Source organism: Kitasatospora sp. NPDC004531, assembly GCF_053602195.1.
In genome coordinates, this window is record NZ_JBSGDD010000032.1 from 1 (window position 1) to 57300 (window position 57300).

Genomic DNA, 57300 nt, shown 5'->3' on the forward strand with positions numbered 1-57300 from the left:
CGCACCGCGCAGCGCACCGTTCGGCTCGCCGCCCGTTGCGCAGTGCGTTTCGCGGGTGGGTGCTCGGGTGGGTGGGTGGGCGCTGCCAACAGCAAGCCCCCACGAAGCGCCGCGCACCGCTCCGCTCGCCGTCGCGCCGTAGCGCTTGTGGGTGGGAGCGGGGGAGCTTAAGTGGCGTTTATGTGAAGGGAATTGTGAGATGAGGCTCATCGTCCGCCTATAGGACGTTCGGGAGGTGACGCATACCTTGGGGTGAGTTGTCCGAAAGGCTCCCGGCATGCGCAGCTCTCGCTCCATCGCAGTGGCAGAGGTCCAGGTTTCCCAGGTTCGTGGTCGGTTGGCCGCGCTTGGGCGAGTGTGTTTTCGGCATCGGCGGTGGGTGCTGGGGGCGTGGGCCGCGGTGCTCGTCGTGGGGGTGCTGATCGGCGGGCGGGTGTTCGAGGGGTCGGTGGCGGGGACCGGCGGGGGCGGGTCGGAGTCGGCTCGGGGTGCGGCGGTCGTGCAGGCCGCGGATCCGGTGCAGGGCACGGTGACGGCGGTGGTGGACGGGCCGCCGGTGGCGAGTGAGGGCGTCAAGGCGGCCGTGCGGCAGGCGAGTTCGGAGGTCGCGAAGCTGCCGGGCGTGGTCTCGGTGGCGGACACCTACTCGACGGGCGGGCAGCTGACCGCCGACGACGGCCGGGCGTCGCTGGTGAACGTGCGGATCGCGGACGGGGCGTCGGCGAAGCAGCTGAAGGCCGTCACGGACCGCCTGGAGCAGATCACGGCGGACGGCGCGCACACGCTCGTCGGCGGTGACCTGGTGCTGCAGCAGGAGGTCAAGGACCAGACCGCGCGGGACACCCGTTTCGGGGAGATCGTGACGCTGCCGTTGACGCTGATCGTGATGGTGCTGGTGTTCGGCGGGCTGGCCGCGGCGGGCCTGCCGGGGATCGGCGCGGTGGCGTCGGTGGGCGGCGCGCTGCTGGCGATGTTCGGGTTCAGCCGGATCATGGACATCGACACCAGCGTGCTGCCGATCGCGACGGTGCTGGGCCTGGGCCTGTCGATCGACTACGCGCTGCTGATGGTGAACCGGTTCCGCGAGGAGCGCGGCCACGGCGCGACGATCGCGCAGGCGGTGGAGCGGATGTCGGCGACGGCCGGCCGGACGGTGGGCTTCTCGGGCCTGACGGTGGCGGTGGCGCTGAGCGGCCTGTTCGTGTTCACCAGCCCGGTGTTCCGGGCGGTCGCGGCGGCGGGCGTGAGCGTGGTGGTGATCGCGGTGGCGGCGGCGTTGACGCTGGTGCCGGCGCTGCTGGGCTTCATGGGCCGGCGGATCAAGGCGCCGAGCGCGCCCGTCCCGGACGAGGGGTTCTTCTCGCGGACGGTGCGCCGGGTGCAGCGGCGGGCAGTGCCGGTGATGCTGGCGTGCGTGGCGCTGCTGCTGGCGGCGGGGGCGCCGTTCCTGGGGTCGCACTTCCGCAACTCGGGCGCCGACGTGCTGCCGAAGAGCTTCGCGTCCCGGCAGGTCGCCGAGGCCGTGCAGGAACGTTTCCCGGCGCACGCCCCGGCCCCTGTGCAGGTGGTCGTCGCGGGCACCCCGGAGCAGGCGCAGCGCTACGCGAACACGGTGGTCTCGCACCTGCGGGACGTGGCGGGGGCGCGGGCCGTCACCCCCGTCTCCGGCGGCGTGCAGAGCATCGACGTGCTGGTGAAGGGCGACCCGCAGGGCGCGGAGGCCAAGCGGGTGGTCGCGCAGCTGCGCGAGCACCGGGGCGGCCTGGAGACGTACGTGACGGGGGACGCCGCGTCGCTGGTGGACTTCCAGCACGAGATCGGCTCGCGCGGCCCGTGGGCGGTCGGGCTGGTCGCGGCGGGGACGCTGGTGCTGCTGTTCATGATGACCGGCTCGGTGGTGCTGCCGGTCAAGGCGCTGCTGATGAACGTGCTGTCGCTGGGCGCGTCGCTGGGCGCGCTGACGCTGGTGTTCCAGCACGGGTACTTCAGCGGGCTGCTCGGCTTCACCCCGACCGGGGGCCTGGAGACGGTGATCCCGGTGCTGGTGTTCGCCTTCGCGTTCGGGCTGTCGATGGACTACGAGGTGTTCCTGCTGTCGCGGATCAAGGAGCTGCACGACCAGGGCCACGGCTGTCTGCGGTCGGTCGAGCTCGGCCTGCAGCGCAGCGGTCGGATCATCACTTCGGCCGCGCTGCTGATGGTGATCGTCTTCGCGGGGTTCGCCGTCGGGCAGATGCTCATGGTCAAGCAGATGGGCATCGCGCTGGCCGTCGCCGTCGCCGTGGACGCCACCCTGGTGCGCACCCTGCTGGTGCCCGCCACCATGTCGCTGTTCGGCCGGCTCAACTGGTGGGCGCCCGCGCCGCTGCGCCGCCTGCACCGGATCATCGGCCTCAGCGAGCACGTCGAACTGCCGCCGCTGCATCCCCCGGTGCTGCCCTCGCCGCGGCTGCCGCAGCAGCCGGGCCTGGTGGGTGCGTCCTAGGCTGGGGGCATGCGACTGACGAAGTTCGGCCACGCCTGCGTCCGGATCGAGCACGCGGAAGGGGCGGTGCTGATCGATCCCGGCATGTTCACCGCCCCCGACGCGGTGCGCGACGTGAACGCCCTGCTGATCACCCACGAGCACGCCGACCACTTTACCGAGCCCCTGGTGCGGGCCGCCGTCGAGGCCAACCCCGGGCTGCGGGTCTTCACCAACCGCTCGGTGGCCCGGCAGCTGGAAGGCATCGGCGCGCGCGTGACGGTGGTCGGCGACGGCGACGCGTTCGAGCTGGACGGGCTGCCGGTGACGGTGCACGGCGAGTGGCACGCCGAGATCCACCCCGACATCGAGCGGATCCCGAACATCGGCTTCCTGCTCGGCGGCCGGGCCTTCCACCCCGGCGACGCGCTCACCGTCCCGCCGGACACCGTCGACACCCTGCTGCTCCCGCTCGGCGCCCCCTGGCTGCGGGCCGGCGAGCTGGTCGACTACCTGCGCGACACCCGCCCCCGGCAGGCGGTGGCGATCCACGACGAGACCCTCAGCGAGGCCGGCCGCGCCGTCCACGGCCGCCTGCTCGGCCCGCAGGGGCCCGGCACCGGCGGCGTGGAGTACCGGACGCTGGCCGTCGGCGAGGCGCTCGACCTGGTCTGACCTCCCCGAGTCGGCTGCCCGGCAAGCCAGTTGCGGACGGCCGCTGGCAGGCCGCCCCGGTGGCGGAGGTCAGCGGACCGCAGCGGCGGGCACCGTGGTGAACGGGCGGCCGTCGAGCGTCCAGTGCGGGTCGGGGACGATCTCCAGCGCCGCGTACACGTGCGCCGCCACGTCGGTGTGGTGCAGCGGGCCGGCCGGTGCGCCCGGGGTGATGCCGGGGCCGTACGCGGCGATCCACGCGGTGCGCTCCAGTGCGCTGCGGCCGCCGTGGCCGCCCGCGTCCACGTGGCCGTGGTCGGTGACCACGATCACCGTCCACTCCTCGGCGGCGTACGTGGGCCGCTCGCGCACGGCGGCCAGCAGGCGGCCGAGGCGGGCGTCGGCGGTCTCGATCGAGCGGCGGTAGTCGGCGCCGCAGCCCCGGAAGTGCGCCGTCTCGTCGACCGCGCCGAGGTAGACGAAGGACGCCTGCGGGTCGTCGTCGGAGCGGGCGAGCACGTACTCGGCCTCGGCGGTGACCCGCTCGTCGCAGACCTCCCAGGCCTCGGGGGTGTCCTCCAGCGGCGCGATGTACGACAGCCGGCCGGGCGCGTTGAACAGCGGGCCGCCGTCGCGGGCCAGGAACAGCGGCTCCCAGCCGCCGACGGCGAAGGTGCGGCGGCGGTGGACCTTGGCCAGCCGGGTGGTGAAGTCCGGGAAGACGTCGAGCCGGTGGCCGCCGAAGTGGTTGCCGAGCACGCCGTGCTTGGCAACGCCGACCCCGGTGGCGATGGTCGCCCAGCACGGGCCGGACATCGTCGGCGTGGCGTCGTCCACCTCGACGCGGCCGAGGAAGCCGGCGGCGGCGACGGCGTCCAGGTGCGGGGTGCGCAGTTCGTTCAGCAGGTCGAGGCGGACGCCGTCGATGCCGACGACCAGGACCCGGCGCGGGCCGGCGGGCCAGTTGCTGGACACGGATGGTGCTCCGATCGTTCGAGCGCGGTGCGGGTGGTTCGGGCAGCTGTTCGGCACCCTAGCGGCCGAATCGGGCCCGCAGAGCTGTACGGACAACTTTTCCGGACGCCCCTTGGGCGGACCTCCCCGGAATTCCCGCGGAGTTCGCCGTCCGGCCGCCGCGCGTTCGCTCCGGGCGGGCCCCTCCGGACGACCCGGTACGGACCGGTAACCTGGCGGCATGCTGAGGATCGGACTGACGGGCGGCATCGGCGCGGGCAAGAGCGAGGTCTCCCGCCAACTGGCCGCACTGGGCGCGGTGATCATCGACTCGGATGTGATCGCCCGCGAGGTGGTCGCCCCCGGGACGCCCGGACTGGCCGCCGTGGTCGAGGAGTTCGGGCCCGAGGTGCTGCTGCCCGACGGCACCCTCGACCGCCCCGCCCTCGGCCGCGTCGTGTTCGCCGACCCGGACCGGCTGGCCGCCCTGAACGCCATCGTCCACCCCCTGGTCCGGGCCCGCTCCGCCGAACTGGAGGCCGCCGCCGGCCCCGACGCGATCGTGGTCCACGACGTCCCCCTGCTCGCCGAGAACAACCTCGCCCCGCTCTACGACCTCGTCGTCGTCATCGACGTCCCCGACGCCGAACGCCTGCGCCGCCTCACCGCCCTGCGCGGCATGCCCGAGGCCGAGGCCCGCGCCCGGATGGCCGCCCAGGCCACCCGCGAGGCCCGCCTCGCCGTCGCCGACCTGATCCTCGACAACAGCGGCGACCTCGCTCAACTCACCACCCGCGTCCAGCAGTTGTGGCACGACCTGGAGCAGCGCCGGTCCTGACGCGCAGTCGCGCGACTCTGCCTGCCTCGGAGGCTCGCTGCGAGCGGACTCCGGGGCAGGTGCTTTTGGCGACAGGAAACCCTTACAGAACGCCACCAGGCGAATGCGTCGCGTGCCAGACTTCTTCTCCAGGGGCCGGACGATGAGCCCCCGCTTCCCCGCCCTTCTCATGTGCGGGACGATTCCGGAGGAGATAGTGGCATGTCCATGTCGTTTTCGTTCGGTGCCGAACTGCGGCGCCTGCGCGAGGAGCGGAGGCTGTCGCTCGACGGTCTGGCCAGACGGCTGAACTACAGCAAGGGGTACCTCAGCAAGGTCGAGCGCGGTGAGCGGGTGGCGTCGATCGACCTCGCTCGCCGGTGTGACGCGGCCCTTGGTGCCGAGGGGAGGTTGTCCGGACTGGTCGAGGACCACGCCGAGGCCGGCAAGCAGGGGGTCACCGGACGTCGCGAGCTGATGGCTGCGGGCGCGGCGTCCCTGCTGGCACTGTCCGCGCCCGGACGTACTGCAGGGGCCCGCCTTCCAGCGGCCGCCGAGTTCACGCCGACAGCGCTGCTGCGGGAGGAGTACGACCGGGCCAGGCGACTAGGACAGTGCGTCGACCCCGTCGTGCTGCTGCCCCTGCTGGTGGAACAGGGGCGTACCACCGCGCGCATCGCGGCATCCACCGCCGGACGGACCAGGTCCGAGTTGCTCCTGCTGGCCTCTCGCTTTGCGGAGTTCACCGGCTGGATGGCGCAGGAGGCAGGAGACACCCGAGCGGCCCTCACGCACACCGCGGAGGCGGTGGACCTCGCGGAGGAAGCCGGCGACCTGCACCTCTCCTCGTACGCGCTGGTGCGCCGGGCATTGGTGACGTTCTACGACGGGGACGCGGCCCAGACCATCACACTGGCTGCCGGCGCGGCGGAGAACCGCAGGCTGCCGTACCGCATCAGGGGCCTTGCCGCCCAACGGGAAGCACAAGGCCATGCCTTGGCGGGGGATCACCTGAGCTGCATGCGGAGTCTCGATCTGGCACAGGAGTACCTGGTGTACGCCGCCGACGATGAACCGTCGGGCCCGGTCATCGGCACCAGCAACCTCGCCCACCCCGCCGCGATGGTCACCGGCTGGTGCCTGCACGACCTCGGCCGACCGCAGGAAGCAGCGGAGGTGCTGGACCGGGAGTGTGCACGCATCCCGGCGCACGCACTGCGGACCCGAACCCGCTACGGGCTGCGTCGGGCACTGGCCCACGCAGCCGCGGGTGAGGTCGAGCGGTCCTGCGTGGTCGCAGGTGAACTCGTCGGCATCGCCGGTGAGGTGAAGTCCGCCACCGTGGCCGCCGACGTGCGGCGGCTCGACCGCGAGCTGGGCCGCTTCCGCTCCCACCGGGCTGTCCGTGAGCTCCGGCCGGCCTTGCTCGAAGTCCTGACCGACTGCAGTTGATGAGCAGTCGAATGCGTCATCCATTCTGTTCGATCTTCAAAGGGGTCTTCCCGTCATGTCCGTGGTTTTCGTCAACTACCGCACAGGGGACGGCGACGGCATTGCCGCGCTGCTGGAGCACGAGCTGTCCGCCAGGTTCGGGACCGACCAGGTGTTCCGTGCGAGCAAGTCGATTGCGGCCGGCAGTCGCTTTCCCCGGGAACTGATCACTGCGGTGCGGCGGTGCCACGTCCTGCTCGCGGTGATCGGACCACGCTGGTTCGACCCGCGAACGCCCGGTGAGCGGCCCGCGGTGGAGGACCCGGCCGACTGGACGCGCCGAGAGATCATCGAGGCGTTCGAGAGCGGTGCCGTCGTGATCCCGATTCTGACCGACGCCCCGCGCTTCGACGCGAGCCAACTGCCCGCAGAGCTCGCCGAACTCGCCGACTGCCACTACCGCCGACTGGACACGCGGAACTCGCATGCGGACATCGCCCGGATCGGTGACGACCTCGCGGAGTTGGTGCCGGCGCTGGCCAAGCTCGACTCCCGGCGCGAAGCCCCCGAGGCGGGCCGGGAGCAGGACCGCGCCAACCAGGTGCGGATGCGGGACGGGGTCGGGGCCGTGGGCGGCGACCTGTCCGGAATGGTGATCAACTCGCCGCGCGGGCCGATCCACACGGGCAGCGGCAACCTGAACAGCGGGCCGCAGTTCAGCGGAGACGGTATGGGCGTCCAGTACGTCACGGGCGGCGACTTCAGCAACTCCCGGCAGCAGTTCGGAGGAACGGTCGGACGTGAGAGCGGCCGGGACAGGTGAGCACACCTGGCAGCATCCGGATCGACAGTCCCCAAGGGCCGGTCCACAACGGTCCCGGCGATCAGAACTTCTACATTCCCGCGAGCGAGTTCCTGCGTTCTCGGACCGAGCGGCTTCGCATCGCGGCGGACGACCGCCGCTGGCTCAGCCAACGGTTTGTGCCGCCCCGCAATCTGCACCAGGCCTTCGAGAGGCTGGCCAAACCGGGAGCCACCGTCCTGCTGACCGGTGAGCCGGGAGTCGGGCGGCGCGCCGCGGCGACCGTGCTCCTGCACGAACTGGACGGGGATGAAGGAAACTTTGAGGAACTTCCGCTGGAGCGCGACCCCGACGGCGAACTGGACATCGGGCCCGGCGATCGGCTGCTCCTCGATCTGTCGTCGATTGCGGTACAGGACGCCCGGGCCGCGTGTGAGCTGCTCGGTGTCTACCGCTCGGCGACGGAGCGCACAGGCGCGAGGCTGGTCGTGATTCTGTCTCCGGGGTTGGAACGCTCGCTGGCCCCGGAGCTCCAGCCCTATCTCGTCAGGATCGAACGGCCTCGCGGCATCGCCGTGTTGGTGCGCCACCTTCGCTCGAACGAGATTCCTTTCAGATCGGAGGACCTGAGGAACCCAGGACTTCCGAAGCTCAGGGACCTTCTGGCGAGTTCCCCGATGCGGGACATCGCCCGGCTGGCCCGGAGCATCAGTGAGGCCAGGGCGAGCCGTCGACATGGAACTACCTTTGCGGAGTGGTGTGCGGCGGCACTGCCGACAGTCACCGACTGGGCGGACGAGGTCGCGCAGCAGGTCCACGAGTTGACCGACGGTAGGGAACGCGCCCTGCTGCTGGCCGGGGCGATGCTCGACGGCGCCCCGATGGACACCGCAGTCGTGGGGGCCGAGCGACTGGTCCGGCTGGTTCGCCACCCGGTCGAGAGTGAATCGGCCCTGGCCGGACCGGATCTCCTGGTGCAGCTCCGCGCCTTGCAGATGACACGGAACCAGTACGGACGGCTCGACTTCGATCGGCTGTCCTACAGCGGTGCGGTGCGGTCGCACTTCTGGACCTACTTTCCTGGCCTGCGCGAGCACCTGGCGGAGTGGATGGCCGAGGCGGTCCGGCTGCCGGGGCTCGGCCTGGCGGAGCGTCGGGAGCTGGTGATCCGCTTCGCCGAACAGGCCCTCGCGGTCGAACGCCCCGACGATCTTTGGAAGCTCGCCGAACGGTGGACCTCCGGCACCGGCCGGGCGCTGCCGGCCGAGGCCGCGTTGCTGATCGCGCAAGGGCTTGAGCACGAGAAGTACGGCCCCGCCACTCGAAAGCAGATCTACCAGCGGGCCACATTCGGCCAGTTGACGCCGCAGCTGGCCGAGTCGCTGACTGATGTCTGCCGTCACGTGCTGGCCGCGACCCACCCGGATCTCGCGCTGACCCGCCTGTACCACTTGTCGAGTCGCCACGGGGTGGCAGACGCGACCGACGCGGTGCTCGAACTGGCCAGGGGCGACCGGCGCCTGTTCCGACATCTGCACGAGAGGATCTTCTTCGGTGGCCGCCCGGAGCCGAAGTACGGATACCGGCTCCTGATTGCCCTGCTCGACCCCTCATTCCTGCGGATCAATCCGACCACCGCCGAGTTGGAGCTGGTCTGGCGCCGGGTCCTGACGGGACTTGATCGGACCCGCTGGGCACCAGTGGTGCGCAGTTGGCTGGTTGCCGCTGCGCTGAGGCCCGGCTGGGAGCATGCTCCGGAGGTCGTGACCCAGGCGGCCGGTGGCCGGACCGGGCTTCTCAACCAGCTGTACCTGACGGCCCTGGAATGGCAACGGACCGGACCGGGCAGCCCGCCGGTGTCCGACGATGCCCGCTTGGCTGTTGCCGCGCGCTTCTGGCGTTCGATCGACCGTGCCCAAGGCATGGACGAGCACCACTACAAAGACACCCAATCCACGTATTCCTGGGAGGCCTCGTGAGGCACCGCAGCATGGGTCAAGCGTTCCTTGCCGTAGTCGTCGGAGGCCTGCTGCCGGTCCTCTGCGGGTGGAAGCTGCACTGGCCGGTCTGGCTCTGGGTCATGGTGAGCATCACCTCGATGGCCTCGGTGGGCCTGTTCTTGGTGGTCAGGGTGCAGCAGGAACCGGCGCCGCAGGAGCGGGCACCGCAGCCGCCGATCGAGTACCGCCCGCCGCAGCCCGAACCGCCCGTCGAACCGCCGTTCCACGAGACGAGGTTGGAGAACCTGCTCCTGCCGAGCTGTGTGCCGGACTACGACTTCCGGTTCTCGGCCACCGTTCGGTGGCGGCCGTCCCGGGCGTACCAGACGTCGGCGCCTTTTGGCATGGAGGCGGTGGCCACTGACACGATCGTGACTCGGGCCCGGCAGATTGCCGCAGGAGAACATCCGTCCCGGACCGACCTGGCAGCCTTCCGGCTCAACGGGGCTCTCGGTGCTCAGGTGCACGACAGTTCTGGCATGGTCGCCGTCATGGCCGCAGCGGTAACGGTCACCGTGACCGAGGAGGATCGAGCCAGGCTGGAGAACCTGGCCATGCTGCGGAAGGCCGAGGAGACCTGGGAACACCAGCGGCAGTACGAACGCAGTCGGTGCGCCTATGTGGGCGGCGAGGTCCTGAAGTCGACCGGTTCGGCGGTGGTGTGGTGGCTGTCCCGTCACGAGGAGGACATCGAGGGGGCCGTCAGCCTGATCGGCCCGTTGGCCGAACTGGCCGCAGCCGCCAATGACACCGAGGTGCCGGAGGTCTTCCGCCGCTACGTCGAGCACCGGCCCGGCGAGACCGAGGATCTGCTGGCGGACCCGGCGTCGGACGCGGAATTCGCCGAGCAGTTGAGGCAGGAGTCGCGGGTCGGCTCCGGGGCCGGCGGTGAGGACTCGGCCCTGCGGCAGGATGAAGAGCCCGTGGACTCGCCGGGCCGAGTGCCGCATCCCGCCTCCAGTGCCGACAGCAACGACTCGGCGGCCCGGAATGTGGCGGACCTGATGAACAATCTGGGGCTCAACCTCGACAGCGACAGTGGCCAGGTGTGGCTCCACCGGGTCAAGCGTGCCACCGAGCAGGCAGTTCAGGCCGACACTGAGGATTCGCGCACGGACAGCGACAGTGCCGGGCCTGTGTACCCGCCCAGGCCCGTATTCGTTGCCGGGCCCGACTACGTTGCCGGGCCTGCCGATGCCACCGAGCCCGATCGGTCCGACCCGGGAACGGATCACCGCGAGACGTCTCCGCTGTTCGGTTCGGTGCCGCCTGGCGGGCACGTGCCCCCGCAGGGGCCGGCAGGAGAGTGAGTTCCGTCGGCCCCGGGCGCGCATTGCTCGGGGCCGGTTCTTGCCTGTCAGTCCCCGGTGGCCGTCGGGAGGGTGGTCTCCGGGCGGCCCCAGTCGGACCAGGAGCCGTCGTAGACGGTGGGGGTGGGGTGGGTGGTGAGGTGGGCGGCGAAGGCGAGGATGCAGGCGGTGACGCCGGAGCCGCAGGTGGTGACGAGGCGGGGGCGGGAGGCGGTGGCGGCGGCGAGGCGGGCGCGGAGCTCGGGGAGGGGGAGGTAGCGGCCGTCGGGGGTGAGGAGTTCGGCGAAGGGGAGGTTCGCCGAGCCGGGGAGGTGGCCGCGGCGCAGCCCGGCGCGGGGTTCGGGGGCGTCGCCGGTGAAGCGCTCGCGGGAGCGGGCGTCCAGCACGGTGGTGTCGGGGTCGGCGAGGGCGGCGGCCACGGCGGCCCGGTCGGCGAACAGGCCGGGGCGCGGGCGGGCGGTGAAGTCGCCGGGGGAGAAGGGGAGTTGATCGGCGGTGACGGGGTGCCCGGCGGCCTGCCAGGCGGGCAGTCCGCCGTCCAGGACGGCGGCCCGGTCGAAGCCCATGGCGCGCAGCATCCACCAGGCGCGCGGGGCGGAGTAGATCCCGGCGCCGTCGTAGACGACCGCGGTGGAGCGGTCGTTGACGCCCAGGGCGCGCAGTTCGCGCTGGAAGTCGGCGGCCGACGGCATGGTGTGCGGCAGTTCGGAGCCGGCGTCGGACAGCGGCCCGTCGATGTCGAACGCCCGCGCGCCGGGGATGCGGTGGGCGGCGTGGCGGTGGGCGCCGATGCTCGCGTCGAGGACGACCAGGTCGGGGTCGTCGAGGCGGTCGGCCAGCCAGCAGGGGTCGACCAGGGGCGGCGGCAGTGCGGTCACGGCGGGCTCCGTCCGGGTGAGGGAGAGCCCATGATCGCACCGCCGCCGGTGCGCGGCGGCCGCGCGTCAGGGCTTGCGGGCGACGCCGGCCCAGATGGCGACCTGACCGTCGGTGTCCTGCGGGGCCTGGTCGGGACGCCACTGCGGGGCGGTGACCAGGCCGGGTTCGAGGAGCTCCAGGCCGTCGAAGAAGCGCAGCACCTGCGCGCGGCTGCGCATGGTGAGCTGCGCGGTCGCGGAGCGGTAGATCGCCGGGCCCTTCGAGGCCTCCGCCGGGTCGATGAAGTCCGCGGTGGCGTGCGAGAGCGCCAGGTGGCTGCCGGAGGGCAGGGCGTCGACCAGGGTGCGGACGATGGTGTACGGGTCGTCGGCCTCGTCGATGAAGTGCAGGATCGCGAACAGCATCAGCGCGACCGGCCGGTCGAGGTCGAGCAGGTCGCGGACGGCGGGGTCGGCGAGGATCGCCTTCGGGTCGCGCAGGTCGGCCTGCAGGACGCTGACGCTGCCCTGCTCGGCGCCGGCCAGCAGGGCGCGGCCGTGCACCAGCACGATCGGGTCGTTGTCCAGGTAGGCGACCCGGGCGGCGGGGTCGACGGCCTGGGCGATCTCGTGGGTGTTGCCCGCGGTGGGAATGCCGGTGCCGATGTCGAGGAACTGGCGGACGCCCTGCTCGGCGGCGAGGACGCGCACCGCGCGCTGCAGGAAGGCCCGGTTGGCGAGCGCGCTGATCCGCACCAGCGGACTGAGCGCCAGCACCTTCTCGGCGGCGGCCCGGTCGGCGGGGAAGTTGTCCTTGCCGCCCAGGTAGTAGTCGTACATCCGGGCCGGGTGCGGCACCTCCGGCCGCAGCTCGGCGGACGGCGGCGGCGCCTGTTCGCCCGACATCCAGTCGAGCGAGATCTCCTGATGATCGGTCATGTCCGGCCCCCCGTCGGTGGAACGCGCTTTCGGGGGCAGCATAGACGGCGGGGAAACCCGTTCGACGACGGATGGCCGAATCCGGCCGTCCGGCAACGCTAGCGGCCCGGTCCGACAGTCGGGTCGGGGGCGTCGGCGGGCTCGGGGCCGTCGTCCGGGTCGCGGGTCAGCAGGTAGCGGGCGCCCGGCCCGGCGGCGCCGGCGCGGTCGCCCGCGTTGTACAGCGCGCAGCGGCTCAGGGACAGGCAGCCGCAGCCGATGCAGCCCGTCAACTTGGCCTTCATCAGCTGGAGTTCGGCGATCTGCCGGTCGATGCGGTGCTGCCAGGCGCCGGCCACGGTGTGCCAGTCCTTGGGCGTGGGCGCGCGGTCCTCGGGCAGCCGGGCGAGCGCGGTGCGGACTTCGTCCAGCGACAGGCCGACCTGCTGCGCGGCCCGGACGAAGGCGATCCGGCGCAGCGCGGAGCGCGGGTAGCGGCGCTGGTTGCCGGTGGTGCGTTCGGCGTGGATCAGGCCGAGGCTCTCGTAGTAGCGCAGCGCGGAGGTGGCGAGGCCGCTGCGCTCGGCGAGCTGGCCGATGGTGAGGCGGTCGTGCCGGGAGGGCGTCATGGCCCGGAACACTACCGCCGAACACCCTTGACTTGAAGTGAGCTTGAAGTTGGATCCTCGTAGGCATGACGAGCGAAGCAACGCACACTCCGCGCAGCGACACCGACCCGAAGCCGCCCATCCCGGGCTTCGCCGACCTGCCGGGGCTGATCTCGCTGATGACCGGCGACGAGAAGCACTCCCCGGCCGCGACCTCCACCCTGGACGCCCTCTGGGTGCTGTACGACCGCGTCCTCAAGGTCGGCCCGGCCACCGCGGACGCGCCCGACCGGGACCGCTTCCTGCTGTCCAAGGGCCACGGCCCGATGGCGTACTACGCGGTGCTGGCCGCGAAGGGCTTCTTCCCGGTGGAGCTGCTGTCCAGCTTCGGGGCGTACGACTCGCCGCTCGGCCACCACCCGGACCGGCTGCTGGTGCCCGGCGCGGAGATCGGCTCCGGCTCGCTGGGCCACGGCCTGCCGCTGGCCGTCGGCACCGCGCTCGGCCTGCGGGCGCAGGGCCTGGACGGTCCGGCGGTGTGGGTGCTGGTCGGGGACGCCGAGTTCGACGAGGGCAGCAACCACGAGGCGGTGGCGTTCGCCGGCGCGTACGGCCTGGAGCGACTGCACGTCGTGGTGATCGACAACTCCTCGGCCACGCACGGCTGGAGCGGCGGCATCGCAGCCCGGTTCGCCGGCGAGGGCTGGTCCACGGCCACCGTGGACGGCCGCGACCACGAGGAGCTGCACCGGGCGTTCACCACCCCGCACCCGGGCCGCCCGCACGTGGTGGTGGCCCGCGTCGAACCCAAGAACTGACCACTCCGGACCCGCCCCACCCGAGCCCGCCCCCACCCAAGCCCGAGCACAGCCGAGAGCGGAGACAACAGGCCATGACCACCCAGGAGTTCACCATGCGCGACCAGTTCGCGCTGACCACCGCCGACCTGCTCGACCGGGACCCGCGCACCGCCCTGGTGCTCGCCGACATCGGCGCCGCCCAGTTCCCGGAGTCGGCCCGCGCCCACCCCGACCGGGTGGTGAACGTCGGCATCCGCGAGCAGCTGCTGATCGGCGTCGCCGGCGGCCTGGCGCTGACCGGCATGCGGCCGATCGCGCACACCTTCGCCAGCTTCCTGATCGAGCGCCCCTTCGAACAGGTGAAGCTGGACCTGAACCACCAGGGCGTCGGCGCGGTGCTGGTCAGCGCCGCCGGCTCGTACGACTGGCCGGCCGGCGGCCGCACCCACATGGCGCCCGGCGACGTCGCCCTGCTGGACACCCTGCCCGACTGGAACGTGCACGTCCCCGGCCACCCCGCCGAGGCCGACCTGCTGCTGCGCCACGCCGTCGCGGACGGCGACAGCCTGCAGTACGTGCGGCTGTCCGTCCACCAGAACCGCGAGGCGCGGCCGGTCGTCCCCGGGAAGTTCCTGACCGTCCGCGAGGGCAGCCGCGGCGTGGTGCTGGCCGTCGGCCCGATGCTGGACGCGGTGCTGGAGGCCACCGAGACGCTGGACGTGACGGTGCTGTACGCGGCCACCGTGCGGCCGTTCGACGCGGCGGGCCTGCGGGCGGCGATCGGCGGCCGGGCCGACGTGGTGCTGGTGGAGCCGTACCTGGCGGGCACCTCGGAGCGCGAGGCGCACCGCGCGCTGGAGCAGCTGCCGCACCGCGTCCTGGCCCTGGGCGTGCCGGTGGCCGAGCACCGGCACTACGGCTCGCTGCCCGAGCACCTGGCGGCCTACGGCCTGGACGCGGCCCACCTGCACAACAGGATCGCCAGCTTCCTGTGGTGAGCCCGGCCTGTGGCGGGCCCGGCCGGCGGCGGGCTCAGGCGGCGGGCTCAGGCGGCGGCGGGCTCAGGTGGTGCGGACGATCGCCACGGCGTCCGGCCCGAGCAGCGCCGCGCCGTTCGTCCCGGCCCGCACCTCGCCGAACGAGGCCTCCAGCGCGGCGAGTTCGCCCTCCAGCGGGACGGCGACGGGCTGTTCGCCGCCGATCCTGGCCAGCACCCGGTAGCGCCCCCGGTGCACGGCCAGCCAGCCCGCCGCCGCGTCGTGCCGCACCCGCACCGCCGCCAGGTCGCCGGCCATCAGCTCCGGCGCGGCACGCCGCAGCCGGATCAACTCCCGGTACCAGGACAGCAGTTCGGCGTGCGGGGCGCGCCCCGGCTCGGTCCAGTCCAGGGTGGAGGCGCGCACCGTGGCCGGATCCTGCGGGTCGGGGACGTCCTCGGCGCGCCAGCCGTGCTCGGCGAACTCCCGGCGCCGGCCCTGCCGGACGGCCTCGGCGAGCTGCGGGTCGGTGTGGTCGGTGAAGTACCGCCAGGGCGTGGACGCCCCCCACTCCTCGCCCATGAACAGCATCGGCGTGAACGGGGAGGTCAGCACCAGGGCCGCCGCCACCGCCAGCCGGCCCGGCGGCAGCGCGGCCGACAGCCGGTCGCCGGTGGCCCGGTTGCCGATCTGGTCGTGGGTCTGCGCGTAGCCCAGCAGCCGGTGCCCGTGCGCGGCGGGGAACGGCCGGCCGTGCGAGCGGCCCCGGAACGAGGACCGGCTGCCGTCGTGGAAGAACCCGCCGGTGAGGGTCTTGCCGAGGGCCGCCCACGGGTCGGCCGCGAAGTCCGCGTAGTAGCCCTGGCCCTCGCCGGTCAGCAGCGCGTGCAGGGCGTGGTGGAAGTCGTCGCTCCACTGCGCGGTCAGGCCCGTCCCGCCCGCGTCCCGGGGCGTGGTGGTGCGCGGATCGTTCACGTCCGACTCGGCGACCAGGAACAGCGGCCGGCCGGCCGCCTGCGCCAACTCGTCGACGGAGGCGGCGAGTTCCTCCAGGAACGGCAGCGCCCGCCCGTCCGCCAGGGTGTGCACGGCGTCCAGCCGCAGCCCGTCGATCCGGTAGTCGCGCAGCCAGGCCAGCGCGCTGCCGATCAGGTACGCCCGCACCTCGTCGGAGCCCGGCGCGTCCAGGTTCACCGCCGAGCCCCAGGGTGTCTGGTGCCGGTCGGTGAAGTACGGGCCGAAGCGCGGCAGGTGGTTGCCGGACGGGCCGAGGTGGTTGTGCACCACGTCGAGGATCACGCCCAGGCCGCGCAGGTGCGCCGCGTCCACGAGGCGCTTCAACCCGTCGGGGCCGCCGTACGGCTCGTGCACCGCCCATGGCGCCACCCCGTCGTAGCCCCAGCCGTGCCGGCCCGGGAACGGGCAGACCGGCATCAACTCGACGAAGTCCACGCCGAGTTCGACCAGGTGGTCGAGGCGGGCGGCGGCCGCGTCGAAGGTGCCCTCCGGGGTGAAGGTGCCCACGTGCAGCTCGTACACCACGGCGCCCGGCAGCGGACGGCCCCGCCAGGCCGTCTCGGACCACTCGAACGCGGCGTGGTCGACGGGACGACTCGGGCCGTCCGGCCCGAACGGCTGGCGGGGCGAGCGCGGATCGGGCAGCGCCGGGCCGCCGTTCAGCCGGAAGCCGTAGTCGCCGTCCGGCCCGTCGCCCTGCCACCAGCCCGGCTGCGCCGGATCGCGCTCCAGCAGGTACGGGATCGCCCCGACCTCCACCTCCACCACCTTGGCCGCAGGCGCCCACACCCGGTATCGCATCATTCCCCCTCCACCAGCAGCGCCACCGGCAACTGCTGGAACAGATACGTGAGTTCGACCGGGCCGCCGGTGAAGCGCCGGCCCGTCAGCCGGTCCGTCCAGCGGCCCGGCGGCAGCTCCAGCAGGGTGCCGCGCCAGCCCCCCGCCCGGTGCAGACCGTACGGCAGGCGGGTCGCCGCGCCCAGCACCCGCCCGCCCCGGACGAACGCCACCAGGTGCTCGGCCGCCGGGCCCGCCGCCGACAACGGCCGGTGGTCGCCGAGCGGCCCGGAGCGGCGCAGGCGCAGGGCCGTGGCCGTCAGGTGCAGCTTCTCGCGGGCCAGGTCGCCCTCGCGCGGGGCGGCCGCGTCGGTCAGGCGCACCGCCGGCGCCGACAGGTCGACCGGCGCCCGGTTGTCCGGGTCGACCAGCGTGTACAGCGGCTCCTCGCCGCCCTGGAAGACGTCCGGCACGCCCGGCGCCAGCAGGTGCAGCAGCGCCGCCGACAGCGAGTTCACCCGGGCGAACGGCTCCAGCAGGCCGACGAACCCGGCGATCCGCGGGCACAGGCCCGGGTTGGCGAGCGCGTCGCGCGCGTACCGCGCCAGCCGCTGCTCGAACGCCTCGTCCGGCGCCGTCCAGGAGGTGTGCCGCTTCGCCTCCCGCACCGACTTCAGCAGCACGCCCAGCAGCCGCTCCTCGGACAGCGGCCAGCCCGCCAGCAGGGTCTGCCACAGCAGCCACGCCGAGGCCCGGTCCGGGCACGGGCCGGCCGCCACCGTCCAGGCCGCGCACTCCGCCGCCCAGGCCTCCGGCAGCTCCGCGAGCACCGCGAGCCGGGCCCGGGCGTCCGCGCTGCGCTTGGTGTCGTGCGTGGACAGCGCCGTCATCGCCTGCGGCCACTCCCGCTGCCGCTGCTCGCACCAGCGGTGGAACTCCGCCGGGGAGACGCCCGGGTGCTCGGGGAGGCCGCCGACCTCGTTCAGCGACAGCAGCGCGTTGAACCGGTAGAACGCGGTGTCCTCGACGCCCTTGGCGGCCACCGCCGAGGCGGTCTGGCCGAAGCGCAGGCAGAACTCGTCCTTCGCGGGGGAGCGGCCCAGCTCGCCGAGGGCCAGCCGGCGCACCAGCCGCTCGGTGTCGGTGGCGCCCTCGGGCGGGGCGAGCGCCGCCACCGCCTCGGCGGGGGCCGGCTCGCCCGGCACCACGTACGGCCGGTACACCGGGTACTCGGTGAGCAGGCCCTCCAACGCCCGGCGCACCGCCAGCGGCGAGTGGTCGGCCAGCTCCGGGCCGTCGGCGCAGATCCGCTCCACCAGGCGCGCCAGCCGGTCGGTCTCCGCCGACAGCGCCCCGTCCGGCGCGACCATCTCGGCCCGGCCGATCAGCGCCGTCGTCGCCGCGTCCGCCCGGTCGCCGACGTCGCGCCGGTAGGCCGCGGCCAGCCGCTCCGCGCCGAGGTGGTCGGTCAGCACCCCGTCGATGCGGCGCAGCGCGTCGTAGCCGGTGGTGCCCGCGCACGGCCAGTCGGCGGGCAGCCGCTCGTCGCCGGTGAGGATCTTCTCCACCACCGTGTACGCGCCGCCGGTGGCCTCCGCGAGCCGCCGCAGGTAGCCGCGCGGGTCGGCCAGCCCGTCCGGGTGGTCGATCCGGAAGCCGTCCAGGACGCCCTCGCGGTGCAGCCGCAGCAGCACCGCGTGCGTCGCCTCGAACACCTCCGGGACTTCCATCCGCACCGCGATCAGCTCGTTGACGGTGAAGAACCGCCGGTAGTTGACCTGCTCGTCGGCGAGCCGCCACCAGGCGAGCCGGTACCACTGGCGGGCCAGCAGCTCCGGCAGCGGCAGCCGCGCGGTGCCGGGGCGCAGCGGGAACGCGTGCTCGTGGTAGCGCAGCACCTCGCCGTCCACGGTGAGCGCGCCGAGTTCCGCGCCCAGCCGGTCGCCGAGCAGCGGCAGCAGCAGCCGGCCGCGCTCCGGGGCGTCCACCGGGCCGGGCTGGGCCGTCCAGTCGATGTCGAACCAGGCGGCGAACGGGTCGTCCGGGCCGTTCGCCAGCACCTGCCACAGCGGGCGGTTCAGCTGCTCGGGCACCGGCAGCGCCATGTGGTTGGGCACCACGTCGGCGATCAGGCCGAGGCCGCGCTGGTGGCAGGCGGCGGCCAGCTCGCGCAGCGCCGGCTCGCCGCCCAGCTGCTCGGCGACCCGGCCGTGGTCGACGGTGTCGTAGCCGTGCGTGGAGCCCGGCACGGCCTCCAGCAGCGGCGACAGGTGCAGGTGCGAGACGCCGAGCGCCGCCAGGTACGGCACCGCCCGGCGGGCGTCGTGCAGGGTGAACTCCGGCTGCAGCTGGAGCCGGTAGGTGGCCGTCGGAGGGCGCGCGGCGGCTGGCGTCATAACCCGATCCCTACCCGGACCGTCGGAGGCCTACCGCGCACTGCCTCGAACGGGTGGTTCCCGGGCGGGGCCGTCCGGCCTACGCGGGGCGCTGGAGCACCATCAGCGAGCGGTCCAGCAGCCGCAGGGTGTCGCCGGCCTTGGCGCGCGGCCCGGTGCCGGGGGCGGGCAGGGCGGGCAGCGAGGTGTCGACGACGACCTGCCAGGCCTCGCCGTGGCCGGCCGGGACGGTGAAGTCGATCGGCTCGGCGTGGGCGTTGAACATCAGCAGGAACGAATCGTCGACGATCTTGCCGCCGCGCCGGTCGGGCTCGGAGATGGCGTTGCCGTTCAGGAAGACCGTCAGCGACTTCGCGTAGCTGGTCGACCAGTCCTGCTCGGTCATCTCCTCGCCGCCCGGGGTGAACCAGGCGATGTCGGTCAGGGCGTCGTGGGTGCCGGAGACCGGGCGGCCGTGGAAGAAGCGGCGGCGGCGGAAGACCGGGTGGTCGCGGCGCAGCCAGATCATGCCCTGGGTGAACTCCAGCAGCCGGGTGTCGGCCCGCTCGCCGCCCGGGTCCGGCCAGGCCAGCCAGGTCAGCTCGTTGTCCTGGCAGTAGGCGTTGTTGTTGCCGCGCTGGGTGCGGCCCAGCTCGTCGCCGTGCGAGAGCATCGGCACGCCCTGCGAGAGCATCAGGGTGGCGATGAAGTTGCGCTGCTGGCGGGCCCGCAGTTCGAGCACCCCGGGGTCGGTGGTGTCGCCCTCCGCGCCGCAGTTCCACGAGCGGTTGAAGGACTCGCCGTCCCGGTTGTCCTCCCGGTTGGCCTCGTTGTGCTTGTCGTTGTACGAGACCAGGTCGCGCAGCGTGAAACCGTCGTGGCAGGTGACGAAGTTGATCGAGGCGATCGGGCGGCGGCCGTCGTCCTGGTACAGGTCGGAGGAGCCGGTCAGCCGGGAGCCGAACTCGGCCAGCGTGGCGGGCTCGCCGCGCCAGAAGTCGCGGACGGTGTCCCGGTACAGGCCGTTCCACTCCGTCCACAGCGGCGGGAAGTTGCCGACCTGGTAGCCGCCCTCGCCGAGGTCCCACGGCTCGGCGATCAGCTTGGCCTGGGAGACCACCGGGTCCTGCTGCACCAGGTCGAAGAACGAGGACAGCCGGTCCACCTCGTGGAACTGCCGGGCCAGCGTCGCCGCCAGGTCGAAGCGGAAGCCGTCCACGTGCATCTCGGTGACCCAGTACCGCAGCGAATCCATGATCATCTGAAGGACGTGCGGCGAGCGCATCAGCAGCGAGTTGCCGGTGCCGGTGGTGTCCTCGTAGAACCGCTGGTCCTTCGCCAGCCGGTAGTACGAGGCGTTGTCCAGGCCGCGGAAGGACAGCGTCGGCCCGAGGTGGTTGCCCTCCGCGGTGTGGTTGTACACCACGTCGAGGATCACCTCGATGCCCGCCGCGTGCAGCGCCTTCACCATCGACTTGAACTCCTGCACCTGGTGCCCGCGGTCGCCCGTCGAGGAGTACGAGGAGTGCGGGGCGAAGTAGCCGATCGTGTTGTAGCCCCAGTAGTTGGACAGCCCCAGGTCGCGCAGCCGGTGGTCGCGGACGAACTGGTGCACCGGCATCAGCTCGATCGCGGTGACGCCCAGCTTTGCCAGGTGCTCGATCACCGCCGGGTGCGCCAGGCCCGCGTACGTGCCGCGGATCTCCTCCGGGATGCCCGGGTGCAGCTTCGTCAGGCCCTTCACGTGCGCCTCGTACACCACCGTGCGGTGGTAGTCGGTGCGCGGCGGCCGGTCGGTGCCCCAGTCGAAGTACGGGTTGATCACCACCGAGTGCATGGTGTGCGGCGCCGAGTCCAGGTCGTTGCGGCGCTCCGGCGCGCCGAAGTGGTAGCCGTACACCGACTCGTCCCAGTCGATGTGGCCGCCCATCGCCTTCGCGTACGGGTCCAGCAGCAGCTTCGAGGCGTTGTGCCGCAGCCCCAGCCCCGGCTGGAACGGGCCGTGCACCCGGAACCCGTAGCGCTGGCCCGGCTGGACGCCCGGCAGGTACGCGTGCCGGACGAACGCGTCGGTCTCGCGCAGCTCCACCGCCGTCTCCGTGCCGTCCTCGGCGAGCAGGCAGAGCTCGATCCGGTCCGCGCTCTCGGAGAACACCGCGAAGTTCGTGCCCGCGCCGTCATAGGTGGCGCCGAGCGGGTAGGGCTGCCCCGGCCAGACCTGCATGTGTCCTCGACTCCCCAGTGCCAGACGCCGATCGGCGCCCCGCGGGTTGGCCACCCGGCGGAGCGCCCGAGCAAGTGGTGCGGGCGTCGGCGGCGCGACGCCCGGCACACCGGAATCCTCCTCGCCGGACGTCCGAACTCCTCGCCCATCCGCGTCCATTCGCGCGTTGTTCGCCCGGACGGGTGTCCTGGCCGCCGGGCCGGACGGCCCGCCCCGGCCGGGCCGTGACGGACCGTCGACTGCCGCCCCGGGAGCTGTCAAGAGGGCTGTGTCACGGCCACCGGGGGCGATACCCTTGATCGTCCGGACCGCGCGACGAACCCCGGGCCCGTGCGGCCGGCGACCAGGGGCCGACATGGTGGAACGAGTCAGCGGACAGGCCGTCAGCCCCTGGGCGGCGGGCGAGAGGTGAGGTAGCGGATGGCGTTCCCCGCCGACGGCGACGGACACGACCCGCGGGCCGGCAGCAGCGAGGCCCCGACCCTGGTCGTCCGCACCGGCGCCGGACGCGGACCGCTGCCCCCGCAGGGCGGCCCCGCCGACGGCATGCCGCCCGGCTGGTCCCCCGGCCAGTGGGACGACGCCTACCGCCGGGTCCGGCTGGCCGGCCGCGCCTACGTCTGGCTCAACCTGGTCGAACAGCGGATGCGTGCCCTCGTCCACGAAGTGCTGCGCCCCGTCTACGCGCCCGCGCACGGCGAGGAGTGGGTCACCGCCGCCGCCGGACCGGCCGGCGAGGAGTGGGTGCACCGGGCCGCCGCCGTCCGCGAGGTCTCCCGCCGCAAGGGCTACCTGCTCGACCCCGTCGACGACGACCCGCTGGTCTTCCTCACCCTGCCGCAGCTGCGCGAACTGACCGTCCAGCACTGGCCGCTGTTCGAACCGCACCTGGTCGACCGCCGTGAGATCGAACTCGCCCTGGACGAGCTGGAGGTCGCCCGGCACGTCGTCTCCCGCAACCGGGCGCTCACCCGGACCGTCCTCGACCAGACCGAACGCGCCGCGGCCCGGCTGCTCGCGCTGCTCGACGGCGCGCACGGCGGCGTCCCCGCCGACGTGGTCGAGGAACTCGTCGCCGGCCGCTACGCCGACGTGGTCGCCGTCCACCCCGACCGGGTCCGCCTGCAGCGCGACCTGCCCGTCGAGGTCCTGCTCGACGGCGCCCGGCGGCTGGACGCCGTCGGCATCGGCCTCGGCATGCTCTGCCAGAACTACACCGGCAAGCGCCTGGTGCGTCTCGCCACCGACGGCTGCCGGGTGCGGCTGCTGTTCCTCAACCCCGCGAGCAGCGCCGTACGCCGACGCGAACGCGAACTCGGCCTCGGGCGCGGCGAGTTGGGGCGCTCGGTGGAGATGAACATCATGCACGTGCGGCGCGTCAGGGCCCGGCTGCGCGACCCCGGCAGCTTCGAGATCCGGGTCTTCGACGAACTGCCCCGGTTCACCGCCTACCTGGTCGAGGGCCAGCGCACCACCGGCGCCGGCGGCCGCCGCCGCTCCACCGACCTCGGCGTGATCCAGCCCTACCTGCGCAAGGCCCGCGGCATCGAATCGCCCGCCCTGGTGCTGCGCGGCGGCGCCGGACAGGAGGCCGGCGGCACCGAACCCGGACTGCTGGAGGTCTACCGGGAGGAGTTCGAGGACCTCTGGGGGGACTCCCGCGCGGTGTCCTGACCAGCACCGTCGCCCGTCGAAGCGCGGACGCGCCGTCGGCACTGTCACAGCGGCAGGCGATGATGGTCCGCGTCTTGGCAGTGCTGACGGAAGGACACACCCCATGACCTGGTGGAAGGGGCCACTGACCGGTTTCGACCTGGAGACCACCGGCACCGACCCGCAGGAGTCCCGGATCGTCACCGCCGCCGTGGTCGACACCCTCGGCGGCCGCGTCGAGGCGGCCACCAACTGGCTGATCGACCCCGGCGTCCCGATACCGGCCGAGGCCACCGCCATCCACGGCATCACCGACGCCGAGGCCCGCGCCCACGGCCGGCCCGCCGCCGAGGCCGTCGAGGAGATCGCCCGCGCCCTGCACCAGCGGCTCGCCGCCGGCCGGCCCGTGGTCGCCTTCAACGCGCCCTACGACCTGTCGCTGCTCGACGCCGAACTGCGCCGCCACGGCCGCCCCACCCTCGCCGAACGCCTCGGCGGCCCCGTCACCCCCGTGGTCGACGCGATGGTCGTCGACCGCGCCCTCGACAAGTACCGCAAGGGCTCCCGCACCCTCCAGCGGGTCTGCGAGGTCTACGGCGTCGAACTCCACGACGCCCACGAGGCCGGCAGCGACGCCCTCGCCGCCGTCCGGGTCGCCGTCGCCCTCGGCCACCGCTACCCCGACCAGGCCGGCGACCTCCCCCTCGACGAACTCCACCGCCGCCAGATCGACTGGTACCGCACCTGGGCCACCGACCTCCAGGCCTGGCTGCGCCGCAAGGACCCGGCCGCCACCGTCGACCCGCGCTGGCCGCTCAAGGCGGCCTCCTGAGGGCGGCGGCCGCCGATCAGCGGCAGGAGAGCAGGAACCGCTGCCGGGCCAGGTCGACTTCGAGAATCCGCACGGTCAGCCCGTCACCGACCCGGACGGCCAGGCCGGCCGACTCGGCGGCGGGCACCAGCCCCTGGAGGCCGTTCGGGCGGTCCTCGATCCGGACGAGCAGGCCGAACGGCAGCACCCTGGTGACCACGCCGTCGACCGACTCGCCGACGCGGGCGGACAGTTGGAGCAGCGGGTTGTCCTCCAGCGCCCTCGGCGAGAGGTGGAGCTCCTCCCGCACCAGGTCGGTGCCGAGCACGGCGGCGGTGATCTCCTGGCCCACACGGACGCGGTCCTCAACGGCTCCGCTCCACCGCCAGGACAGCTCCGGTCGGCGGATTCGCGCGGTGAACCCGCCGACGTCCACGAACACCACGGTGTCGGCGATCTCGACGACCGTGCCGGTGACGGCCTGACCGGGGCGCAGCGACTTCAGGAACGCCCAGGTCTCGTCGCACGGCGACCAGGTGGTCCGCCAGCGGGCCCGCAGCACGCCGTCCGGGTCGGGGAGCACGCCGCTGAGCAGCGGACGGCGCTCGTCGACCGTGGTCGGCAGCGCGCAGGCGGCCCGCGCGCCCGCCACCCGGGCGGCCAGTTCCGCGTGCTCGTCGTCGTGCACGGTCACGCTGCGGACGGTCCCCGACGCGTCCTCCCAGACGAACTCCCGGGTGTCGTCCTCGGGGAGCGACGCCAGCACGGACGCGACATCGGTGGACAGCGGCGGCCAGAGCGTCAGCATGGCGCGAGGCGCGAGGCCCGCACGCACCGTGTCGAGGGTGTCGGGTGTCAGGCGGTGCCAGCGGGAGAGGCCCTGGATCGGCGACTCCTCCAGGACGTCGGCCTGCCCCGTGGAGACCAGCCAGTGCACCCGCGCCCAGAACTCCTCGTCGGCGGGCCGCTGTTCGCCCGGCTCGTCCGACTCCTCCTCGTACGGCGACTCCGGCACCGGCTCCGGGAACAGGCCCAGCCGGCGGGCCTGCGCTGCGGCGCGCTCGCACGGCCGGTCGGTGCCGATGTACATGTACTGGTCGTAGCCGATGTGCACGAAGAACCCGTCCCCGGCCTCCAGCAGGCACCAGCCCTCGTCGCCGCGGAGCATCATCCGCACCAGTTCCAGCGCGGTCTCCAGCGGGACCTTCGCGCCGTCGTGGAAATCCCACAGGCTCGGGAACAGGTCCGTCAGGCGCATCCCGTCCTCGTCGGGTTCGAGCAGGAACGCCCCCGGGTCGCGGACGGACAGCCGGTCGACGCCGCACTCCTCGGCGAACGCGACCACCGCCTGCAGGTACGCCGCCTCGATCGGGCCGCGGTCGCTGTCGACGTCGTCGTCGGCGAGGTAGTGGCCGCGCTCGTCGCGGTGGGCGGGGTCGTACTTGGTGACGCGGTGCACGAAGGCGGGCACGGGGCTCCTGGAAGCCGAAGAGGCGTCCCGACGGGCCGTCGGGACGCCTCGGCGCGATGGCCGGTCAGGACTGGGGGAAGTCGAAAGTGTAGCCCTGCGCCACCAGCCACGGCAGCAGCTGCTTGAGCGCCGCGACGGTCTGGGTGCGGTCGCCGCCCCCGTCGTGCATCAGCACCACGCCGCCCGGGCGCAGGTTCTGCTGCACGGTGGTGACGATCGACTGCACGCCCGGGCGCGACCAGTCGCGCGGGTCGACCGACCAGCCGAGGGACTTCATGCCCTGGTCGGCGCCGATCTTCTCGTTCTCGGCGGTGAAGTCGCCGCCCGGCGCGCGCCACCAGGTGATCTTCGCGTCGCCACCGGCGGCGTTCACGATCTGCGCCTTGGCGTCGGCGATCTCCGCCACCTGCTGCTGGTGGGTCTGGGCGTGCATCGGCTGCGGGTGGTCGACGGTGTGGTCGCACAGGCGGTGGCCCTCGGCGAGGATCCGCTGGACGGCCGCCGGGTGGGCCTGCGCGTTGTCGCCGATCTCGCAGAACGTCGCCTTCGCGTCGTACTTCGCCAGCAGGTCCAGCACCTGGCCGGTGGCCGGTCCCGGGCCGTCGTCGAAGGTCAGCGCCACGGTCCTGCCGCCCGAGGCGGTGTGCGACAGCACGTGGGTGGCCGGGGCGTGGCTCTCGGCCGCGCCGGTCGGCTTCGCGGAGCCGCCGGGGGCGGGCGTGGACGGGGTGCCGCTCGGCGCGGACGGCGAAGGCGTCCGGCTCGCCGTGGTCGGGTCCTGGCTCGGCGTGGCGAGCGGGGACGAGGAGCCGCCGCTCGGCGCCGGCCGGGCCGCCGCCGAGGAGCTCCCGCCACCGCCCGGGGTCGCGCTCGTGCTCGTGCTCGCGCTCGGCGACGCCGCCGAGTGCTGCGCGGCCTCCCCGGCCGCGACGGGGGTGCCGTGCGCACCGCAGGCCGCCAGCAGGGCCGGGGCGAGCAGTGCGGAGGCACCGATGAGGAGAGAACGACGACGGGCGGATATGCGGGACTTCACCATGGAACGACTCCTGACGTCGTACCTGTCGCCTGCGCGGCGGGGCGTCTGATCGGATACGACGCCGGGTACGACCGAGGTGGTTCCGTCCGGGTGTGCGCTGCGCCACAGGGCGGGCACCGAACGGAAGCGGTCAGAACGCGAACCAGCGTACTGCCGCCGCTCCGTCACGCAGCGAGTCCACGCGGCGACGGAACTCGGCCCGGGCGGACGGGTTTCCGGGCGTCTGCTGGGCCACCCACGCGGCGCTCGCGGTCTCCCGCGCCCCGCGCAGCACCGCGAAGCCCGGCCACTCGCGGACGTCCCAGCCGTAGGCCGCGTTGAACGCCGCGACCTCCTCGGCCGGTACGCCGTAGCGGTCCTGACTGAGCGCCAGCACCACCAGGTCGTGCTCGCGCAGGTCGGAGGCCATGTATTCGAGGTCGAGCAGCACCGGACCGGCGGGGGCGATGTGCACGTTGCGCGGCAGGGCGTCGCCGTGGATCGGGCCGGAGGGGAGGAAAGGGGTCAATTCGGAAATAGCGGTGACAAAGCTCTCTTTCCGGTCACGGAGGAATGTCACGTCCGCCGGATCGATGTGACCCTCCGCAGTCGCCAGCCAACTGTCCACCGGCGCAAGGAGATCCCGCCGGCCGAGCGCCACCGGCGGGGCGGGCTCGGCGGGCAGCGCGTGCAGGGCGCGCAGCAGCGGGGCGAGGTCGGCGGGCCGGGCCGGGCGGACGGCGGGCTCCAGGCGGTGCCACAGCGTGACGGGGTGGTCCTGGGCCAGGTGCACGGCGGAGTCGGCGGGGCGGACCACCGGCACGCCCGCGTCGTCAAGCCAGCCGGCCAGGGCGAGTTCGCGGGCGGCGCGGTCGGCCGAGCCGGGAGTGCGGCCGACCTTGGCGACCAGGCCGAGCGCCGGCAGGTCGAAGACGGCGTTCTGGCCGAGCGCGATGAGCGCGGCCCCGACCGGGTCGATGCCGGTCGGGGCGCACGCCTGCTGGAGGAGGGCCCGGGCCCCCGTTTCGTCGAAAATCACCTGCTCATTGTCGGCGAGACGGGGCCGGGCCGGGCGGCGGGGTGAGAGGGCCGGGCCGGGCGGCGGGGTCAGCCCACCAGTTCGTGCTCGCCGCGGCCGCGGTGCGTGCCGGTGCCGGCCGGGGCGGCGGGCGCCTCCCCTTCGAGCCGCGGCAGCCAGCGCAGCCAGCGCGGCAGGTACCAGTTCCGGTCGCCGAGCAGCGACATCGCGGCGGGCAGCAGCACGGCGCGGATGATCGTGGCGTCGATCAGGACGGCGACCGCGAGGCCGATGCCCATCTGCTTCATCACCTGCATGGACAGCGTCCCGAAGACCGAGAACACGCCGACCATGATCACGGCGGCGCTGGTGACCACGCCGGCGGTGGTGCGGATGCCGTGGGCGACGGCCGCGCCGGTGGGCAGGCCCCGGTCGTGCGCCTCCTTGATCCGGGAGACCACGAACACGTGGTAGTCCATCGACAGGCCGAAGAGGATCACGAACAGGAACAGCGGTATCCAGCTCTCCACCGCGCCGACGCCGGCGGTGCCGACCAGCGAGGCGCCGACGCCGTGCTGGAAGACCAGCGTCAGCACGCCGTAGGCGGCGCCGACCGAGAGCAGGTTGAGCAGCACGGCGGTGACCGCGACGGACAGCGAGCGGAACGAGCAGAGCATCAGCAGGAAGGCGAAGGCGACCACGAAGCCGAAGACCGGGAGCATCGAGCCCGACATCTGCTTGTTGAAGTCGACCGAGCCGGCGGTGCTGCCGGTGACCGGGGCCTCGGCGCCGGCGATCCTGCCGACCGTGGCGGGGACGACCTGCTCGCGCAGCACCTTCAGCGCCTCGGCGGAGACGGCGTCGTTGCCGGTGCCGTAGAGCGGGATGTCGACCGTGGCGACGTTCTGCTCGGCGTGCAGCGTCAGGCTGGTGGGGCCGTGCATCTTGCCGGTGGCGAGGGCCCGGGACTGGAGATCGGCGAGGGCCTGCGTCATCTCCGGGGAGGAGATGTCCTTCGCCCGGACGACCACGGTGGCGGGGGAGGGGGTGCCGGGGAAGGCCTCCTGGATCCGCTGCGAGGTGGCGACCAGGGCGTTGCCCTTGGGCAGCTGCTGCTGGAAGGTGAGGTTGGCGGTGTGCATCGTCAGCGTCGGCGAGGCGATCGCCAGCAGGGCGGCGGTGGCCAGGACGGCGGCGGCCAGCGGGTGGCGCAGCACCGGGGTGAGGATCCTGTTCCACACCCGGCTGCCCTCGGGGCCGCTGCGGCGCAGGCGGTGCAGGAACGGGATCCTGCCCTTCTCCACCCGGTCTCCCAGCATCGACAGCAGGGCGGGCAGCACCGTCAGCGAGCCGAGCACGGCGGTGATCACGACCAGGATGGTGGCGAAGGACATCGCCTTGAAGGTGGCGATGCCGGTGAGGAACATGCCGGCCATGGCGACCACCACGGTGATGCCGGAGACCAGCACGGCGCGGCCGCTGGTGGCGGCGGCGATCCGCAGCGCCGTCTCGGCGTCGTGCCCGGCGGCCCGCTCCTCGCGCTCGCGGCGCAGGTAGAACAGGCAGTAGTCGACGCCGACCGCGAGGCCGACCAGCAGCATCACCGAGGAGGCGTCGTTGCTGGTGTGCAGCAGGCCGGAGGAGAGCGCGACCAGGCCGGACGCGGCGACGAAGGCGGTGATCGCCAGCACCACCGGCAGGACCGCGGCCACCAGCGCGCCGAAGGCGATCAGCAGGATGCCCAGGGCGAGCGGCACCGCCGTCCACTCGGCGCGGGCGAAGTCGTCGCTGAACTGGTCGTTGAACCACTTGCCGGCGCTGGCCTCGCCGAACTCCTCGACCACCAGGTCGGGGTGCTGCTTCTGCACGGCGGCCACCGCGTCCGTCACCGCCGGGACGTTCTCGACGGCCTTCGTGCGGTCCTCCCCGGTGATCGTGAACTGGAGCAGCGCCGAGTGCTTGTCGGCGGAGACCGCGCCCGTCTCGTACGGGCTGTGCAGCTCCCCGACCTTGCCGGTGCCCTGCACGGCGGACGCGACCTGGTCGACGACGGCCTTGAAGGAGGCGTCGTCGGCCGTCAGCGTGCGGCTCTGCACCAGGACGGTCTCGCCGGCCGGCGACTTGAGCCCCGCGTCGTCCAGGATCTTGGCGGCCTGCGCGACCTGGCCCGGTATCGACTCGGAGTCGGTGATCTTCGTGGCGCCGTGCACGCCGCCGAGGTAGGCGGCGAGAACGACGAAGAGCAGCCAGCCGAAGACCGCGGTCTTTCTGTGACGGGCGCTCCAGGCGCCCATCGTGGCGGCGATTCCATGCTTCACGGTAGGTGTCCCCCAGGGGTTCGGGCGGGTGCGGGCCGCCCCGGTCGGCGTGCCCCCGGGCTGCTTCCGGCGGCACAACAGACGCTATGAGCTGCGGATCTGACGAACCATCCGGCTAGTCACCGACTTTTCCCTGGACCTGCCCCCAGGGAGGAGTAGGGGGTTATCCCCACCCCCGGGGTCGGGGTCTCCTCCTTGAGGGCAGCGGGGAGTCCACCCTGAGGGGGAGCGGTCTCCATCCCGAGCACGAGGTGGGAGGGGGTGCGGCCGGGCGACGATGGTGTCGGGGCAGGCTCCGTGGCCGCTCCCAGGGGGCACACACATAAACCACTTGCCGGGCGGCAAGCAAGGTCGCGTAGGATGCTCACTGATACTTACCTGCCGACCGGCTAGGCCCTGCCGAGGGCCCCTGAGCGCCGGGCCGGCCGTTGCCCGGTCCCGCCCCGCTGGTGGCGGTGTGCCATGCCCAGGAGGCATTTCGAGCATGTTCCACCGACTTGGACACTTCGTCGTCAAGCGGGCCTGGTGGGTGATCATCGGCTGGGTGGTCGCCTCCATGGCGCTGATCTCGCTCGCCCCGAAGATGAGCGCGTCGACCGACGAGTCAGAGTTCCTGCCGAAGAACTACGAGTCCATCCGGGCCTCGGTGGTCCAGCAGGACAAGTTCCCGGCCGAGTTCTCCCCGGCCGCCCTGCTGCTCTTCGAGCGCCAGGACGGCGGCAGGCTCACCGACGCCGACAAGGCCGACATGGCCAAGGTCGTCAAGGGCCTGACCGACAAGCACATACCCCTGGTCGAGCAGATCGTCCCCCCGATGGAGGGGAAGACCATCGCGCCCGACGGGCAGTACGCCATGGGCCTGGTCTCCCTCGACAAGACCAAGATGCAGACCGACGAGTACACCGACGCCGCCAAGGCGCTGCGTGAGGAGGGCCGGCAGCTCGCCGGCGGCACCGCGCTGAAGTACCAGGTCGGCGGCCAGGCCGCGATGGGCCTGGACCAGAAGGAGTCCTCCAGCGCGACCGACGCGATCACCATGTTCGCCACCGTCGTGCTGATCGTGGTCATCGTCGGCGTGATCTTCCGCGGCATCCTGGTCGGCTGGCTGCCGGTGCTGCTGTCGCTGTTCCCGATGATCGCCGCCACCGGCCTGATCGCCTTCGTCACCGACCTGTTCGACCTGAAGTCCTCGCCGATCGCCTCCGCGATCCAGATCGTCGTCATCCTCGGCGTCGGCACCGACTACTTCCTGTTCCTGATGTTCCGCTACCGCGAGCGGCTGCGCGCCGGCGACGACCGCAAGGCCGCCGTCGCCAACGGCGTCGGCCGGGTCGGCGAGGCGATCGCCTCCGCCGCCGGCGCGGTCACCGTCGCCTTCGCGGTGCTGCTGCTCTCCGAGCTCGGCATGTTCACCGCCCTCGGCCCGGCGCTGGCGATCTCGGTGATCGTCACCGCGCTGGCCTCGCTCACCCTGACCCCGGCGCTGCTCGCCGTCATCCCGGCCAAGGCCACCTTCTGGCCCGGCCGCAAGTGGATGGAGGAGCCGCAGGGCGCCCGCTTCCACAAGCTCGGCAAGGTCGTGGGCCGCCGCCCCGGCATCGTCGCGCTGGTCTCCGGCGGCCTGCTGGTCGTCCTGTCGCTGGCCGGCCTCGGCTACCAGGGCACCTTCGACATGGCGAAGAGCATGATGCCGAAGGACAAGGAGTCCATGGTCGTCATGGACGTCCTCAGCAAGGGCGGCTCCGAGGGCGCCGCCGACCCCACGCACGTCTTCGTCACCAGCACGAACGGCAAGCTCGACCCGGCCTCCCTGGACGGCTTCGGCGCCAAGCTGGCCAAGGTGCCCGGCGTCGCCAACGTGCCGGCCGAGCACAAGCTCAGCGAGGACGGCACCACCGCCGACCTCACCGTGATCCTCAAGGACTCCGCGGCCAGCAACGCCGCCATCGACGCGGTCACCGAGCTGCGCGCCGTCGCCCACGAGGCCGCGCCCGGCGGCACCGAGGCACTGGTCGGCGGCACCTCGTCCGTCTACAAGGACATCAACCTGGCGATGGCGCACGACTACAAGCTGGTCTTCCCGGTGGCGGGCGTGCTCATCCTGCTGATCCTGGGCCTCCAGCTGCGCAGCGTGGTCGCGCCCTGGTACCTGATGGCCTCGGTCGGCCTCGGCTTCGCGGCGACCCTGGGCGCCACCACGGTGGCCTTCCTCAAGCTGGGCTCCGAGCCCGGCCTGATGTTCATGCTGCCGATCTTCATCTACCTGTTCGTGGTGGCGATCGGCACCGACTACAACATCCTGATCATCGCCCGGCTCCGGGAGGAGGCCCGCGAGGGCCGCAGCCCGCGCGAGGCGGCCAAGGAGGCGGTCCGGCACGCCGGGCCCACCGTCGCCGCGGCCGGCTTCATCCTGGCGGCGTCCTTCGCGACCTTCATGCTGGCGGGCAACGTGCTGTTCGCCGAGCTGGGCTTCGCGCTGGCCATCGGCATCGTGCTGGCGGCCTTCGTGATGGCGATGTTCTTCACCCCGGCGATCACCGCGCTGCTCGGCAAGAAGGCCTGGTGGCCCGGCCACGGCGCGATGCCCGACCACGGCGACGAGCCCGCCCCGGCCCACGAGCCGCAGCCCGCCGGCCGGGTCTGAACGGTCACGCACCGGTAGCGGCCCGTCGCCGCACGTGAGGGGGCATGCGGTCCAACCGGACCGCATGCCCCCTCGGTGTCGCCCCGAAACGCGGTGTGACCAGCGGAACTTTTGCCGCCGTTGACGGGGGTGGCCGTGCTATTGTCGAAGCAGTTGCAGTATTGGTTCCCATGAACGTGTGTGTGCGCCTGCTGGTTCCAACCAACAGGCGCATTTGTTTTGTCCGGTGTTTAGTCTCCGGATGGGGATCGCGGCTACGTGGGGCGCACGAGGTGTGTGTCCCAATGCCCCAGTGAAAGTGGAGACGGTTATGGCTACCGGCACCGTGAAGTGGTTCAACAGCGAAAAGGGCTACGGCTTCATCGAGCAGGACGGCGGCGGCGCTGACGTCTTCGCTCACTACTCGAACATCCAGTCCCAGGGCTTCCGTGAGCTCATCGAGGGCCAGAAGGTCGAGTTCGACGTGACCCAGGGCCAGAAGGGCCCGCAGGCGGAGAACATCCGCACCATCTGAGTCCCGGCTGACGCCGACTCATTTGTGTCGCAGGCGAGGGCCCGTACCTCCACAGGTACGGGCCCTCGTCCATGCCGCCCGACGGCCGGGGCGGCCCTTCCCTCCCGACGGCCGACACCCCGCCGCCGCGCATCCGAGCGCGACGGCCGACGGCCTCAGGAAGAGGAACACGCATGCCCGAGCAGTCCCGTCCGCGCACCGGTCAGACCCGTGCCGGCCAGCCCCGTACCGAGCAGTCGGCTTCGCGCGGTGACCAGCCCCGCGCCCGCAAGCCGCGCACCGGCGCCGCCCGCGGCGGCGCTTCCCGGGCCGGCGCGCCTCGTGCCGGTGCGCCTCGTGCCGGTGCGCCTCGCGACGGTGCGCCTCGCGACGGCGGCGAGCAGGTCCGTACCGAGCGCCCGCGCCGGCCGCGTCGTGGCACCGCCGCGACGGCCGCGCCCGCCGAGGACTTCACGCCCGTCCAGGGCACCCCGTCCCGCCCGCCGGCGGCGAGCTTCGCCGAGCTGAACCTCCCGTCCGGGCTGATGAAGGAGCTCGGCGCGCAGGGCGTCACCGAGCCGTTCCCGATCCAGGCCGCCACGCTGCCCGACGCGCTGGCCGGACGCGACGTCCTCGGCCGCGGCCGGACCGGCTCCGGCAAGACCCTGGCGTTCGGCATTCCGCTGCTGGTGCGCACCGCCGGCAAGCGGGCCGCCGCCCGCCACCCGCTGGCCCTGGTGCTGGTGCCGACCCGCGAGCTCGCCCAGCAGGTCACCGAGGCCCTCGCCCCCTACGCCGGGGTGCTCGGCCTGCGGATCACCACCGTGGTCGGCGGCATGTCGATCACCCGCCAGTCCAACCAGGTCCGGCGCGGCACCGAGGTGCTGGTGGCCACCCCCGGTCGACTGGACGACCTGATCCAGCGCGGTGACGTCCGCCTGGACGACGTCGCCATCACCGTCCTCGACGAGGCCGACCAGATGGCCGACATGGGCTTCCTGCCGCAGGTCGTCAAGCTCCTGGAGCAGGTCGCCGAGGGCGGGCAGCGGATGCTGTTCTCCGCCACCCTGGACCGCAACGTGGACCGGCTGGTCAACCGCTTCCTCAGCGACCCCGTCACCCATTCGGTGGACCCGTCGGCCGGCGCCGTCACCACCATGGACCACCACCTGCTCCAGCTCGACCCCGCCGACAAGGCCGAGACCACCGCCCGGATCGCCGCCCGCGAGGGCCGGGTGATCATGTTCGTGCACACCAAGCACGGTGCGGACCGGCTCGCCAAGCAGCTGCGCGCCCACGGCGTGGTCGCCGCCGCGCTGCACGGCGGCAAGTCGCAGCCGCAGCGCAACCGGGTCCTCGACCAGTTCCGCGACGGCCAGGTCACCGCGCTGATCGCCACCAACGTCGCCGCGCGCGGCATCCACATCGACGGCCTCGACCTGGTCGTCAACGTGGACCCGCCGATCGACCACAAGGACTACCTGCACCGCGGCGGGCGCACCGCGCGGGCCGGCGAGTCCGGCACCGTGGTCACCCTGGTGCTGCCCGAGCAGCGCCGCGAGGTCAACCGCCTGATGAGCATCGCCGGCATCCGGCCCACCATCACCAAGGTCCGGCCCGAGGACGGCGAGCTCAAGCGCATCACCGGCGCGCGGACGCCGTCCGGGGTGGCCGTCATGCTGCCGGTTCCGGCGGCGGCGGTCGCCGTCGCCCCCGAGCAGCCGGAGGGCCGCGGCCGGGGCGGCAGGTCGGCGGACGGCGAGGGGCGGCGCCGCCCGGCGAAGCGGTCCGGCGGGCTGCCCAAGGACGTCGACATGAGCGGCAACCCGCGTCGGCCCCGGCCCAAGCAGCGCCCGGGCGGCGGGAGTTCGCAGATGGCGGCCGGGTTCATCGGCAAGGCGTCGGGGCGGGCGAAGCCGGGGTCCGGGTCGAAGAGCGGGTCGAACTACGGGACGGGGCGGCAGCGGCGCAAGGCCGACTGAGGTTCTTGGGGGGATGGGAGCGCACTGACAGGGCTGGGGGGAACTGCGCGACAAGCGCAGACCACGTCCGTGAGGTCGCGATCAGGTGCAGGTCATTGTCCTGCGTCGCGATCTTGCGGACGTGGTGCGTTCCCCCTCGCGCAGTTCCCCGCGCCCCTGTTGTCGCGCCCCATTTGGCGGAGGGTGGCGACCAGGGGGGCCAGTTCGGGGCGGGTCTCGGCGGTGGTGAGGGCTTCGGCGAGGGCGCGGTCGTTGGTGGGGCGGGCCCGGGCGAGGAGGGCGAGGCCGGCCGGGGTGACGTTGGTGTAGATGCCGCGCCGGTCGGTGGGGCAGAGGTAGCGGGCGAGCAGGCCGCGGTCCTCCAGGCGGGTGACCAGGCGGGTGGTGGCGCTCTGGCTGAGCACGACCGCGTCGGCGAGCTGGTTCATCCGGAAGTGGCCGCCGTCGTCGTCGTGCTGGGCACTCAGCACGTCCAGGACGGAGAACTCGCGGACGCTGAGCTCGTGTTCGGCCTGCAGGGCGCGTTCGATGTGGGCCTCGATCCGGCCGTGCAGGGCGGTCAGGGCGCACCAGCCGTGTGCCAGGGCGGGATCCGAGCGGGTCATCGTCCGCGCTCCTTTCGGGGGTCGTGTCACTTCGTACAAGCTTAGTCGACATGTGCAAATTCCCGCGCCTGCAACTATTGCGGGGCGACGAGGAGTGAGGAGGCGGTCCCGGTGGAGCGGCAGGCGCGGCTGGACGCGCAGGAGGCGGCGTTGGACGCCCTGGTGGCGGCGCTCGGCGTGGTGGTGGACGTCCCGTCGGACGAGCGGGTGGCGCGGCTGGACGCGCAGGCGCCGGGCTACGCGCAGTACCACCGGATCGGCCACAAGCGGCAGGCGGCGTACCGGCGGCTGACGGCGGAGCGGGAGGCCGCGCACCGGCTGTACCCGCTGGTGCTGGACGCGCTGCTGGCCGACGACGACCCGTCCTCGCCGCGCTGGCTGGCGCAGGTGCTGCTGACGGTGGGCGGGCGCCGGCGGCTGCAGGAGGAGCTGGTGGCGGCCGTGGCGGGCGGCGACCCGTTGCGGCAGGCGTGCGCGGTGGGCGCGTGGCGCTGGGCGGACGCCGTGGACGGGCCGCTCGCGGAGCGGTTCGTGGCGGCGCGTCGGGAGGCGGCGGCGGGCTGCACCGACGCGTGGGCGCGGGCCCGGCTGGCCGACTGAGCGTCAATCACCAGCACCGGGGTACCTCTTGCGCGCGACGTCGTGTTAGCTTCTTTGCCAACTCATGGTCTGCGTATGGCGTCGCCTTGCCCGCGCCCGTGCCGCAGGCCCTGGCAACGGGGAAGAGGTACGCCGACATGGCGGGGGAGTTCACGGTCGAGCCGGACGCACTGCGCCGGTTCGCCCGCACCAGCATGGAACGGGCCGAGAAGCTGCGGGCGATCCGCGCCGAACTCGGCGGACACCAACTGTCGCCGACCGCCTTCGGGAAGCTCCCGGAGTCCGACGAGACCGGCCGCGACTACGTGGAGCGCTCGGAGGCGGCGATCGAGAACGCCGGAGCGGCCGCCGACACCATGGACCGGATCGGCGAGTACGCCGACGGCATGGCCGGCGCGTACGAGCGGGTCGACGAGGGCGTCGGGCGGACCATGGAGGCGATCGCCGGAGGGCTGGGCTGATGAGCGGACCGATCTCCGGCGCGGTCGACGCCTACACGAAGATCAACGACTGGATGTCCCCGCTGGGCAGCGTGATCGACGAGATCATGCGTCCCATCGTGGAACCGCTCGCCGAGCCGCTGGAGTTCGTCACCGGCGACCCGGAGGGCCTGGAGGCCGCCGCCGAACTGTGGCGCAAGCAGGCCGACCAGCTGCGCGAGGTGATCGCCGACCAGCGGCGCGACCGGGCCGCGCTGGCCGGCGAGTGGCAGGGTGAGGCGTCCGAGGCGTTCCAGCGCGAACTCGCCGAGTACGAGCAGGCGTTGGAGGCCGAGGCGGAGGACATGGCGGGCACCGCCGAACTCCTCGACGAGGCCGCCGCCGAGGCCCGGATGGCGCAGGACCTGGTCGAGACGGTGATCCGTGAGCTGATCGAGTGGGCGATCATCACGCTCGCCGCGTCGCTCGCGTTCAGCGTGATCACCGCCGGCATCTCGCTGGCCGCCGAAGCCGCCGCGGCGGCCGCCGAGGGCGCCATCGCCAGCGCCCGAATAGCCAACCTGGTAAGGAAGTTGGCCAGCGCGCTGAAGAAGATCGCGGACGCCATGAAGGCCCTCAAGGCGGTCTCCAAGCGCCCGCACCTGAACCCCAAGAAGCCCTGGACCTGGAACCGGCCGATCGACGTCGAGGCGTACCTGGCCAAGACGGCGACCAAGGCGATCGGCAAGGCCGGCCTGCACGGCATCGGCCTCACCGGCAACCCGGCCGGCGAGGCGCTCCAGCAGATCACCCAGAGCGGCGCCGGAATCATCGCGGACGAGGCCGACGACCGGATCAGCGGAAACCCCGGTCCCAGCACCGGACTTCGGCAGAAGACCGGCATCGCCCAGCCGGCGAAGGAGCCCGAGATGAGTCCCGAGGAGCGCCGTCGGCGCTTCGAGGACGCCTTCGGGTAAGTCGGCCCACCACTGACAGGAGAACCCACGTGCTCGACCGGGACCGCCAGTTCGCCACGCCGTTCCTGACCGCCGGCGAGCGGCTGCTCGGCGCCGCGCCCGTCTCGCTGGCGCCGGGCATCCCGCGCCCGCCGGAGGAGTTGCTGGCGCCGCGCGAGCCGGGCGAGCTCGAACAGAAGCTGGCCAAGCCGTTCAGCCTGCTGCGGCGCGCCTACGCGGTGGTCAACCCGGTGTCGGCGGCGGTCGGCGCCGTCGAGGACCGGATGATGGACGTCGTGCCGGACTCCGCCTGGCACGGCAGGGGCATGGCCGGCGACTGGCACTCCACCGCCGGCCGCCTCGTCGTCCGCCTGCACGAGGACGGCGCGAACGGCAGCGCCCTGCTCGTCCTCACCGACCGCCGCCTGCTGCTGCTCGCCGACCGCGCCAAGCTCTGGCAGCTCACCGAACAGCACGCCCTCCAGTTCGAACTGCCCCGCCACGAGATCACCGCCGCCCAGCGCAACGCCAAGGGCGTCACCCAGCGCGGCCGCCTCGACCTCCACTTCCGCGACGGCTCCTGGGCGGGCCTGACCACCCCGCTGCCGTCGGCGGCGGACGAACTCGCGGTGGCGTTCCAGCAGTTCTGACACAGCTCACCGGGCTCGGCCCGGCCCGTCCCGCCCTCGGCGCCTTTGGCCGCCGGGGGCGCTGTCATTGCGCCCGGCGGCCGTCCGCCGCACCTCCGGCCAGCGATGCGGCACACCACGAGCCCAGTCGTCCAAGCACGGTGACGGACCGTCATTGCCGGCCACTGTCCAGTGGTATTTCGGCTGCACCCGCCTCTTTCCGCGTGGCGGCAGAGGTTGATCGGATGGGCCCGACCAGCGAGCGTGCTCGGTCGGTCGGCGTAAAGTCGTTGAACTGTATGCGAAATGAGTGGGCATCAAGTCAGCCCGGAGCTCGTTCCCATTCGTCTTCCGTGAAGCGGGTCCATGAAAGATGGGGAGGGATGGCTTGCTCGTTCACGATGTACAGGCCGCACCAAGGCACCGTCTGTGTACTTATTCTGATTGTCAGTCAAGTCGCTAGAAGGATTGCCTGAAAGGGCTGTGGGATGGGCTTCATAGCACCGCTTTGGGGTGATTTGCCTACCGAAAAGCCTGATTGATCCCCTATGTCTTTGCCTAGGCCTCTCGTGAGGCTTGGCGAAGAGCAGCCTCGAATATTTGAGAGGGACCCGTCGAATTAACTTCCGACGGGGCCCTCCTGCGGTCTTTACGGCAACGCCGACGGCGACGTCGGCGGACGGGTGCTGCACGCATGGCCGGCGGGGTTACCCCCGTCCGCAGGCCGGTGGTGAGGTCAGGCCGTGTGTACCGCGGGCGCGTCTGCCGCGAGGGCCGCCTCGTGGTGGCGGGTGAGGACCAGGCGGGTGAGTTCCGGGGCCGCGCCGAGGGGGGTTGCGAGGTGGTCGGCGGTGGCTGCTGCGGTGGCGATGCGGTCCGGGAGGAGGCCCGGGGCGAGGAGGTACGGGGCGACGGCGGTGGTGTGGACGGTGGGGGTGCGGCGGAGGGTGGTGAGGGCGTCCGTGACGGTGGGGGTGGTGGCGGAGGCGTAGGCGGTGGTGACGGCGGCCCAGCCTCGGGTGCGTTGCCAGGTGGCGGCGACGGCGCGGGTGGTGGCGTTGGCGGCCGGGTCGGAGGAGCCGGCGGCGGCCAGGACGATGCCGGTGCGGGCGCGGACCGCCGGGTCGGTGACGTCGAGGCCGGTCTCGGCGAGGCGGCGGTCGAGGGCGTCCAGGAGGAGCGGGGACGGGCCCAGGACGTCGGCGACGGGGATGGTGGAGCCCGCGGCGCGGAGGGCGGCCGGGATGTCGTGCTTGGCGTGGAAGGCGCGGTTGAGCAGGAGAGGAACCGCGATCGCGTCGGTGAGGCGGGGGGCGACCTGGGCGATGCGGGGGGCGCAGTGGTCCAGGTAGGCGGTGGTGACGGGGAGTTCGGGGCGGAGCTCGCGGATCGCGTCGGCGAGGGCCTCGACGGTGGCGGCGTGGCGGGGGTCGCGGGAGCCGTGGGCCAGCAGGAGGAGGGGTGCGGCGGCAGCCGGGTGCGAGCGGCGGGCGGGGGCGGGCGAGGTGCGCGGCTGCGGGAAGTCGCCTTCCGCCGCGCGCAGTTCCGCCCCCTCGCCTTCGGCTGGGAGGTACCCCCCGCGCCCCTGACGGGGCGCGGGGTCACGGCGCGTCAGGTCGCTGCGCTCGTGGCGCGGCGCGAGGCTACCGCCCTGCCCCCGGTCGCGTTGCTCGTGGCGGGGCGCAGCCGCCGGGGTGGGCGGCTGTTGGGGGGAGGGGCGGAGAGCCATCGGTGTCAGCGGGTGGTGACGAGGAGGCCGCGGCTGCGCAGGACGCGGCGTTCGAGGGGGGAGAAGAACAACAGGTCGATGGCGACGCCCACGGTGAGGATGAGGAGGATGCCGAGGAGGACGCCGGACATGTTGGTGAACTCGCGCTGGTTCTCCAGGTAGCGGCCGAGGCCGAGGCCAAGGTCGGGGGAGGAGGCGATGAGTTCGGCGGCCATCAGGGAGCGCCAGGAGAAGGCCCAGCCCTGCTTGAGGCCGGCCAGGTAGCCGGGGAGCGCGGCGGGGAGCAGGATGTGGCGGGCGCCGCGCAGGCCGGTCGCGCCGAGGGTCTGGCCGGCGCGGAGGAAGAGCGGCGGGACCTGGTCGACGCCGGCGATGAGGCCGTTGGCGATGGAGGGGACGGCGCCGAGCAGGATGACGGCGTACATGGCGGAGTTGTTGATGCCGAGCCAGATGACGGCGGCGGGCACCCAGGCGACCGACGGCAGCGACTGGAGGCCGGAGAGGACCGGTCCGAGCGCGGCGCGCACCGGCTTGACCTGGGCGACCAGCAGGCCGATCGGGGTGCCGATCACGACGGACATCAGGAAGCCGGACAGGCCGCGCCAGACGCTGGTCCAGATGATGGAGAACAGCGTTCCCTCGTACCAGAGTTCGGTGAGGGAGTGCCAGACGTTGGCGGGGCTGGGCAGCTTGTCGGGCGTGGTGAGCTCGAAGGTGTAGGCGAGCTGCCAGATGACGAGGACCAGGGCGACGCCGAGGACGGGCGGCAGGACGGAGCGGCGCAGCACCACGGGGAGCGGGGTGCGCTCGACGGAGACGGTTTCGAGCGCGTCCAGGCCGGCCTCGACGCCCGCGGAGTCGTCGGCGGCGGCGGCCGAGGTGGGGAGGGTTTCAGTTCTGGACATGGCGGCGGATCTCCCCACGCAGTTCTTCGGTGATCTCGACGGACAGATCCGCGACCCCGGCGGATTCGATGCGGCGCGGCTGCGGCAGGTCGATGCGCCACTCGCGGGCGATCCGGCCGGGCCGGGAGGAGAGCAGGACGACGCGCTGGGCGAGGCGGACGGCTTCGCGCACGTTGTGGGTGACGAACAGGACGGCGAGCTGCCGTTCGGCCCAGATGCGGGTGATCTCGTTGTGCAGGACGTCCCGGGTGATGGCGTCGAGGGCGGCGAACGGCTCGTCCATCAGCAGGACCTGGGAGCCCTGGGCGAGCGAGCGGGCGAGGGCGACGCGCTGGCGCATGCCGCCGGAGAGTTCGTGGACGCGCTTCTTGTAGGAGCCGCCGAGGCGGACCAGGTCGAGCAGGCGTTCGGCCTCGGTCTGCCGGTCGGCCTTGGCCACGCCGGCCAGGCGCAGCGCGAGTTCGATGTTCTTGCCGGCGGTGAGCCAGGGGAACAGCGCGTGGTCCTGGAACATCAGGGCGGGGCGTCCGCCGGGGACGTCGATGGTGCCGGAGGTGGGGCGGTCGAGGCCGGCGACCAGGTTGAGCAGGGTGGACTTGCCGCAGCCGGAGGCGCCGAGCAGGGTGACGAACTCGCCGGGGGCGACGGTCAGGCTGATGTCGTCGAGGACCGGTGCGGCGGTGCCGGGGCGGCCGAAGGTCTTGTGCACGTGCGAGAGGCGGACGGCGAAGTCGCCGTCCGGGTGGTCCGCGCCGGGGGCGTCGGGCGAGGTGGTCAGTGCCGTGGTCACGGGCACCTCCTGCGGGTGTGGTCCGGGCAGGGCAGGGAGCGGCGGTGAGTCGCCGGTGTCCGGGGTCCGCCCCGCGCCCGCCCGTGGTGTGGGCATCGAGCGGCGGGCGCGGGACGGAACCCGGGGCCTGAGCGGTTGGAAGAAAAGCCTTGGGGCGGGGCCTACTTGGCGCCGAGGCCGGCGTCGGCGACGGCGGGCTGCCCGGCTGCGGCGAGCACCTTGTTGAGCAGGGTCAGGTCGTAGATCCCGGCCAGGTTGGGCTTCTTGAGCAGGCCGGCGGTGACGGCGTGGTCGGCCTCGGACTGGAGGGTGTTCGCCAGCGGGTCGTCGATGAAGTCGATGTCCTGCCAGGCCGGGTCGAGGATCGCGGCGTCGAGCGCGTTGCCGGCGTCGGCCTTGATCTGCTCGTTGGCGGCGGCCTTCGCCTGGTCGGGGTTGGCCTTGATCCAGGCGTTGGTCTTCACCGAGCCGCGCAGGACGGCCTCGACCACGTCGGGGTGCTCGCTGAGGAACTTCTGCGACACGATGACGTTGGTGATGACGAACTTCCGGTCCGGCCAGACGTCCTTCTCGTTGAGCAGGACCTTCGCGCCGAGGGTGACCAGCTTGGAGGCGGTCGGCTCGGGCACCCACGCGCCGTCGATGGAGCCGGACTTGTAGGCGTCGGGGGTGACCTTGTTGTCGCTGCGGATCACCTTGACGTCGCCGTCGCCGCTGTTCGCGTCGACCTTCCAGCCCTTGCCGGCCAGGTAGTTGAGCAGCGCGACGTCCTGGGTGTTGCCGAGCTGCGGGGTGGCGATCTTCTTGCCCTTGAGGTCGTCCACCGAGGTGATCTTCGCGGGGTTGACCACCAGCTTGACGCCGCCGGAGGCCGAACCGCCCACGATCTTCAGGGACTTGCCGCCGGACTGGGTGTAGCCGTTGATCGCCGGGGAGGGGCCGATCCAGCCGATGTCGATGGAGCCGGCGTTCAGCGCCTCGATCTCGGCGGGGCCGGCGTTGAACACCTGCGTCTTGATCTTCGTGCCGCCGAGCTCCTGCTGGAGGATGCCCTGCTTGAGGCCGACCAGGGCGGTGCCGTGGGTGAGGTTGGCGAAGTAGCCGATCTTCACGGTGTCGGCGGAGAGCTTCGCGCCGGACGCGGCGGGCGCGGGGGCGGCGGTCTTGTCGTCGCTCTTGGAGCCGTACGAGCAGGCGGAGAGCAGCCCGGCGGCGGTGAGGACGGCGACGCCCGCGACGGCGGCGCGTCTGATCCGGCCGGCCGTGGGGCGGGTGGGGGTATGGGTGGGCAGGGTGCTGGGTGCCATGACGAGGTGTCCCGTTCGTGGAGTGAGGAAGGTGAAGGTGCCTGACGGAGGCCGGTCCGCCCGGCCGGTCCTGCTGTGGACAGGATCGGCGGGTCGGGCCCGGTGACAGGGGCTCTGTGCCCCTGTCAGCCCCCACATCGCGTCAGGCCGCCCTGGCCGCTGCCGAGGACGCCGCTGCCGATGCGGCCGCCTTCCTTGTCCATGCCCGAGAACGCCTCGCTGGGCATCAGACCCAGTCCTCCTCTGTGGAAGCGTCGATGGTGCTGACGACGGTGTCGAACGCCTCGCCCGCCATGCCGGCGGTGAGCGTGGTGCCGTCGGCCGGGTCGATCAGGATGAACGAGCCGGTGCGGCGGTTGTCGCGGTACGGGTCGAGGGCCAGCGGCTCGGCGGTGCGCAGCACCACGTGCCCGATGTCGTTGACGTTCAGCCCCTCGGCGCCGGGCCGCTGTTCGAGCGTGTCGATGTCGATCCGGTACGAGATCTCCTTGACGAGCGCGCGCACGGTGCGGGTGGTGTGCTTGAGCAGCACCTTCGCGCCGACGTGCAGCGGACGCTCGTTCAGGTGGCAGACCGTCGCCTCGATGTCCTTGCTGGGGACGGCGGTCGGGCCGGCCGCGAGCAGGTCGCCGCGGGAGATGTCGATGTCGTCGGCGAGCCGGACGGTCACCGACTGCGGCGCCCAGGCGACGTCGGTGGCCACGCCGAGCGCGTCGATCGCCGCGACGGTGCTGGTGTGGCCCGAGGGCAGCACCGTCACCGGGTCGCCGACCCGCAGCACGCCGGAGGCCAACTGCCCGGCGTAGCCCCGGTAGTCGTGGTGCTCCTCGGACTGCGGCCGGATCACGTACTGGACCGGGAACCGGGCCGGCTCGACGCTCGGGTCGGAGCCGACCGGGACGGTCTCCAGGTGCTCCAGCAGCGTCGGGCCGCCGTACCAGTCCATGTGCCCGGACGGCTCGACCACGTTGTCGCCGGCCAGCGCCGAGATCGGCACCGCGACGACGTCCTTCACACCGAGCGTGGCCGCGTAGGCGGTGAACTCCTCGGCGATGGCCGCGAACACCGGCTCCGCGTAGTCGACCAGGTCCATCTTGTTGACGGCCAGCACGACGTGCGGGACGCGCAGCAGCGCGGCGACGGCGGCGTGCCGGCGGGTCTGCTCGACCACGCCGTTGCGGGCGTCGACCAGCACCACGGCGAGTTCGGCGGTGGACGCGCCGGTCACCATGTTGCGGGTGTACTGCACGTGGCCGGGGGTGTCGGCGAGGATGAACCGGCGCCGGGCGGTGGCGAAGTAGCGGTACGCGACGTCGATGGTGATGCCCTGCTCGCGCTCGGCGCGCAGGCCGTCGGTGAGCAGCGCCAGGTCGGGCGCGTCCTGGCCGCGGCGGCGGGAGGCGTGCTCGACGGCCTCCAACTGGTCGGCCAGCACCGACTTGGAGTCGTGCAGCAGCCGGCCCACCAGGGTGGACTTGCCGTCGTCGACGCTGCCCGCGGTGGCGAAGCGCAGCAGCGAGGTGGCGCCCCGCTGTTCAGAGGGCTGGGCTGTGGTCATGCTTAGAAGTACCCCTCGCGCTTGCGGTCTTCCATGGCGGCCTCGGACAGCTTGTCGTCGGCCCGCGTCGCGCCGCGCTCGGTGAGGCGGCTGGCGGCGATCTCGGCGATCACGGCCTCGATGGTGTCGGCGTCGGAGTCGACGGCGCCGGTGCAGGACATGTCGCCGACGGTGCGGTAGCGCACCAGCCGGGTCTCGACGCCCTCGTGCTCCTTCGGGCCGCCCCACTCGCCGGCGGTCAGCCACATACCGTCGCGCCGGAACACCTCGCGATGGTGGGCGTAGTAGATCTCCGGCAGGGCGATGTTCTCGCGCTCGATGTACTGCCAGACGTCCAGCTCGGTCCAGTTGGACAGCGGGAACACCCGGACGTGCTCGCCGACCGCGTGCCGGCCGTTGTACAGCGACCACAGCTCGGGGCGCTGGCGGCGCGGGTCCCAGGCGCCGAACTCGTCGCGCAGCGAGAACACCCGCTCCTTGGCGCGGGCCTTCTCCTCGTCGCGCCGGCCGCCGCCGAACACCGCGTCGAACTTGTTCGACTCGATGGCGTCCAGCAGCGGGACGGTCTGCAGCGGGTTGCGGGTGCCGTCGGGGCGCTCGCGCAGCACGCCGCGGTCGATGAAGTCCTGGACGGAGGCGACGTGCAGCCGCAGGCCGTGCCGCGCCACCACCCGGTCGCGGTACTCGATGACCTCGGGGAAGTTGTGCCCGGTGTCCACGTGCAGCAGCGCGAACGGCACCGGCGCGGGCGCGAACGCCTTCAGCGCGAGGTGCAGCATCACGATGGAGTCCTTGCCGCCGGAGAACAGGATCACCGGCCGCTCGAACTCGCCCGCCACCTCGCGGAAGACGTGCACCGACTCCGCCTCCAGGGCGTCCAGGTGCGACAGCGCGTAGGGGTTGTCGGCGGGCCGGTCCAGGCGCTGGGTGATGACGGTCATGCCAAGCCCCTCTCGGTCAGGAAGGCGTGCAGTTCGCCGGCGGACTCGGCCACCGTCCGACCCTGCGTCTGCAGGCGCAACTCGGGCTTCTCCGGGGCCTCGTACGGGTCGTCGACGCCCGTCAGCCCGGAGATCTCGCCCGCCGCCTGCTTGGCGTACAGGCCCTTGACGTCCCGCTCCGAACACAGCTCGACCGGCGTGGCGACGTGGATCTCCAGGAACTCGGTGCCGTTCGCGGCGTGCCGCTCGCGCACCGCGGCGCGGGAGTCCGCGAACGGGGCGATCACCGGGGCGAGCACCTTGACGCCGTTGGCGGCGAGCTTCTCGGCGACGAAGCCGATCCGGGTGACGTTGGTGTGCCGGTCCTCGCGGGAGAACCCGAGGCCCTTGGAGAGGAACTCGCGGATCTCGTCACCGTCCAGCACCTCGACCCGGTGGCCCTCGGCGCGCAGCCGCTCGGCCAACGCGAACGCCAACGTGGTCTTTCCGGCGCTGGGCAGCCCGGTCAGCCACACGGTGGCGCCGCGCTCGCGGCCCGCTGCCGGGGTGTCGGCGGTGGTCACGGTGGTAACTCCTGACGGTCGGTGACGGTGGAACAACTGCGGGCGGCTCAGAGGTGGATGCCGCACTCGGTCTTGCCGGAGCCCGCCCAGCGGCCGGCCCGCCCCTCCTCACCCTCGCCGGGCTTGGCGGTGCAGGACAGCGGCGAGCAGCCGATCGAGGTGTAGCCCTCCCACAGCAGCGGGTTCAGCAGTACCCCGTTGGCCTGCACGTACGCGTCCACGTCCTGCTGCGTCCAGCGGGCTATCGGGGCGAGCTTCACCTTGCGGCGCTTGGCGTCCCAGGCCACCACCGGGGTGTTCGCCCGGGACGGCGACTCGTCGCGGCGCAGGCCCGTCGCCCAGGCGTCGTAGCCGCCCAGGCCCCGGTTCAGCGGCTCGACCTTGCGCAGCGCGCAGCACAGGTCCGGGTCGCGGTCGTGCAGCCGCGGCCCGTACTGGGCGTCCTGCTCGTCCACGGTGAGCTTCGGCGTCAGCGTGATCACGTTGACCGGCATGGTCGCGGCGACCGCGTCCCGGGTGCCGATGGTCTCCGCGAAGTGGTAGCCGGTGTCCAGGAACACCACGTCCACGCCGGGCAGCACGGTGGAGGCCAGGTGCGCGACCACCGCGTCCTCCATCGAGGAGGTGACGCAGAACCGCTTGCCGAAGGTGTCGGCCGCCCACCGCAGGATCTCCTGCGCGGACGCCTCCTCCAGCTCACGGCCCGCCTTCAGCGCGGCGGCCTCGTAGTCAGTCGCGGTGGTCATTTCCGGTCTCCCCGTCGGACGTCGACAACAGGCCGAGGAACTTCAGCTGGAAGCCCCGGCGGCAGGCCCGGCACTCCCACGCGCCGTGGCCGCTCTCGGACGGGCGCAGGTCCTCGTCCCCGCAGTACGGGCAGTAGAACGGCGCGGCTCGCTCACTCACGACAGCTGCTCCTCGCTCGCCCGCACCGCCCACTGCGCGAAGCGCTCGCCGTCCTGGCGGTCCGCCTGGTAGCGGACCAGCAGGCGCTCGACGTAGTCGGGCAGTTCGGCGCTGGTGACCTTCAGGCCGCGGATCTTGCGGCCGAACGCGGCGTTCTCGAAGCCGAGCGAGCCGCCCAGGTGCACCTGGAAGCCCTCGACCTGCTGCCCGTCCGCGTCGGTGACCAGCTGGCCCTTGAGGCCGATGTCGGCGGTCTGGATGCGGGCGCAGGCGTTCGGGCAGCCGTTGATGTTGATGCTCAGCGGCTCGTCGAACTCCGGCAGCCGGCGCTCCAGTTCCTCGATCAGGGTGCGGCCGCGGTCCTTGGTCTCGACGATCGCGAGCTTGCAGTACTCGATGCCGGTGCAGGCCAGCGTGCCGCGCCGGAACGCGGACGGGGTGACCCGCAGGTCGAGCGCCTCCAGGCCGGCCACCAGCGAGTCGACCCGGTCCTGCTCGACGTCCAGCACGATCAGCTTCTGCTCGACGGTGGTCGCCACCCGGTCCGAGCCGTGCTCGGCGGCCAGGTCGGCGATCTGCTGGAGCAGCTTGCCGTTCAGCCGGCCGACCTTCGGCGCGAAGCCGACGTAGAACCGGCCGTCGTTCTGCTGGTGCACGCCCACGTGGTCGCGCCAGCGGCCGGCCGGCTGCTCCGGGCCCGGACCGTCCGTCAACTCCCGCTTCAGGTACTCGTCCTGGAGGACCTGCCGGAACTTGGCCGGCCCCCAGTCGGCGACCAGGAACTTCAACCGGGCGCGGTTGCGCAGCCGCCGGTAGCCGTAGTCGCGGAAGATGCCGATCACGCCGGCCCACACGTCCGGGACGTCCTGGAGCGGCACCCAGGCGCCGAGCCGGACGCCCAGCTTCGGGTTGGTGGACAGGCCGCCGCCGACCCACAGGTCGAAGCCCGGGCCGTGCTCGGGGTGGACCACGCCGACGAACGCGATGTCGTTGATCTCGTGGACCACGTCCAGCAGCGGCGAGCCGGAGATCGCGGTCTTGAACTTGCGCGGCAGGTTGGAGTACTCGGGGTTGCCGATGTACCGGCGGTTGATCTCGTCGATGGCCCAGGTGCCGTCGATGATCTCGTCGGCGGCGATGCCCGCCACCGGCGAGCCGATCACCACGCGCGGGCAGTCGCCGCACGCCTCGGTGGTGGACAGGCCGACCGACTCCAGCTTCTCCCAGATCGCCGGGACGTCCTCGATCCGCACCCAGTGGTACTGGACGTTCTGCCGGTCCGTCACATCGGCGGTGCCGCGCGCGTACTGCTCGGACGCCTCGCCGACGGCGCGCAGCTGAGCGACGGTCAACTGACCGCCGTCGATGCGCACCCGCAGCATGAAGTACTCGTCCTCCAGCTCGTGCGGCTCCAGGATCGCGGTGCGGCCGCCGTCGATGCCCTGGCGGCGCTGGGTGTACAGGCCCCACCAGCGCATCCGGCCGCGCAGGTCCGCCGGGTCGATCGAGTGGAAGCCCGACTTGGAGTAGATCGTCTCAATGCGTGTCCGAACGTTGAGACCGTCGTCGTCCTTCTTGAACTGCTCGTTGGCGTTCAGCGGGGTGTAGTGCCCCATCGCCCACTGGCCCTCGCCGCGGTGGCGGGTCGCCTTGCGAGCGGCGGGGCGGGCGGCGGCGGCGCCGGCCTGAGGCTCGTCCGGCTCGGGAGTGCGGGCCATGGTGTCAGTCCTTTGAGCGGCGTGGCAGGTGCGGGGGTGCTGGCGGATCCCCGGGCGTGCCCCGCTCCCACCTGCGGATTTCAGCAGGCGGCGGGAGGGGTGACGCTGGGCCGGGGGGTGGTGCGCGCATCCGCGACGGCGGGGATGGGCGGGCAGGGCGCCGGTGGGATGGCGGCGTGCGGGTGGGGCTCAGGTCACCGGACAGATGGCGCTGGACACGCGAAGGAGGTCGACGTGAAGTCGGCCAACTAGGGTGGTTCCGGCGCTCGGCATGGCAAGAGATTCGCACGGCCGGTCGCTCGCGGTCCACTGTCGTCCGAATCCTGGACGCTGGAGTTTCGCATCATGGGACGAAGGCCGGGGTGCGGCCGCTCCGCGCCCTGCGGCCCGTCGCATCCCGGCGGCGGCGCGCCGGAGCGCGAGCGGGGGCCGATACCGTAGGGGCGTGCAAGCAGCAGGCAGTACTCCGCATCCAACCGGGGGGCCCGGACCGACCGGCGACCGACCCTCCCGCCGCCGCGGCGGACGCCGCCGCGCCGCGAAGCGAACCACCTGGTACCGCACCCTGTGGGCGCTGGTGAAGGACACCACCAACACCTGCGTCGAGTACCGCGTCACCGGACTCGCCGCGGAAGCCGCGTTCTTCACCCTCCTGTCGATCCCGCCGCTGCTGCTCTGCCTGGCCGGCACCCTCGGCTACCTCGACGACATCCTCGGCGCCGGCACCATCGTGCGGCTGGAGGCGGACATCGTCTCAGCCGCTGGGACGGTGCTCTCACCGAGCTCCATCGACCAGATCGTCCAACCGCTGCTCACCAGCGTCTTCGACAACGCCCGGCCCGACCTGATCTCGCTCGGCTTCCTGCTCTCGCTGTGGTCCGGCTCGCGGGCGCTGTACATCTTCATCGACACCATCACCGTGATGTACGGCCTGGACGGCAAACGCGGCCTGGTCAAGACCCGGATGATGTCGCTCGGCCTCTACCTCGGCGCGCTGGTGATCGGCTCCCTGGTGCTGCCGCTGCTGGTGCTCGGGCCCGGACTGCTGATCAACAGCTTCCAGGCGTCGGCCGGCGTGATCAACTCGCTCTACTGGCCCGCCGCGATCCTGCTGCTGGTCCTCTCCCTCACCACCCTCTACCACGTCGCCGTACCCGTCAGCACGCCCTGGCGCGAGGACATTCCCGGCGCGCTGGTCGCCCTGTTGGTGCTGGTGGTGTGCAGCGTCGCGCTGCGGGTCTACCTGGTCAGCTCGGTCGAGGGGCCCTCGGTCTACGGCTCGCTCGCCGCGCCCGTCGCCGTGCTGCTGTGGATCTTCGTGGTGGCGCTCGCCGTCCTCATCGGCGCCGCGATGAACGCCGCCATAGACCGCCGCTGGCCCGCCGTCGAGACCGCCGACGCCCGCGCCGAGGTCGAGCGCCTCACCGAGGACGCCGCCGTCCAGCGCGGCCGCGAGGCCGCCGCCCGCCGGGCCGCCGAACGCGCCGAACGCACCCGCCAGTTCGGGCTCGCCGACGGCCACGACGAGGAGCTCTTCGACGAGGAGGACGGCGGCGACGCGCCCAGCGAATATCCCGAGCGCTGGGCCGGCTTCCTCCCCCACGACGACGTCCGCCGCCGCCTCGGCGGCACCCGCCGCCGGCCCGACTGAGGCAGCCGTCGGCAGTGCGGTGAGCCCCGCCCCGGAGCGCCCGGGGCGGGGCTCTTCTCTCTCATCTCATCGCAGGATCGCACCGCCGGTGGCGAGCAGCGCGTGCACCAGCGAACCCGCCAGCGCCGCCGCACCGGGCCCGCCGTTCGCCGGTGCCGCCCCGGTCCCGCGCTCCGCCGGACGGACGGTCAGCGTGCCGCCGCGGAAGCGGACGTGCACCGTGCCGTCCGGGCCCGGCACCGCGAGCACCGCGCAGCCCGGGTGGCGCAGCCACAGCTCCTCCGCCACGTCCGGGCACCCGCCGTGCAGCACGTCCGCCAGGTGCCGCACCCGCTCCGGCTCGTCGACCCCGGCCGCGAGGTGGCGGTCGACGCGGGCCGGGGCGTCGGCGGTGGCCGGCAGGTGGACCGTCACCTTCACTGCCACCGGGCGCCTCCCGTCAGCGGGCCGGGCAGCGGCAGCGGCGGCTCGGTGGGCGGGTAGGCCGGCTCGCCCAGGTTCAGCACCCGGTAGAGCAGCCGGCGGATCCTCGGCAGGAACTCGCCCGGCTCCGAGGAGATCCGGGCGCCGATCTCCGCGTACGCCTCCGGCCGGTAGGTCCGGTCCGCGTACGCGAGCTGGCCGGCCAGCGGGCGCGCCGGGTCCAGCGCCGGGGCGGTCAGCGCCAGCTGCATGCCCGGCGAGCGCGGATTGACGTCCCGGTGCGGGAACCGGGCGAGCAGGATCCGGGCCCGGGTGAGCGTCGCGTACAGCGTCACCGAGCCGTGGTCGCCGATCACGTAGTCCGCGGCGACCAGCAGCGGACGCCAGTCCTCCTCCGGCGTCACCAGCGCCACCGACCCGCCGGACACCCCGTCCACCCAGCGGCGCACCTGCCAGCGGCCGTGCCCCGCCGACACGTTGGGGTGCACCACCAGCGCGGTGCGGAACCGTCCGGCGGGCAGCTCGCGCACCAGCCTCGGCAGCAGCGCGTCCAGCCTGCCGAACACCGAGCTCGGGCCCCAGGTCGAGCAGAGCAGCACCAGCTGTTCGCCGTCCGCCAGCCCGAGCGCCGCCCGGTACTCCTCCCGTCTGGGCAGCGCCGCCGCGATCCGGTCGTGGTCGCCGTCGCCGACCACCTCCGAGACCGGCAGCACCTCCGGGCAGGTCCGCTCCAGTTCCGTCAGGTCGTCCCGGTGCGGCAGCGCGTACGCCGCCGCGACCGGCCGCCCCTCCCACAGCAGGTACTCCCGGCCCAGGCCGGCCACCTGCCGCTCGTGCTGCGCCGCACCGGTGCCGCCGCCCTGGTCCCGGACGCCGGTCACCGAACCCACCGGCGGCAGCGCGCGGGTCAGCCCCACGTGCCCGGCTCCGTGCGGCAGCCGCACCAGCGGGCCGCGCAACTGCTCGATCCCGCGCGAACCGGCCGCCAGGATCAGGTCGAACCCGGTCCGCACGGCCTCCTCCCACGGCACCACCGTGCCGCCGAGCCGCATCAGGAACGCGGCCACCCCGTCGTTGAACGCGTGCGGTGCGACGGTGAAGACCACCTGCACCCGCAGATCCGATCCCAGCAGCTCGCAGATCTCGCGCAGCCGCTGGCCGTACACCTCGGTGTGCACCACTGCCAGCACGCGCTTGCAGTCGGGCAGAGTCGCCCATGACACGAGGCATCCCCCCTTTGTCCTTCCCGGCCTCCCACCGGACGGGGGTGCCCCGTGCACCCCCGCGTCCCAGAGATGTCCGCGCGCGGTGGCGGGACGACTGGAGAACCCTTGCGGACGCTTGCGGAACCCTTGTGTCAACTTCCTTGCAGAGAGGGCCTGTTGGGCCTCTTCGGCGACGGGGCGGAAATTCGGTGGCGGGCGGGGTCGGAGGGTACTAACGTGGCCCGCGCCGATCGAGGGCGCCCCACGGCGGGGTGCGCGAGGCATGTCGCCGCAGAGCCGCAGCAGAGGAGGTGAGGACCGTGAGGCCTGTCCTTGCAGGTGTTGTTTCCCGCGTTCAGAAGTCCACCGAGTCCTGTACCCCCAGGTCTGCGGCCGGCCTCGATCCGGTGTCGCCCATACGCTGACACCGCCGTGGTGCGGCCGGGGCCACCCGTACCCCGAAGGGTTCACCCCGTTGTCTTCCACGACCACTGCTGCCCACCCGCTCTCCGGCCTCGGCTGGGACGAGGACCGGGCCGCCGCCTTCCACCCGCACGCCGAGGCGGGCCTGCTCGCCGGGCGGATCACCCGCATCGACCGCGGCCGCTGCGACGTCCTGCTCGTCGACGCCGAGACCGGCGAGCCGAGCACGCTGCGCGCCGACACCCGGCCGGTCACCACGGCCGACACCATCCACAACCCGTGCACGGGCGACTGGGTGGCCGTCGATCCGTCCGCCCGGCCGCTGCCCGCCGTCACCGCCGTACTGACCCGCAGCACCGCGATCGTCCGCAAGGGCGCCCACAAGCGCTCCGAAGGTCAGGTGCTGGCCGCCAACATCGACACCGTCCTGATCGCCGTCTCGCTCGCCGCGGATCCCGACCTGGGCAGGATCGAGCGCCTGCTCGCCCTGGCCTGGGAAAGCGGGGCCGAACCGCTGATCGTCCTCACCAAGTCCGACCTGGTGCACGACGGCGAATTCGTCCGGGCGGACGTCGAGGCGATCGCCCCCGGGGTCACCGTGCTGACGGTCAGCGCCGAGACCGGGGCCGGCATGGACGCCCTGCGCGCCCTCGCCACCGGCTCCTGCGCGCTCATCGGCCAGTCCGGCGCCGGCAAGTCCACCCTCACCAACGCGCTGGCCGGCACCCACGCCATGACGGTCCAGCAGGTCCGCAGCGTCGACGAGAAGGGCCGGCACACCACCACCACCCGCGAGCTCGTCCCGCTGCCCGGCGGCGGCTGCGTCATCGACACCCCCGGCCTGCGCGGCGTCGGCCTCTTCGGCGGCGAAGGCATCGACCTCGCCTTCGCCGACATCGACGAGATCTCCGCCGCCTGCCGCTACGACGACTGCTCCCACCGCACCGAGCCCGGCTGCGCCGTCCGCGCCGCCCTCACCGACGGCACCCTGCCCGAGCGCCGCTGGGAGTCCTACCTCAAGCTCCAGCGCGAGAACGCCTGGATCGCCTCCCGCACCGACGCCCGGCTCCGCGCCGAACGCGCCCGCCACCACAAATCCCGCACCAAGGCCGCCCGCACCGGCTACCGGCCCTGACCCCCTCCCGCGCCCCGGGCACGCCCGGGGCGCGGAGAGGTCGTACCAACGAAGCCGAGCTCCGGCTAGAACATCGGGGCCAGAAGCCAGATCCCGAGCCAGGAGCAGGTGCCCGGCTCGTTGGTGCGAGGCCCGCCCGGTATGGAGCCGGGGAGCGCCGAGGCAGTCCGGTGGTTCACGAACGAGGTGTGCGTGGCGCAGCATGCCTCGGACATGCGGCGCGCGAGGGTTTCGGGCAAGTTGCTCTGAGCTCCCTGTGCGTGGTCTGCCTACGCGGAACTGCGTAGTGGGGGCCAGAGTAATCACATGGTAGGGATGAGCGCGAATCAGCTCGTTTGAATCGCGGAGGTACCACTGACGGCGTGGCCTGCACGGCAGGGTGCTGGGATTTTTGACGTGGCCATCGCCTTCTTGTGCGAATGTCGAACTTACGCTCGATCCGGCTTGGGTGGGACCTTTGACCGGAGCAGCTTCCGGTACCGCGCCAAGGTTTCCTCGGTGGCCGCTCCATCGACCGCCTGGCCGGCGCTCTCGAAGAGGGCGGGGTGGCCCGGTAGTGCACGTTGCGCCTGATCCAGACCACTCAGGGCGTCCACCTTCTCGCGCGGCGCCCCGATGGAGTGGGCGATTCGGTGGGCCTCGGAATGCATGTCGAATGCCGACTCCGGTTTTCCCGAGAGGAGGAGAAGCCGTCCCATGACATTCAACGCGCTGGCCTGGTGCCGAACGGCGCCGGCCTGTCGAAAGGTGTGAATGGCGGAATCGGCGAGTGAAATCGCCTTGTCGCGTTCTTCGGGAAGATCCATAAGGCGGGCAAGATTCGTTCGGCAAATTGCCATGTCCATCGAGCCGATCAGCCCTTCGCCGCTTTTCTGCACGTACTCGAAGGCCTGCCGGGCGGCGGATTCGTCACCAATCTCGAGGTAGAGTCCGCCGATGTTGTTGGTGACGCGCAGGGCCATCGCCTCTTCGCCGGCCCGGCGGGCGAACGCCAACGCCTCGGACAGGCTGTCGATCGCGCCCCGGGCGTCCCCCAACTCGCTCTGTACCATGCCGAGGTTTCCGACGGCGCGGGCCACCGCCTCGGCGTCGCCGAGTTCGCGGAGGAGGCCGAGTGCCTCGCTCAGCCGCTGTCGAGCGCTGTGCAGATCGTCCTGATGCCAGTGCTGTTGGCCCAGTCGCCCCAGGGCCTCCGCAGCGCCACGGCGGTCTCCGGCGGCCTGGGCCAGACTCAGCGCGCGCTCCGCCGCCTGCTCGGCGGCAGGGTAGTGAGCCACCTGCAACTCGGCGGTGGCCAAGGCGAGTTGTGCATGCATCTCGTGAAGGACGGCACCCGCGTCGCGCCAGTACTCGGCGGCCGAGCGGTGAATTTCCATGGCCTCACGCCACATGTGCCGGGTTTCCACGTGTTCTCTGACGACATGGGTGAGGGCGGCGGCCGACTCGCGATCTCCGACGGCTTGCAGGTGTTTCTGAAGGCTGAGCAGCGTGTCGATCTCGGTGGACACCCAGCGATTCGGCTCGACCTCGTCGCCCGGTTCGGCGGATCCGGTGGGCGAGCGGCCTTCGTCGTGAACTCGGACGAGAGCGGCCAGGGGGATTCGGAAGCGCCCGGGGCGGATCTTCCGATCAGCCCAATCTGCCATCGACAGAAGGTAATTGGTGGAGCGGCGTAACGAATCCCGACGGTCCTGTTCGGTCTCCTCCTGCTGCACCCGCGCCACCGCGTACGAGCGCACGAGCGAGTGGTAGCTGAATCTCTCGGCGGAGTGCTCGGCCAGCAGGCTGGCGGACAGCAGGTCCTCGATCAGCCGTTCCGCGCGGTCGACCGGGCAGCCGATCAGCGCTGCGGCGGTGCGCAGCCCGAAGTCCGCGCCGGGGTGCAGGCTCAGTCTGCGGAAGGCCGTCCGGTGGTCGGCGGAGAGGTCCTGGTACGACATGGCCAGTGCGCCGCAGAGGCTGTCGGGGCCGTCGCCGAGTTCGGTCAGCAGGCCGTTGCGGGTGAGCCGGTCCGCGAGGTGGGCGAGGGTCCAGGAGGAGCGGAAGCGGAAGCGCCCGGCGGCGAGGTGGAGGGCCAGGGGGTGGTGGGCGCACAGGCGGGTGATCTCGGCGAGCCGGTTGGTGTCGGCGGTCCGGTCGGTGCCGGCCAGACGGACGAACATCTCGGCGGACGCGGCCGGGGCGAGGGCGTCGAGCGGGACAGTGACGACGGCGGGGAGGGCGGACATCCGGTGCCGACCGGTCACCAGGACGAACGAGCCGGGTCTGGACGGCAGCAGTGGCCCGATCTGGCCGGGGCCGGCGGCGTCGTCGAGGACCACCAGGGCATGTCGGTGGGTGAGCAACTCGCGGCACTGGCCGAGGAGTTCCTCGCGCTCCACCGGGATCCGCCCGGCCGGGACGCCGAACTGCCGCAGCAGTGCGGTGGCGGCGGCCTCGGGGCTGGGATCGTGCTGCGCACCCGAGTAGGTGCCGAGTCGCAGCATGTGGACGCCGTCCGGGAAGTGGCCCTGCAGGCGGTCGGCGGCGACGGTGGCGAGGGCGGTCTTTCCGCTGCCGGGCAGCCCGCTGACGGCGATCACCGGCCTGCCTGCTCCGCTGCCCCGGCCCTCCGTCCGGCCCGGCCACTCGCCTCGCGCGGCGGCCGTGATCAGCGCCAACTCGTCCTCGCGGCCGACTAGTTCGGGAACATCCAGCAGGCCGGTGGGGCGCTTCGGCGGCCCCGGGCGGGTGGCGGCTGGAGGCAAAGTGGTGGTGCGAGGGGTGGCGGCCGGGTGGGGGATGAGGGTGGTGACGTCGGCGCCGTTGAGGATGTGGTGGTTGAGGGTGTTGAGGCGTTCGCCGGGTCTGGTGCCGAGGTCGCGGTCGAGTAACTTGCGGATGCGGCGGTGGACGGCGAGGGCCTCGGCGATGCGACCGCTGCCGTAGAGGGCGGTCATCAAGTCGGCGGCGACGCGCTCGTTCCGCGGGTTCTCGGCGGCGAGTTCGGCCAGGGTGGGGACCAGGTCGGCGTACCGGCCGAGGCGTAACTCGATTTCGGAGCGGGTCAGTTGGACGGCGAGCCAGCGGTCGTGCATGAACTTGCGGGTCTGCTGGGCCCATTCGCCGGGCAGTCCGGCCAGTGGCTCGCCCTGCCAGATGTCGTCGGCGTCGTCGAGCAGGTCGAGGGCCTGCCGGTCCTCGCCCGCCTCGACCAGGGTGTTGGCCTCCCGGGCCAGCCGGCGGTAGGCATGCCAGTCGATCTGGTCGGGTTCGGCGCGCAGGGCGTAGGTGCCGGGGCGGGAGACGATCTCGACGAGTCGCTCGCCGGATTCGGTGTCGAGTTCGGCGGCGTCCCGCAGCGCGGTCCGCAGCCGGGAGACGTAGGACTGCAGGGTGCTGGGGGCGGTGACCGGGGGGTCGCCGTCCCAGAGGCGTTCGATCAGCGCGGAGGGGGAGACCGGGCGCTCCAGATCCATGGCCAGCGCGGCGAGCAGGATCCGGACCTTCCAGCCACTGATCGGCAACGGCCTTCCACAGACCGAGAGTTCCACCGAACCCAACAAGTGCAGATACACCCGGGTGCCTCCTGTCGCCGGTTCCTCGGACGCGCAGGAGGTGAGCATGGCACGGGTGGGGGCATGCTGCTATAGCACCTCCGAGTATCCGCTGCCAGTTTTCCCGCATTGTTTCGGCCGTTCTCACGCCCTTCTGGTACAAGCCGCGCCCCCCGCCCGGAGGGCAGGCACCGATCACCGGACGGGCCGCCCGGACGGCCGTCAGCTGCGCCGGGACTGCCGGGGACGCACGGGAGGCGGCGGCTCCCCGAGTCGCGGCCGCGGGTGTCGGCGTCCTTCGGCGGGCGGTCGGTCGTCCACGGCCGGGCCACGTGCTGACCGGCCGCTGTCGTCCCACCCCGGACGCGACCGTACCGATCGATCCAGTGGAGGAACGAGCACGTGGAAGGCCACCGCAACGCCATCTCCGGCCAGGCCAGGGTCGAGGGCGTCGCCCTCCAGGTGGGCGACGTCCAAGGGGGCGTACATGTTCATTCGCACGCTCCGGCGCTGCTTCCGGTACCGCAACAGCTTCCACCCGCCCCTGCGCACCTCCTCGGGCGCGAGGGGGAACTCGCGGCGCTCGACGGCGAGTTGAATGCGCCCCCGCCGCCGGGCGGGCGCTGCCTGGTGCTGATCGGACCGGCCGGGGTGGGGAAGAGCGCGCTGGCGGGGAGCTGGCTGCGGCGCCGCGCGGCGGAGTTCCCGGACGGGCTGTTCTACGCCGATCTGCGCAGCCACGCGCCCGGCGGCCCGACCGACCCGGTCGAGGTGCTCGGCGCGTTCCTGCGGGCGCTGGGCCTCGCCCGGGCGCCCGCCGAACTGCACGAGGCGGCCGCCCTGTGGCGGTCCGCCGCGGCGAACCGGCGGATCGGCGTCCTGCTGGACAGCGCCGCCACCGCCGCCCA

General features: G+C 72.6%; 47 protein-coding genes (1 of these 47 only partly in view). 21 read left to right on the forward strand and 26 right to left on the reverse strand.

Annotated features, from left to right (window positions below):
• Positions 1–409 precede the first annotated feature (409 nt).
• Positions 410–2485, forward strand: coding sequence for an MMPL family transporter (locus ACWEMJ_RS15670; RefSeq protein WP_452137583.1), 2076 nt, complete (start codon positions 410–412; stop codon positions 2483–2485).
• A gap of 9 nt (positions 2486–2494) precedes the next feature.
• Positions 2495–3139, forward strand: a complete 645-nt coding sequence (locus tag ACWEMJ_RS15675) for an MBL fold metallo-hydrolase (RefSeq protein WP_452137584.1) — start codon at positions 2495–2497, stop codon at positions 3137–3139.
• 69 nt (positions 3140–3208) lie between these two features.
• Here ACWEMJ_RS15675 and ACWEMJ_RS15680 read toward each other — a convergent pair whose 3' ends face one another.
• On the reverse strand, positions 3209–4093 hold the full coding sequence (locus tag ACWEMJ_RS15680) for an alkaline phosphatase family protein (RefSeq protein WP_452137585.1): 885 nt from the start codon (positions 4091–4093) through the stop codon (positions 3209–3211).
• Between the two features lie 220 nt (positions 4094–4313).
• On the opposite strand from ACWEMJ_RS15680, the gene coaE reads away from it, so the two are divergent.
• The 5 genes from coaE (at position 4314) to ACWEMJ_RS15705 (ending at position 10432) form a co-directional block, all read left to right on the forward strand.
• Positions 4314–4910 (forward strand): dephospho-CoA kinase, encoded by a 597-nt coding sequence (coaE, locus tag ACWEMJ_RS15685; RefSeq protein ID WP_452137586.1) that lies wholly within the window; start codon positions 4314–4316, stop codon positions 4908–4910.
• 201 nt (positions 4911–5111) lie between these two features.
• A complete protein-coding gene (locus tag ACWEMJ_RS15690) occupies positions 5112–6341 on the forward strand; it encodes a helix-turn-helix domain-containing protein (RefSeq protein ID WP_452137587.1) in 1230 nt (409 codons plus the stop codon).
• Positions 6342–6396: 55 nt separating this feature from the next.
• Positions 6397–7143 carry a toll/interleukin-1 receptor domain-containing protein gene (locus ACWEMJ_RS15695; protein WP_452137588.1) on the forward strand — a complete coding sequence of 249 codons (747 nt, stop codon included), beginning with the start codon at positions 6397–6399 and terminating at the stop codon, positions 7141–7143.
• Positions 7140–9101, forward strand: coding sequence for a hypothetical protein (locus ACWEMJ_RS15700; RefSeq protein WP_452137589.1), 1962 nt, complete (start codon positions 7140–7142; stop codon positions 9099–9101). Before ACWEMJ_RS15695 ends, ACWEMJ_RS15700 begins: the two co-directional genes overlap by 4 nt.
• A 101-nt stretch (positions 9102–9202) precedes the next feature.
• The gene (locus ACWEMJ_RS15705; protein ID WP_452137590.1) at positions 9203–10432 is read left to right on the forward strand and encodes a hypothetical protein; all 1230 of its coding nucleotides are present in this window, start codon (positions 9203–9205) and stop codon (positions 10430–10432) included.
• 47 nt (positions 10433–10479) lie between these two features.
• On the opposite strand, the gene ACWEMJ_RS15710 is transcribed toward ACWEMJ_RS15705, so the two are convergent.
• From ACWEMJ_RS15710 to soxR, 3 genes are all read right to left on the reverse strand, one after another.
• Entirely contained in the window at positions 10480–11310 is an 831-nt protein-coding gene (locus tag ACWEMJ_RS15710) for a sulfurtransferase (RefSeq protein ID WP_452137591.1), read from the reverse strand.
• Between the two features lie 66 nt (positions 11311–11376).
• A complete protein-coding gene (locus ACWEMJ_RS15715; RefSeq protein WP_452137592.1) occupies positions 11377–12228 on the reverse strand; it encodes an SAM-dependent methyltransferase in 852 nt (283 codons plus the stop codon).
• Positions 12229–12326: 98 nt separating this feature from the next.
• Positions 12327–12836, reverse strand: coding sequence for a redox-sensitive transcriptional activator SoxR (soxR, locus tag ACWEMJ_RS15720; RefSeq protein ID WP_452137593.1), 510 nt, complete (start codon positions 12834–12836; stop codon positions 12327–12329).
• A 65-nt stretch (positions 12837–12901) separates the two neighbouring features.
• On the opposite strand from soxR, the gene ACWEMJ_RS15725 reads away from it, so the two are divergent.
• Both ACWEMJ_RS15725 and ACWEMJ_RS15730 read left to right on the forward strand, forming a co-directional pair.
• Positions 12902–13633 carry a thiamine pyrophosphate-dependent enzyme gene (locus ACWEMJ_RS15725; RefSeq protein WP_452137594.1) on the forward strand — a complete coding sequence of 244 codons (732 nt, stop codon included), beginning with the start codon at positions 12902–12904 and terminating at the stop codon, positions 13631–13633.
• Between the two features lie 74 nt (positions 13634–13707).
• Positions 13708–14613 (forward strand): transketolase family protein, encoded by a 906-nt coding sequence (locus tag ACWEMJ_RS15730; protein WP_452137595.1) that lies wholly within the window; start codon positions 13708–13710, stop codon positions 14611–14613.
• A 63-nt stretch (positions 14614–14676) separates the two neighbouring features.
• On the opposite strand, the gene treZ is transcribed toward ACWEMJ_RS15730, so the two are convergent.
• From treZ to glgX, 3 genes are all read right to left on the reverse strand, one after another.
• A complete protein-coding gene (gene treZ / locus ACWEMJ_RS15735) occupies positions 14677–16410 on the reverse strand; it encodes a malto-oligosyltrehalose trehalohydrolase (protein WP_452137632.1) in 1734 nt (577 codons plus the stop codon).
• Positions 16410–18785 carry a malto-oligosyltrehalose synthase gene (gene treY / locus ACWEMJ_RS15740; RefSeq protein ID WP_452137596.1) on the reverse strand — a complete coding sequence of 792 codons (2376 nt, stop codon included), beginning with the start codon at positions 18783–18785 and terminating at the stop codon, positions 16410–16412. Before treY ends, treZ begins: the two co-directional genes overlap by 1 nt.
• Before the next feature lie 79 nt (positions 18786–18864).
• Positions 18865–20988, reverse strand: a complete 2124-nt coding sequence (gene glgX / locus ACWEMJ_RS15745; RefSeq protein WP_452137597.1) for a glycogen debranching protein GlgX — start codon at positions 20986–20988, stop codon at positions 18865–18867.
• Between the two features lie 420 nt (positions 20989–21408).
• On the opposite strand from glgX, the gene ACWEMJ_RS15750 reads away from it, so the two are divergent.
• On the forward strand, positions 21409–22662 hold the full coding sequence (locus ACWEMJ_RS15750) for an SAV2148 family HEPN domain-containing protein (protein ID WP_452137598.1): 1254 nt from the start codon (positions 21409–21411) through the stop codon (positions 22660–22662).
• A gap of 103 nt (positions 22663–22765) precedes the next feature.
• Positions 22766–23473, forward strand: coding sequence for an exonuclease domain-containing protein (locus tag ACWEMJ_RS15755; RefSeq protein ID WP_452137599.1), 708 nt, complete (start codon positions 22766–22768; stop codon positions 23471–23473).
• 16 nt (positions 23474–23489) lie between these two features.
• Here ACWEMJ_RS15755 and ACWEMJ_RS15760 read toward each other — a convergent pair whose 3' ends face one another.
• The 4 genes from ACWEMJ_RS15760 to ACWEMJ_RS15775 form a co-directional block, all read right to left on the reverse strand.
• The gene (locus tag ACWEMJ_RS15760; RefSeq protein ID WP_452137600.1) at positions 23490–24923 is read right to left on the reverse strand and encodes a S1 RNA-binding domain-containing protein; all 1434 of its coding nucleotides are present in this window, start codon (positions 24921–24923) and stop codon (positions 23490–23492) included.
• Between the two features lie 64 nt (positions 24924–24987).
• A complete protein-coding gene (locus ACWEMJ_RS15765; RefSeq protein ID WP_452137601.1) occupies positions 24988–25959 on the reverse strand; it encodes a polysaccharide deacetylase family protein in 972 nt (323 codons plus the stop codon).
• Between the two features lie 130 nt (positions 25960–26089).
• Positions 26090–26977 (reverse strand): phosphotransferase enzyme family protein, encoded by an 888-nt coding sequence (locus ACWEMJ_RS15770; protein WP_452137602.1) that lies wholly within the window; start codon positions 26975–26977, stop codon positions 26090–26092.
• 68 nt (positions 26978–27045) lie between these two features.
• On the reverse strand, positions 27046–29250 hold the full coding sequence (locus ACWEMJ_RS15775) for an MMPL family transporter (protein WP_452137633.1): 2205 nt from the start codon (positions 29248–29250) through the stop codon (positions 27046–27048).
• Between the two features lie 508 nt (positions 29251–29758).
• Here ACWEMJ_RS15775 and ACWEMJ_RS15780 point away from each other — a divergent pair.
• From ACWEMJ_RS15780 to ACWEMJ_RS15790, 3 genes are all read left to right on the forward strand, one after another.
• Positions 29759–31918: an MMPL family transporter gene (locus ACWEMJ_RS15780; protein ID WP_452137603.1), complete on the forward strand. Its 2160-nt coding sequence runs from the start codon at positions 29759–29761 to the stop codon at positions 31916–31918.
• 310 nt (positions 31919–32228) lie between these two features.
• Positions 32229–32432, forward strand: coding sequence for a cold-shock protein (locus ACWEMJ_RS15785; protein WP_035861312.1), 204 nt, complete (start codon positions 32229–32231; stop codon positions 32430–32432).
• Between the two features lie 173 nt (positions 32433–32605).
• Positions 32606–34393, forward strand: coding sequence for a DEAD/DEAH box helicase (locus ACWEMJ_RS15790; protein ID WP_452137604.1), 1788 nt, complete (start codon positions 32606–32608; stop codon positions 34391–34393).
• A 92-nt stretch (positions 34394–34485) separates the two neighbouring features.
• On the opposite strand, the gene ACWEMJ_RS15795 is transcribed toward ACWEMJ_RS15790, so the two are convergent.
• Positions 34486–34998, reverse strand: a complete 513-nt coding sequence (locus ACWEMJ_RS15795) for a MarR family winged helix-turn-helix transcriptional regulator (protein ID WP_452137605.1) — start codon at positions 34996–34998, stop codon at positions 34486–34488.
• Positions 34999–35109: 111 nt separating this feature from the next.
• Here ACWEMJ_RS15795 and ACWEMJ_RS15800 point away from each other — a divergent pair, with 111 nt between their 5' ends.
• The 4 genes from ACWEMJ_RS15800 to ACWEMJ_RS15815 all read left to right on the forward strand — a co-directional run bounded on the left by ACWEMJ_RS15800 (position 35110) and on the right by ACWEMJ_RS15815 (position 37623).
• Positions 35110–35598: a hypothetical protein gene (locus ACWEMJ_RS15800; RefSeq protein ID WP_452137606.1), complete on the forward strand. Its 489-nt coding sequence runs from the start codon at positions 35110–35112 to the stop codon at positions 35596–35598.
• Between the two features lie 137 nt (positions 35599–35735).
• Complete coding sequence (locus tag ACWEMJ_RS15805) at positions 35736–36059, forward strand: hypothetical protein (protein ID WP_452137607.1); 324 nt, start codon at positions 35736–35738, stop codon at positions 36057–36059.
• Positions 36059–36994 (forward strand): WXG100 family type VII secretion target, encoded by a 936-nt coding sequence (locus tag ACWEMJ_RS15810; protein ID WP_452137608.1) that lies wholly within the window; start codon positions 36059–36061, stop codon positions 36992–36994. The genes ACWEMJ_RS15805 and ACWEMJ_RS15810 overlap by 1 nt, the downstream gene beginning before the upstream one ends.
• Before the next feature lie 29 nt (positions 36995–37023).
• Positions 37024–37623, forward strand: a complete 600-nt coding sequence (locus ACWEMJ_RS15815; protein ID WP_452137609.1) for a hypothetical protein — start codon at positions 37024–37026, stop codon at positions 37621–37623.
• A 715-nt stretch (positions 37624–38338) separates the two neighbouring features.
• Here ACWEMJ_RS15815 and ACWEMJ_RS15820 read toward each other — a convergent pair.
• The 11 genes from ACWEMJ_RS15820 to ACWEMJ_RS15870 form a co-directional block, all read right to left on the reverse strand.
• On the reverse strand, positions 38339–39055 hold the full coding sequence (locus ACWEMJ_RS15820; RefSeq protein WP_452137634.1) for a sirohydrochlorin chelatase: 717 nt from the start codon (positions 39053–39055) through the stop codon (positions 38339–38341).
• 281 nt (positions 39056–39336) lie between these two features.
• Positions 39337–40236, reverse strand: coding sequence for an ABC transporter permease (locus tag ACWEMJ_RS15825; protein WP_452137610.1), 900 nt, complete (start codon positions 40234–40236; stop codon positions 39337–39339).
• Entirely contained in the window at positions 40223–41014 is a 792-nt protein-coding gene (locus tag ACWEMJ_RS15830; RefSeq protein ID WP_452137635.1) for an ABC transporter ATP-binding protein, read from the reverse strand. The genes ACWEMJ_RS15825 and ACWEMJ_RS15830 overlap by 14 nt, the downstream gene beginning before the upstream one ends.
• Positions 41015–41187: 173 nt before the next feature.
• Entirely contained in the window at positions 41188–42333 is a 1146-nt protein-coding gene (locus ACWEMJ_RS15835; protein ID WP_452137611.1) for an aliphatic sulfonate ABC transporter substrate-binding protein, read from the reverse strand.
• Between the two features lie 226 nt (positions 42334–42559).
• Positions 42560–43891 carry a sulfate adenylyltransferase subunit 1 gene (locus ACWEMJ_RS15840; protein ID WP_452137612.1) on the reverse strand — a complete coding sequence of 444 codons (1332 nt, stop codon included), beginning with the start codon at positions 43889–43891 and terminating at the stop codon, positions 42560–42562.
• Between the two features lie 2 nt (positions 43892–43893).
• Positions 43894–44832 (reverse strand): sulfate adenylyltransferase subunit CysD, encoded by a 939-nt coding sequence (gene cysD, locus ACWEMJ_RS15845; RefSeq protein WP_452137613.1) that lies wholly within the window; start codon positions 44830–44832, stop codon positions 43894–43896.
• On the reverse strand, positions 44829–45395 hold the full coding sequence (cysC, locus tag ACWEMJ_RS15850; protein ID WP_452137614.1) for an adenylyl-sulfate kinase: 567 nt from the start codon (positions 45393–45395) through the stop codon (positions 44829–44831). The genes cysD and cysC overlap by 4 nt, the downstream gene beginning before the upstream one ends.
• 47 nt (positions 45396–45442) lie before the next feature.
• Positions 45443–46141 (reverse strand): phosphoadenylyl-sulfate reductase, encoded by a 699-nt coding sequence (locus ACWEMJ_RS15855; RefSeq protein ID WP_452137615.1) that lies wholly within the window; start codon positions 46139–46141, stop codon positions 45443–45445.
• Positions 46125–46301: a hypothetical protein gene (locus ACWEMJ_RS15860; RefSeq protein WP_452137616.1), complete on the reverse strand. Its 177-nt coding sequence runs from the start codon at positions 46299–46301 to the stop codon at positions 46125–46127. The genes ACWEMJ_RS15855 and ACWEMJ_RS15860 overlap by 17 nt, the downstream gene beginning before the upstream one ends.
• Positions 46298–48019 carry a nitrite/sulfite reductase gene (locus ACWEMJ_RS15865; RefSeq protein ID WP_452137617.1) on the reverse strand — a complete coding sequence of 574 codons (1722 nt, stop codon included), beginning with the start codon at positions 48017–48019 and terminating at the stop codon, positions 46298–46300. The genes ACWEMJ_RS15860 and ACWEMJ_RS15865 overlap by 4 nt, the downstream gene beginning before the upstream one ends.
• A 189-nt stretch (positions 48020–48208) precedes the next feature.
• Positions 48209–48415 carry a putative leader peptide gene (locus ACWEMJ_RS15870; protein ID WP_452137618.1) on the reverse strand — a complete coding sequence of 69 codons (207 nt, stop codon included), beginning with the start codon at positions 48413–48415 and terminating at the stop codon, positions 48209–48211.
• A 181-nt stretch (positions 48416–48596) separates the two neighbouring features.
• Between ACWEMJ_RS15870 and ACWEMJ_RS15875 the strand changes: the two genes are divergently transcribed.
• Positions 48597–49670: a YihY/virulence factor BrkB family protein gene (locus ACWEMJ_RS15875; protein ID WP_452137619.1), complete on the forward strand. Its 1074-nt coding sequence runs from the start codon at positions 48597–48599 to the stop codon at positions 49668–49670.
• A gap of 66 nt (positions 49671–49736) precedes the next feature.
• Here the strand turns inward: ACWEMJ_RS15875 and ACWEMJ_RS15880 are convergent, their stop codons facing one another.
• Positions 49737–50096, reverse strand: a complete 360-nt coding sequence (locus ACWEMJ_RS15880) for a hypothetical protein (RefSeq protein WP_452137620.1) — start codon at positions 50094–50096, stop codon at positions 49737–49739.
• Entirely contained in the window at positions 50087–51316 is a 1230-nt protein-coding gene (locus ACWEMJ_RS15885) for a hypothetical protein (RefSeq protein WP_452137621.1), read from the reverse strand. Before ACWEMJ_RS15885 ends, ACWEMJ_RS15880 begins: the two co-directional genes overlap by 10 nt.
• Positions 51317–51773: 457 nt before the next feature.
• Between ACWEMJ_RS15885 and rsgA the strand changes: the two genes are divergently transcribed.
• On the forward strand, positions 51774–52856 hold the full coding sequence (gene rsgA, locus ACWEMJ_RS15890) for a ribosome small subunit-dependent GTPase A (RefSeq protein ID WP_452137622.1): 1083 nt from the start codon (positions 51774–51776) through the stop codon (positions 52854–52856).
• Between the two features lie 428 nt (positions 52857–53284).
• Here rsgA and ACWEMJ_RS15895 read toward each other — a convergent pair whose 3' ends face one another.
• The gene (locus ACWEMJ_RS15895; RefSeq protein ID WP_452137623.1) at positions 53285–56362 is read right to left on the reverse strand and encodes an AfsR/SARP family transcriptional regulator; all 3078 of its coding nucleotides are present in this window, start codon (positions 56360–56362) and stop codon (positions 53285–53287) included.
• A 432-nt stretch (positions 56363–56794) separates the two neighbouring features.
• Between ACWEMJ_RS15895 and ACWEMJ_RS15900 the strand changes: the two genes are divergently transcribed.
• Positions 56795–57300, forward strand: the beginning of a protein-coding gene (locus tag ACWEMJ_RS15900) for a tetratricopeptide repeat protein (RefSeq protein ID WP_452137624.1). Its footprint extends 1606 nt past the window's final position; 506 of the gene's 2112 nt are visible here — the first part of the coding sequence; its start codon is at positions 56795–56797; its stop codon lies beyond the right edge, outside the window.

Excerpts from the sequence above, each read along its gene's own strand:
- ACWEMJ_RS15785 (WP_035861312.1), top strand. The coding sequence starts at position 32,229 with ATGGCTACCGGCACCGTGAAGTGGTTCAACAGCGAAAAGGGCTACGGC.
- ACWEMJ_RS15765 (WP_452137601.1), bottom strand. The coding sequence starts at position 25,959 with ATGGTGAAGTCCCGCATATCCGCCCGTCGTCGTTCTCTCCTCATCGGT.
- ACWEMJ_RS15795 (WP_452137605.1), bottom strand. The coding sequence starts at position 34,998 with ATGACCCGCTCGGATCCCGCCCTGGCACACGGCTGGTGCGCCCTGACC.
- ACWEMJ_RS15825 (WP_452137610.1), bottom strand. The coding sequence starts at position 40,236 with ATGTCCAGAACTGAAACCCTCCCCACCTCGGCCGCCGCCGCCGACGAC.
- ACWEMJ_RS15840 (WP_452137612.1), bottom strand. The coding sequence starts at position 43,891 with ATGACCACAGCCCAGCCCTCTGAACAGCGGGGCGCCACCTCGCTGCTG.
- ACWEMJ_RS15835 (WP_452137611.1), bottom strand. The coding sequence starts at position 42,333 with ATGGCACCCAGCACCCTGCCCACCCATACCCCCACCCGCCCCACGGCC.
- ACWEMJ_RS15755 (WP_452137599.1), top strand. The coding sequence starts at position 22,766 with ATGACCTGGTGGAAGGGGCCACTGACCGGTTTCGACCTGGAGACCACC.
- ACWEMJ_RS15805 (WP_452137607.1), top strand. The coding sequence starts at position 35,736 with ATGGCGGGGGAGTTCACGGTCGAGCCGGACGCACTGCGCCGGTTCGCC.
- ACWEMJ_RS15675 (WP_452137584.1), top strand. The coding sequence starts at position 2,495 with ATGCGACTGACGAAGTTCGGCCACGCCTGCGTCCGGATCGAGCACGCG.
- glgX (WP_452137597.1), bottom strand. The coding sequence starts at position 20,988 with ATGCAGGTCTGGCCGGGGCAGCCCTACCCGCTCGGCGCCACCTATGAC.
- ACWEMJ_RS15750 (WP_452137598.1), top strand. The coding sequence starts at position 21,409 with ATGGCGTTCCCCGCCGACGGCGACGGACACGACCCGCGGGCCGGCAGC.
- treZ (WP_452137632.1), bottom strand. The coding sequence starts at position 16,410 with ATGCGATACCGGGTGTGGGCGCCTGCGGCCAAGGTGGTGGAGGTGGAG.
- ACWEMJ_RS15780 (WP_452137603.1), top strand. The coding sequence starts at position 29,759 with ATGTTCCACCGACTTGGACACTTCGTCGTCAAGCGGGCCTGGTGGGTG.
- ACWEMJ_RS15730 (WP_452137595.1), top strand. The coding sequence starts at position 13,708 with ATGACCACCCAGGAGTTCACCATGCGCGACCAGTTCGCGCTGACCACC.
- ACWEMJ_RS15695 (WP_452137588.1), top strand. The coding sequence starts at position 6,397 with ATGTCCGTGGTTTTCGTCAACTACCGCACAGGGGACGGCGACGGCATT.
- ACWEMJ_RS15790 (WP_452137604.1), top strand. The coding sequence starts at position 32,606 with ATGCCCGAGCAGTCCCGTCCGCGCACCGGTCAGACCCGTGCCGGCCAG.
- ACWEMJ_RS15705 (WP_452137590.1), top strand. The coding sequence starts at position 9,203 with ATGGTGAGCATCACCTCGATGGCCTCGGTGGGCCTGTTCTTGGTGGTC.
- treY (WP_452137596.1), bottom strand. The coding sequence starts at position 18,785 with ATGACGCCAGCCGCCGCGCGCCCTCCGACGGCCACCTACCGGCTCCAG.
- ACWEMJ_RS15870 (WP_452137618.1), bottom strand. The coding sequence starts at position 48,415 with ATGCGACGGGCCGCAGGGCGCGGAGCGGCCGCACCCCGGCCTTCGTCC.
- ACWEMJ_RS15865 (WP_452137617.1), bottom strand. The coding sequence starts at position 48,019 with ATGGCCCGCACTCCCGAGCCGGACGAGCCTCAGGCCGGCGCCGCCGCC.
- soxR (WP_452137593.1), bottom strand. The coding sequence starts at position 12,836 with ATGACGCCCTCCCGGCACGACCGCCTCACCATCGGCCAGCTCGCCGAG.
- cysD (WP_452137613.1), bottom strand. The coding sequence starts at position 44,832 with ATGACCGTCATCACCCAGCGCCTGGACCGGCCCGCCGACAACCCCTAC.
- ACWEMJ_RS15775 (WP_452137633.1), bottom strand. The coding sequence starts at position 29,250 with ATGGGCGCCTGGAGCGCCCGTCACAGAAAGACCGCGGTCTTCGGCTGG.
- ACWEMJ_RS15725 (WP_452137594.1), top strand. The coding sequence starts at position 12,902 with ATGACGAGCGAAGCAACGCACACTCCGCGCAGCGACACCGACCCGAAG.
- ACWEMJ_RS15810 (WP_452137608.1), top strand. The coding sequence starts at position 36,059 with ATGAGCGGACCGATCTCCGGCGCGGTCGACGCCTACACGAAGATCAAC.
- ACWEMJ_RS15855 (WP_452137615.1), bottom strand. The coding sequence starts at position 46,141 with ATGACCACCGCGACTGACTACGAGGCCGCCGCGCTGAAGGCGGGCCGT.
- coaE (WP_452137586.1), top strand. The coding sequence starts at position 4,314 with ATGCTGAGGATCGGACTGACGGGCGGCATCGGCGCGGGCAAGAGCGAG.
- ACWEMJ_RS15690 (WP_452137587.1), top strand. The coding sequence starts at position 5,112 with ATGTCCATGTCGTTTTCGTTCGGTGCCGAACTGCGGCGCCTGCGCGAG.
- ACWEMJ_RS15715 (WP_452137592.1), bottom strand. The coding sequence starts at position 12,228 with ATGACCGATCATCAGGAGATCTCGCTCGACTGGATGTCGGGCGAACAG.